At 67.9% G+C, this 56,284-nt stretch carries 53 protein-coding genes and 1 pseudogene (1 of these 54 cut by a window edge); 26 read left to right on the top strand and 28 right to left on the bottom strand.

Annotated elements, in window-relative coordinates; translation table 11 throughout:
- The 4 genes from AC1DNG_RS20080 to AC1DNG_RS20065 form a co-directional block, all read right to left on the bottom strand.
- Window positions 1-36, bottom strand: the 5' end (the start) of a protein-coding gene (locus AC1DNG_RS20080) for an ABC transporter ATP-binding protein (RefSeq protein WP_476874345.1). 795 nt of this gene lie to the left of the window's left edge; only the first 36 of its 831 coding nucleotides appear in the window; its start codon is at window positions 34-36; its stop codon lies off the left edge, out of view.
- Window position 37: 1 nt separating this feature from the next.
- Window positions 38-1,075 carry a FecCD family ABC transporter permease gene (locus tag AC1DNG_RS20075; protein WP_476888094.1) on the bottom strand — a complete coding sequence of 346 codons (1,038 nt, stop codon included), beginning with the start codon at window positions 1,073-1,075 and terminating at the stop codon, window positions 38-40.
- A 134-nt stretch (window positions 1,076-1,209) separates the two neighbouring features.
- Window positions 1,210-2,277, bottom strand: a complete 1,068-nt coding sequence (locus AC1DNG_RS20070) for a FecCD family ABC transporter permease (protein WP_476888090.1) — start codon at window positions 2,275-2,277, stop codon at window positions 1,210-1,212.
- A gap of 9 nt (window positions 2,278-2,286) precedes the next feature.
- A complete protein-coding gene (locus tag AC1DNG_RS20065; RefSeq protein ID WP_476888089.1) occupies window positions 2,287-3,396 on the bottom strand; it encodes an iron-siderophore ABC transporter substrate-binding protein in 1,110 nt (369 codons plus the stop codon).
- Between the two features lie 501 nt (window positions 3,397-3,897).
- Here AC1DNG_RS20065 and AC1DNG_RS20060 point away from each other — a divergent pair.
- On the top strand, window positions 3,898-4,392 hold the full coding sequence (locus AC1DNG_RS20060; RefSeq protein WP_476851702.1) for an FBP domain-containing protein: 495 nt from the start codon (window positions 3,898-3,900) through the stop codon (window positions 4,390-4,392).
- Between the two features lie 96 nt (window positions 4,393-4,488).
- Here AC1DNG_RS20060 and AC1DNG_RS20055 read toward each other — a convergent pair whose 3' ends face one another.
- From AC1DNG_RS20055 to AC1DNG_RS20045, 3 genes and pseudogenes are all read right to left on the bottom strand, one after another.
- Window positions 4,489-8,016 carry an ATP-binding protein gene (locus AC1DNG_RS20055; protein WP_476888088.1) on the bottom strand — a complete coding sequence of 1,176 codons (3,528 nt, stop codon included), beginning with the start codon at window positions 8,014-8,016 and terminating at the stop codon, window positions 4,489-4,491.
- Between the two features lie 212 nt (window positions 8,017-8,228).
- Window positions 8,229-9,107: pseudogene (locus tag AC1DNG_RS20050) on the bottom strand (DUF4194 domain-containing protein); the annotation flags it as partial.
- 2 nt (window positions 9,108-9,109) lie between these two features.
- A complete protein-coding gene (locus tag AC1DNG_RS20045) occupies window positions 9,110-10,582 on the bottom strand; it encodes a DUF3375 family protein (protein ID WP_476888087.1) in 1,473 nt (490 codons plus the stop codon).
- A gap of 164 nt (window positions 10,583-10,746) precedes the next feature.
- On the opposite strand from AC1DNG_RS20045, the gene AC1DNG_RS20040 reads away from it, so the two are divergent.
- From AC1DNG_RS20040 to AC1DNG_RS20025, 4 genes are all read left to right on the top strand, one after another.
- Complete coding sequence (locus AC1DNG_RS20040) at window positions 10,747-11,127, top strand: PepSY domain-containing protein (RefSeq protein WP_476874340.1); 381 nt, start codon at window positions 10,747-10,749, stop codon at window positions 11,125-11,127.
- A gap of 203 nt (window positions 11,128-11,330) precedes the next feature.
- Complete coding sequence (locus tag AC1DNG_RS20035; protein WP_230007274.1) at window positions 11,331-11,669, top strand: hypothetical protein; 339 nt, start codon at window positions 11,331-11,333, stop codon at window positions 11,667-11,669.
- 63 nt (window positions 11,670-11,732) lie between these two features.
- The gene (locus AC1DNG_RS20030) at window positions 11,733-13,769 is read left to right on the top strand and encodes an acyl-CoA dehydrogenase family protein (protein ID WP_374208201.1); all 2,037 of its coding nucleotides are present in this window, start codon (window positions 11,733-11,735) and stop codon (window positions 13,767-13,769) included.
- Between the two features lie 116 nt (window positions 13,770-13,885).
- A complete protein-coding gene (locus tag AC1DNG_RS20025) occupies window positions 13,886-14,653 on the top strand; it encodes a hypothetical protein (protein WP_476858081.1) in 768 nt (255 codons plus the stop codon).
- A 26-nt stretch (window positions 14,654-14,679) separates the two neighbouring features.
- Here AC1DNG_RS20025 and AC1DNG_RS20020 read toward each other — a convergent pair whose 3' ends face one another.
- Window positions 14,680-15,096 (bottom strand): YchJ family protein, encoded by a 417-nt coding sequence (locus AC1DNG_RS20020; protein WP_476888093.1) that lies wholly within the window; start codon window positions 15,094-15,096, stop codon window positions 14,680-14,682.
- 290 nt (window positions 15,097-15,386) lie between these two features.
- Between AC1DNG_RS20020 and AC1DNG_RS20015 the strand changes: the two genes are divergently transcribed.
- The 4 genes from AC1DNG_RS20015 to AC1DNG_RS20000 all read left to right on the top strand — a co-directional run bounded on the left by AC1DNG_RS20015 (window position 15,387) and on the right by AC1DNG_RS20000 (window position 19,198).
- The gene (locus AC1DNG_RS20015) at window positions 15,387-15,995 is read left to right on the top strand and encodes a hypothetical protein (protein WP_230007271.1); all 609 of its coding nucleotides are present in this window, start codon (window positions 15,387-15,389) and stop codon (window positions 15,993-15,995) included.
- A 40-nt stretch (window positions 15,996-16,035) separates the two neighbouring features.
- Window positions 16,036-17,040 carry an aldo/keto reductase family protein gene (locus AC1DNG_RS20010; RefSeq protein WP_223915020.1) on the top strand — a complete coding sequence of 335 codons (1,005 nt, stop codon included), beginning with the start codon at window positions 16,036-16,038 and terminating at the stop codon, window positions 17,038-17,040.
- Window positions 17,041-17,043: 3 nt separating this feature from the next.
- A complete protein-coding gene (locus tag AC1DNG_RS20005) occupies window positions 17,044-17,898 on the top strand; it encodes an SDR family oxidoreductase (RefSeq protein ID WP_230007270.1) in 855 nt (284 codons plus the stop codon).
- Between the two features lie 166 nt (window positions 17,899-18,064).
- On the top strand, window positions 18,065-19,198 hold the full coding sequence (locus AC1DNG_RS20000; protein ID WP_476858083.1) for a sulfite oxidase: 1,134 nt from the start codon (window positions 18,065-18,067) through the stop codon (window positions 19,196-19,198).
- Window positions 19,199-19,222: 24 nt separating this feature from the next.
- Here the strand turns inward: AC1DNG_RS20000 and AC1DNG_RS19995 are convergent, their stop codons facing one another.
- The 5 genes from AC1DNG_RS19995 to AC1DNG_RS19975 all read right to left on the bottom strand — a co-directional run bounded on the left by AC1DNG_RS19995 (window position 19,223) and on the right by AC1DNG_RS19975 (window position 24,376).
- Entirely contained in the window at window positions 19,223-20,104 is an 882-nt protein-coding gene (locus AC1DNG_RS19995) for a cytochrome c oxidase assembly protein (RefSeq protein ID WP_476888086.1), read from the bottom strand.
- A gap of 136 nt (window positions 20,105-20,240) precedes the next feature.
- Window positions 20,241-21,020, bottom strand: a complete 780-nt coding sequence (locus tag AC1DNG_RS19990; protein WP_476851716.1) for an SDR family NAD(P)-dependent oxidoreductase — start codon at window positions 21,018-21,020, stop codon at window positions 20,241-20,243.
- A gap of 91 nt (window positions 21,021-21,111) precedes the next feature.
- The gene (locus tag AC1DNG_RS19985) at window positions 21,112-22,833 is read right to left on the bottom strand and encodes a DUF4389 domain-containing protein (protein ID WP_476888085.1); all 1,722 of its coding nucleotides are present in this window, start codon (window positions 22,831-22,833) and stop codon (window positions 21,112-21,114) included.
- A gap of 155 nt (window positions 22,834-22,988) precedes the next feature.
- Window positions 22,989-24,044 carry a zinc-dependent alcohol dehydrogenase family protein gene (locus tag AC1DNG_RS19980; RefSeq protein ID WP_079555420.1) on the bottom strand — a complete coding sequence of 352 codons (1,056 nt, stop codon included), beginning with the start codon at window positions 24,042-24,044 and terminating at the stop codon, window positions 22,989-22,991.
- Entirely contained in the window at window positions 24,041-24,376 is a 336-nt protein-coding gene (locus tag AC1DNG_RS19975; protein WP_028276886.1) for a hypothetical protein, read from the bottom strand. The genes AC1DNG_RS19980 and AC1DNG_RS19975 overlap by 4 nt, the downstream gene beginning before the upstream one ends.
- A gap of 246 nt (window positions 24,377-24,622) precedes the next feature.
- Between AC1DNG_RS19975 and AC1DNG_RS19970 the strand changes: the two genes are divergently transcribed.
- Entirely contained in the window at window positions 24,623-26,152 is a 1,530-nt protein-coding gene (locus tag AC1DNG_RS19970; RefSeq protein ID WP_476888084.1) for an amidohydrolase, read from the top strand.
- Here AC1DNG_RS19970 and AC1DNG_RS19965 read toward each other — a convergent pair.
- A complete protein-coding gene (locus tag AC1DNG_RS19965) occupies window positions 26,149-26,658 on the bottom strand; it encodes a hypothetical protein (protein ID WP_476888083.1) in 510 nt (169 codons plus the stop codon). The genes AC1DNG_RS19970 and AC1DNG_RS19965 overlap by 4 nt on opposite strands.
- A 72-nt stretch (window positions 26,659-26,730) precedes the next feature.
- Entirely contained in the window at window positions 26,731-28,455 is a 1,725-nt protein-coding gene (locus tag AC1DNG_RS19960) for a serine hydrolase (protein ID WP_476888082.1), read from the bottom strand.
- A 230-nt stretch (window positions 28,456-28,685) separates the two neighbouring features.
- Between AC1DNG_RS19960 and AC1DNG_RS19955 the strand changes: the two genes are divergently transcribed.
- Together AC1DNG_RS19955 and AC1DNG_RS19950 are read left to right on the top strand one after the other, a co-directional pair.
- Window positions 28,686-29,030 carry a hypothetical protein gene (locus AC1DNG_RS19955; protein WP_230007308.1) on the top strand — a complete coding sequence of 115 codons (345 nt, stop codon included), beginning with the start codon at window positions 28,686-28,688 and terminating at the stop codon, window positions 29,028-29,030.
- Window positions 29,031-29,033: 3 nt separating this feature from the next.
- A complete protein-coding gene (locus AC1DNG_RS19950; protein ID WP_476888081.1) occupies window positions 29,034-30,650 on the top strand; it encodes an HNH endonuclease in 1,617 nt (538 codons plus the stop codon).
- Here the strand turns inward: AC1DNG_RS19950 and AC1DNG_RS19945 are convergent.
- The gene (locus AC1DNG_RS19945) at window positions 30,637-31,146 is read right to left on the bottom strand and encodes a hypothetical protein (protein WP_476860455.1); all 510 of its coding nucleotides are present in this window, start codon (window positions 31,144-31,146) and stop codon (window positions 30,637-30,639) included. The genes AC1DNG_RS19950 and AC1DNG_RS19945 overlap by 14 nt on opposite strands.
- 469 nt (window positions 31,147-31,615) lie before the next feature.
- On the opposite strand from AC1DNG_RS19945, the gene AC1DNG_RS19940 reads away from it, so the two are divergent.
- Window positions 31,616-32,233, top strand: a complete 618-nt coding sequence (locus AC1DNG_RS19940) for a uracil-DNA glycosylase family protein (protein WP_028276890.1) — start codon at window positions 31,616-31,618, stop codon at window positions 32,231-32,233.
- 61 nt (window positions 32,234-32,294) lie between these two features.
- Here the strand turns inward: AC1DNG_RS19940 and AC1DNG_RS19935 are convergent, their stop codons facing one another.
- Window positions 32,295-33,593: a type II toxin-antitoxin system HipA family toxin gene (locus AC1DNG_RS19935; protein ID WP_476858090.1), complete on the bottom strand. Its 1,299-nt coding sequence runs from the start codon at window positions 33,591-33,593 to the stop codon at window positions 32,295-32,297.
- Window positions 33,590-33,886 carry a type II toxin-antitoxin system Y4mF family antitoxin gene (locus AC1DNG_RS19930; RefSeq protein WP_223914978.1) on the bottom strand — a complete coding sequence of 99 codons (297 nt, stop codon included), beginning with the start codon at window positions 33,884-33,886 and terminating at the stop codon, window positions 33,590-33,592. Before AC1DNG_RS19930 ends, AC1DNG_RS19935 begins: the two co-directional genes overlap by 4 nt.
- A gap of 397 nt (window positions 33,887-34,283) precedes the next feature.
- Between AC1DNG_RS19930 and AC1DNG_RS19925 the strand changes: the two genes are divergently transcribed.
- From AC1DNG_RS19925 to AC1DNG_RS19890, 8 genes are all read left to right on the top strand, one after another.
- A complete protein-coding gene (locus AC1DNG_RS19925) occupies window positions 34,284-34,904 on the top strand; it encodes a hypothetical protein (RefSeq protein WP_476851859.1) in 621 nt (206 codons plus the stop codon).
- 119 nt (window positions 34,905-35,023) lie between these two features.
- The gene (locus AC1DNG_RS19920) at window positions 35,024-35,767 is read left to right on the top strand and encodes a YcnI family copper-binding membrane protein (protein ID WP_476851858.1); all 744 of its coding nucleotides are present in this window, start codon (window positions 35,024-35,026) and stop codon (window positions 35,765-35,767) included.
- Window positions 35,768-35,907: 140 nt separating this feature from the next.
- Window positions 35,908-36,603 carry a FadR/GntR family transcriptional regulator gene (locus AC1DNG_RS19915; protein WP_476851857.1) on the top strand — a complete coding sequence of 232 codons (696 nt, stop codon included), beginning with the start codon at window positions 35,908-35,910 and terminating at the stop codon, window positions 36,601-36,603.
- A 126-nt stretch (window positions 36,604-36,729) separates the two neighbouring features.
- A complete protein-coding gene (locus AC1DNG_RS19910) occupies window positions 36,730-37,791 on the top strand; it encodes an asparaginase (protein ID WP_476888080.1) in 1,062 nt (353 codons plus the stop codon).
- Between the two features lie 9 nt (window positions 37,792-37,800).
- Window positions 37,801-38,964 (top strand): aspartate ammonia-lyase, encoded by a 1,164-nt coding sequence (locus AC1DNG_RS19905; protein ID WP_476888079.1) that lies wholly within the window; start codon window positions 37,801-37,803, stop codon window positions 38,962-38,964.
- A gap of 27 nt (window positions 38,965-38,991) precedes the next feature.
- Entirely contained in the window at window positions 38,992-40,575 is a 1,584-nt protein-coding gene (locus AC1DNG_RS19900; RefSeq protein WP_476857715.1) for an amino acid permease, read from the top strand.
- Between the two features lie 121 nt (window positions 40,576-40,696).
- Window positions 40,697-42,013 carry an ATP-binding protein gene (locus tag AC1DNG_RS19895; RefSeq protein WP_230008091.1) on the top strand — a complete coding sequence of 439 codons (1,317 nt, stop codon included), beginning with the start codon at window positions 40,697-40,699 and terminating at the stop codon, window positions 42,011-42,013.
- A 107-nt stretch (window positions 42,014-42,120) separates the two neighbouring features.
- The gene (locus tag AC1DNG_RS19890; protein ID WP_476888078.1) at window positions 42,121-42,744 is read left to right on the top strand and encodes a transmembrane-type terpene cyclase; all 624 of its coding nucleotides are present in this window, start codon (window positions 42,121-42,123) and stop codon (window positions 42,742-42,744) included.
- Here AC1DNG_RS19890 and AC1DNG_RS19885 read toward each other — a convergent pair.
- The 3 genes from AC1DNG_RS19885 to gluQRS are packed head-to-tail and all read right to left on the bottom strand — an operon-like array spanning window position 42,734 to window position 45,381.
- Window positions 42,734-43,735, bottom strand: a complete 1,002-nt coding sequence (locus AC1DNG_RS19885) for an NADP-dependent oxidoreductase (RefSeq protein WP_476888077.1) — start codon at window positions 43,733-43,735, stop codon at window positions 42,734-42,736. The genes AC1DNG_RS19890 and AC1DNG_RS19885 overlap by 11 nt on opposite strands.
- A gap of 2 nt (window positions 43,736-43,737) precedes the next feature.
- On the bottom strand, window positions 43,738-44,424 hold the full coding sequence (locus AC1DNG_RS19880; RefSeq protein WP_476888076.1) for an HD domain-containing protein: 687 nt from the start codon (window positions 44,422-44,424) through the stop codon (window positions 43,738-43,740).
- Between the two features lie 9 nt (window positions 44,425-44,433).
- The gene (gene gluQRS / locus AC1DNG_RS19875; protein WP_476888075.1) at window positions 44,434-45,381 is read right to left on the bottom strand and encodes a tRNA glutamyl-Q(34) synthetase GluQRS; all 948 of its coding nucleotides are present in this window, start codon (window positions 45,379-45,381) and stop codon (window positions 44,434-44,436) included.
- Window positions 45,382-45,714: 333 nt separating this feature from the next.
- Between gluQRS and AC1DNG_RS19870 the strand changes: the two genes are divergently transcribed.
- Window positions 45,715-46,173 (top strand): Lrp/AsnC family transcriptional regulator, encoded by a 459-nt coding sequence (locus tag AC1DNG_RS19870; protein WP_176803545.1) that lies wholly within the window; start codon window positions 45,715-45,717, stop codon window positions 46,171-46,173.
- 14 nt (window positions 46,174-46,187) lie between these two features.
- Here the strand turns inward: AC1DNG_RS19870 and AC1DNG_RS19865 are convergent, their stop codons facing one another.
- Window positions 46,188-46,643, bottom strand: coding sequence for an Lrp/AsnC family transcriptional regulator (locus AC1DNG_RS19865; RefSeq protein ID WP_079555658.1), 456 nt, complete (start codon window positions 46,641-46,643; stop codon window positions 46,188-46,190).
- A 117-nt stretch (window positions 46,644-46,760) separates the two neighbouring features.
- Between AC1DNG_RS19865 and AC1DNG_RS19860 the strand changes: the two genes are divergently transcribed.
- Window positions 46,761-47,423 (top strand): LysE family translocator, encoded by a 663-nt coding sequence (locus AC1DNG_RS19860; protein WP_028277561.1) that lies wholly within the window; start codon window positions 46,761-46,763, stop codon window positions 47,421-47,423.
- A gap of 21 nt (window positions 47,424-47,444) precedes the next feature.
- On the opposite strand, the gene AC1DNG_RS19855 is transcribed toward AC1DNG_RS19860, so the two are convergent.
- From AC1DNG_RS19855 to AC1DNG_RS19830, 6 genes are all read right to left on the bottom strand, one after another.
- Entirely contained in the window at window positions 47,445-47,801 is a 357-nt protein-coding gene (locus AC1DNG_RS19855; RefSeq protein ID WP_028277562.1) for a nuclear transport factor 2 family protein, read from the bottom strand.
- Between the two features lie 81 nt (window positions 47,802-47,882).
- The gene (locus AC1DNG_RS19850; RefSeq protein WP_476888074.1) at window positions 47,883-48,932 is read right to left on the bottom strand and encodes a hypothetical protein; all 1,050 of its coding nucleotides are present in this window, start codon (window positions 48,930-48,932) and stop codon (window positions 47,883-47,885) included.
- A gap of 33 nt (window positions 48,933-48,965) precedes the next feature.
- The gene (locus tag AC1DNG_RS19845) at window positions 48,966-49,466 is read right to left on the bottom strand and encodes a DUF456 domain-containing protein (protein ID WP_476888073.1); all 501 of its coding nucleotides are present in this window, start codon (window positions 49,464-49,466) and stop codon (window positions 48,966-48,968) included.
- Between the two features lie 177 nt (window positions 49,467-49,643).
- Window positions 49,644-50,837, bottom strand: coding sequence for an NAD(P)-dependent malic enzyme (locus AC1DNG_RS19840; RefSeq protein WP_374208206.1), 1,194 nt, complete (start codon window positions 50,835-50,837; stop codon window positions 49,644-49,646).
- A 302-nt stretch (window positions 50,838-51,139) separates the two neighbouring features.
- Window positions 51,140-51,697, bottom strand: coding sequence for a TetR/AcrR family transcriptional regulator (locus AC1DNG_RS19835; RefSeq protein WP_476857711.1), 558 nt, complete (start codon window positions 51,695-51,697; stop codon window positions 51,140-51,142).
- Window positions 51,698-51,878: 181 nt separating this feature from the next.
- On the bottom strand, window positions 51,879-53,144 hold the full coding sequence (locus AC1DNG_RS19830; RefSeq protein WP_476888072.1) for an MFS transporter: 1,266 nt from the start codon (window positions 53,142-53,144) through the stop codon (window positions 51,879-51,881).
- Between the two features lie 154 nt (window positions 53,145-53,298).
- Here AC1DNG_RS19830 and rraA point away from each other — a divergent pair, with 154 nt between their 5' ends.
- From rraA to AC1DNG_RS19815, 3 genes are all read left to right on the top strand, one after another.
- Window positions 53,299-53,775 (top strand): ribonuclease E activity regulator RraA, encoded by a 477-nt coding sequence (gene rraA / locus AC1DNG_RS19825; RefSeq protein ID WP_223914960.1) that lies wholly within the window; start codon window positions 53,299-53,301, stop codon window positions 53,773-53,775.
- 102 nt (window positions 53,776-53,877) lie between these two features.
- Complete coding sequence (locus tag AC1DNG_RS19820; protein ID WP_476888071.1) at window positions 53,878-55,536, top strand: MDR family MFS transporter; 1,659 nt, start codon at window positions 53,878-53,880, stop codon at window positions 55,534-55,536.
- A gap of 128 nt (window positions 55,537-55,664) precedes the next feature.
- Window positions 55,665-56,284 (top strand): helix-turn-helix domain-containing protein (locus AC1DNG_RS19815; protein ID WP_476888070.1); only part of this gene is annotated, 620 nt, incomplete at its 3' end.

Below are 56,284 nucleotides of genomic sequence, written 5' to 3'. Positions count from 1 at the left end.
CTGCAGCGTCAGGTCCTTGGCGTTGAGAACTGCCATGTCAGGCGTCCTTTCGGTTGGCCGTGACCAGGAGCCACAGCAGGAACGGTGCTCCCAGCGCGCCGGTGACCACACCGACGGGAAGGACGGTGCCGTCCAGCAGCAGGGGGGCGATGTTGGCGGCGAAGTAGTCGGCGGCCAGGACAATCAGGGCGCCGACGAACGCGCCGGCCGGAAGACTGGCCTTGCCCGTGAAGCGGCGCGCGATGGGGCCGGCCAGGAAGGCGACGAAGGCCACGGGCCCGGCGGCTGCAGTGGCGACGGCGGCGAGGGCGACGGCAACGGCCACCACGCCCAGCCGGGTGATGCCCACCCGGATGCCGAGCCCGGCGGCGGCGTCGTCCCCGAGTTCCAGGATGCGCAGAGGGCCGGCGAGGACGGCGGCGGCGGGCACCAGGACCAGCAGCGCCAGGGCCAGCACTCCGGCACGGTCCCAGCTGGCGGAATTCAGGGATCCGTTCAGCCAGATCAGGGCCTCGGCCGCGGTGCGGATATCGGCCCGCGTCATGAGGAAGTTGACCACGGCGTTCAATGCCGCGGCGATGCCGATGCCGGCCAGGATGAGCCGGCTTCCGGCTGTGTTGGAGTGATTGCCGCCGCCAGATCCGAGGGAACCGCTGCGCGAGATTGTGTAGATCAGGACGGCTACCGCCACGGCCCCGCACAGTGCCGCGCCGGACACCGCCGCTCCGGAGGCGCCGAAAACGACGATGGCGGTGACGGCGGCCGCGCTGGCCCCGTAGCTGATGCCGATCACGTCGGGACTGGCCAGTGGATTGCGCAGCATCGTCTGGAACAGGGTGCCCGAGAGCCCGAAGGCAATGCCGATCATGGTGCCGATGACTGCCCGCGGCAGCTTGGTTTCCATCACGATGAAGCTGGCGCCGGGGATCCTCTCGCCACCGGTGAGGTGGGCCGTGAGGATCCTGACGAAGTCCGGGACGGTGACGGTGTAGCTGCCCAGCAGGATGCTGACGGCGAGGAGCACAACGACGGCGAAGGCCAGCAGGGCCGTCCGGCCCATCGACACACGGCCCATCAGCACACGGCCCATCAGCGCACTGCGCAGCGGCCCCCCATTGGCGCGGACCGGGCCGGCCGGTTCGGCCAGTTCGCGCTCGGCGGGTGCGTTCTCCCCCAGCTCGCGCCTGACGTTGGCGAGGTCTGCCTTGCTCACAGCCCTGCCCCCTTCCCGCGGCGGACCAGCCACACAAAGACAGGCGCACCCACCAGCGCCGTCATGATGCCCGCCGGGACTTCGCCGGGCAACAGGATGACACGGCCCACCACGTCCGACAGCAGGAGCAGCACCGGTGCCAGGACCAGCGAGAACGGCAGGATCCAGCGGTAGTCCGGGCCGGTCAGGAAGCGGACGGCGTGCGGAACCACCAGGCCGACGAATCCGATCGGCCCGGCCAGCGCCGTGACCGAGCCGCAGAGCAGCACAATGCCCAGCGCGGTGACGGCGCGGACCAGTCCGACGCGCTGGCCCAGGCCGCGGGCGATGTCATCCCCGAGGGCCAGGCTGTTAAGGATGCGTCCGGTGAACAGCACAATCAGCGCCCCGGCGGCCAGGAACGGCAGCCCGGGCAGCACCACCGACCAGTCCCGGCCGGCGATCCCGCCGACCTGCCAGAAGCGAAACCGGTCCAGGGTGTCCTGGCTGGAGACCAGGACGACGTTCATCAGCGAATACAGCCCCGCGCTCAGGGCCGCGCCAGCCAGTGCCAGTTTGACCGGCGTCGCGCCTTCCCTGCCAAGTGACGCGATCAGGTAGACGACGACGGCGGCTGCCGCGGAGCCGATGAACGCGAACCAGATGTAGCCGGTCAGGGACGAGACGCCGAAGACGTAGATCCCGGTGACGACGGCGAGGGCCGCGCCGGCGTTGACACCGATGATCCCCGGGTCCGCGAGCGGGTTGCGGGCCACCCCCTGCATGGTCGCGCCTGCCAGTCCGAGGGCGCCGCCGGCCAACAGACCGAGCACGGTGCGGGGGATGCGGGCGTGGATGACGGCATGGTCGCCGTCGGCGGGGTCGAACTGCGTCAGGGCCTGCCAGACCGTGCCGAGCGGGACTCCGCGGGCACCCACAGCCAGGGACGCCGCGCAGACCAGGACAAGGACGACGACGGCGGCCAGCAGCCAGGCGGCCTGCTTGGCGGCGGCTTTCCTCCTGGCGGGGGCGACAGGTGCGCCGGGCACACTGCCGGCGGGCGCCGTCGCCGTACTGATTGTCATGGAAGCGTGTTATTTCGCTGCGGCGGCGACTTTGTCCGCGGCGCCGGCCAGCTGCGGCAGGAACGTGTCCAGGGACCACGGCAGGCTCAGCGGCGACGAAGCGGAGATGGACAGGGTCAGCGTGTTGTTCGAGTCGGCAACCAGCGCGCCGGTCTTGACGGCCGGGATCTGGCCCAGCAGCGGGTCAGCCTTGATGGAGTCGGTGGTGGCGGCATCCGGCACCCAGGTCACGAAGATGTCCGAGGTGAGTTCGTTGGCCTTTTCGGCGGACCACGGGATAAAGAATTCCTTGGAGCCCTTGGAGTTGTCCTCGACAACGGATGCGAGCTTCATGCCGATTTCGTTGAGGAAGCGGGGGCGGTTGTCGTTGGCGGTGTAGACGTTGACGCCGTCGCTCTTGTCCGGTTCCAAGTTGCCGTAGATGAAGGACTTTCCGGCGATCTGGGGGTACTTGGAGACCTTGTCCTTGATCGTGGCCTCGGTGTCGGAGACCAGCTTGGCAGCTTCGGCTTCCTTGCCAAGGGCCTTGCCGATGATGGTGGTGGAGTCCTGCCACGGCGTGCCGTAGGCCAGCTCCGGGTGCGCCACGACGGGGGCGATCTCGCTGAGCTTCTTGTAGTCCTCCTCCGTCAGGCCGGAGTAGGCGCCGAGGATGACGTCCGGGTTCAGCTTGGCGATCTCGGTGAAGTTGATGCCGTCAGCCTCGGAGAACTGGACGGGGGCCTTCGCGGAACCGAACCCGGCGCCGAGCTCTTCCAGTGCGGCGTCCTTCCACGGTGTGGAGCCCTTGTCGTTACCGCCCCATTCGTTCTTGGGCACGCCCACGGGAACCACGCCGAGGGCGATCGCGACGTCGTCGTTGACCCAGGAAACGGTGACTACGCGCTTGGGCTGTTCCTTGATGGTGGTCTCGCCGAAGACGTGCTTGATGGTCACCGGGAAGACGGTGCTGGCCGGCTGGGAGGGAGCGTCCGCCGCCGTCGAGCTGGCAGGTCCGGTAGAGCAGGCGGTCAGGGTCAGCGCGACGGCGGCCAGGAGGGCTGCGGCCCGCCCTGCGCTCTTGCGGAGGCGGCGGCCGGCGGGGCGGCCGCCTGAACGGGTGAAAAGGGCGGAAGCCACGGAACTCCTTAGGTAAGTGATGTAAACCTAAGTAAGGCTAGCCTATCCTTTGTATAATTAAGAAAGGTTTGAGTAACGTAATTGTCTCAATTGCCCTTTGAAGTGCACCGGAGCATCGATGCGCCCCTCGTTGCACTACTCAAGGCCCAGCCGCCGGGTGCGGAATGCGAACTGGACACGAATCCCGGGCTTTGCAAGGATGGGCTCGCCGGATAATCGGAACCGGTGATGTATTGGGACGGGGGAAGTGAGCATGGACATCGCGACGATGACTGTTGCCACGGTTAGCGGGGTGGCCGCTGTGGCCTGCTACGCGCCCGCGCTCCTGCCAGCCCCGCCCGCGCAGGCCCTTCCCGCGGAGTCCCGAACCAGCACGGACTAGTCGCGCGAGACGCCTTGCCCCACACCGGAGTTGCAGGCTGGCAGTCATCCGCCCACAAGCCCCCTGGCGCGCCGCGCGCCCTTCTGGCCGGAGCCATCCGATTTTCGAAAGTGTCCGTCATGCAAAAATTCACGGCGCAGCAGATCCGCTCGTCCTTCATCAACGCGAGCCGCTCAGAAGCCGCCAAACTCAATCTGCCCAAGAGCTTCGACACCCTGGACTGGGAAGCATTGGACTTCCTGGCCTGGCGGGACGCGAAGATGCCCCTCCGCGGCTATCTCGTGGTGCAGGGGCCGAAGGGTCCCACCGGCATCATGCTCCGGGCCCCTGAAGGCGGGGCCAAGAAGAACCGTTCCGTGCTCTGCGAGCTGTGCCGGGACGTGTTCTCCAAGGACGACGTCCTGCTGTGGGTGGCCAAGCGCGCCGGGCAGTCCGGCCGCAACGGCAACACGCTGGGCACCCTGATCTGCGCCGATTTCCTGTGCTGCCGCAATGTCAGGGTGGAGCCTGCGGCCAACGAGATCAACCCGGACCCGGCCGCGGTCGTGCTGCGGCAGATCGAAGGGCTGGTGGCCCGCACGGCCCAGTTCGTGGAGCGCGTCCAAGGCAATTAGCCCCGACACAAGCAACGCGGGGTCACTTACGGCCCATTACGGTGGCGTTTATGGGCCGTAAGTGACCCCGCGTTGCTTCAAGGGAGAGGGGTGAGGTCAGCGCAGGACGATGTCCACGGGGTTCGCCTCGGAGCGCCAGGTGCCCTCCGTGCCCGGACGTGCGGCGATCACCGGAGCCGTCAGGACGCCGGAACGGTTGGTGCGCTTGTCCCGGAGGATCTCCGTCACCGAGCCAAGGTGCCGGGAGAGGTCGATGACGTTCTCCGGCGCGGCCAGCAGGAGCTGGAAGCCGAACTCATGCAGCGCCTTGATGCCCGCGCCGGCGAATTCCTCCGAGGCGAGCACGAACGCCTCGTCCATCATGACCGTGCCGTACGTGGTGAAGCCCTGCTCGGCGATGCCCAGCTGGTAGCTCAGCGCCGCCGCCATGATGAACGCGGTGAAGCGCTGCCGCTCGCCACCGGACATGGAGCCGGTGTCCGCGTGCATGTAGACCTCGGTCTTCTTCGCGCCCTTCGCTGCCCCCTTGGCACCGGCGCCCTTGGAACCGGCACCCTGGACTTCGCGGTGTTCCTTGCACTGGATGAACAGGTGGCCGCGGACGTCCAGCACTTCGGCCCGCCAGCGGCGGTCCTCCGGGGTCTGCGAGCCGAGCCGCTTCACGAGCGTTTCGAGCGACTTGTAGCGGGTGGTGAGCTCGGCGTCGTCGTCCCCCTCCGCTCCGGACGCAGCAGCGGACGCTGCAGTAACCGCCTTGCCGGGCCGGGTGTGCCGGACCTTGAGCGCGTTCTGGATGGCGTCCTTGAACTGCTTCGCCGTCGCCGGCAGTGTCTGCTTGATGTCGAGTTCCAGGAAGCTGCCCTCGTGGAAGTTGACCTCGGACAGGATCCCGTTCAGCGGCAGGATGCGGCTCGTGATGGCGCGCCGCTCCTCGTCGAGCAGGTGCAGCAGGGTGGAAAAGGATTCGTGCGTCCGCTGGTTGAAGAACTGCCGGAACTCGGCCTCCTGGGCGGGCAGCCCGTCGCTGACAATCGCGTGGTAGCGGGATTCGAACTCCCCCGCGGCGCCGATCGAGGTGCCGTGGTCCGCGGATATCGCCGTGCCCCACTCCCGGACGAAACCCTCGAAAATGCGGGTGAGGCGCTCCGAGGTGGCCTGCCCGCGGGACTCGGCGACGTGCAGTTCGGCCAGGAGCCTGGTGCGGACCTGGTTGGCGAGGTTGTCGAGTTCGTGCATCTCCAGGACGTCACCGAAGCCGGTGAAGTACGGTTCCAGCGCGGCGACGCCGGCGTCCGACGGCGGTGCCTGCGCCAGCCGGGTGCGTGCGGCATCGAGCAGCGCACCAGCGGCGGTCATGCGCGCATCGAGGGCCTTGTACTCGCTTTGCAGCACGGCCGCGGATTCGGTGCTGGACTGGTGCTTGTGCCGCGCGGCTTCGATGCTGGCGCGGAGCGGTTCGAGGTCGGCCTGTGCGGCGAGGGCGTCCTTGAGGCGCTTCTCGATCCGGGCGAGCTCCTCGCCGGCCACGGCGGCCGACACCTGTTCCCAGGGCCGGTGGTCCTCGGCCACCCGGCGCAAGGCTTCAAGCTGCCGGGTCATGCCTTGGTGCGACTCTTCCCGGCTTTGCGCCAGCTCGGCGGCCTTGGCCAGCTCCTGCTGCAGGTCCTCAACCTGGGCCGCCACCAGTTCGAGCTTGGCGGCATTGTCGAACCCGAGGACGTAGTCCTGGCGGGATGTGAAGCGGTCATCCTTTTCCACTGTGTGGCGGTTGCGCTTGACCACACCGCCCAGGCTCAGGCCCTTGTCCAGGCCGGCGAGCTCGTCCGGGTTTTCCACACACGGGTAGGCGAAGTCGAGGGCAATCCGTTCGCGGAGCCAGGCGCTGGACTGCGCAAGCGCCTGGGCGTGTGGCCCGGCCGGCAGCCCGGCATCGGTGAGGAAACTGAGCTTGGTCAGCAGGTCGCGATCGGCCACGTCCTCGACGGCCAGCGCGCCGCCGGCCAGGGGCCGGGAGACGTCCACGGCACGCAGCGCCCCGCGCACGGAATGGTCGTTGAGGTAACGGGTGACTGCCGCGAAGTGCTCGCCCGGGACCAGCAGCGTGGTGGCCAGGCTCCGCAGCGCGCGCTCGGCAGCCGGGCGCCACTGTTCCTGGCCCTCGGCAAGGTCGATCAACTCGCCGCCGAAAGGCATCTGCTCCTCGGGCACGCCCGTGGCAGCGGCAATGGCGCTCCGGTTTTCAATGCTCGACGGCGGCAGCAACGATTTGCGCGTCTTCAGCGAGACGAGCTCCTGCTGGGCCGCGGCGAGTTCGCGCTTCCGGGTGGCGTGGCCATCAAAGGCCTCGAAGCGCAGTTCCTTGAGCGCCTCGGAATCGTCCTGGAGCTCAGCCGAGCGTGCCGCGGCGTGCTCGTGGGCCTGATCCCAGCCGGCGGCCGACCACTGCAGTTCCAGCCCGGCGTCGGTCAGCGCCTTACGGGTCGATGCCTCGACTTCCTGCCGGAGCTTGAGCCCCACCCGGGCGTTCTCCAGGGACTGCTCGATCGCGGAAATCGCGTTGCCGCCCTGGTTGTTGTACTCGCCCTCCAGCTGGCGCAGTTCCCTGGCGAAGCCGTCACGGACAGCGCGTTCGGCGGCCAGGTCCGTGGCCTTCGCCTGGGCCAGCTCCTTCAGCCGCGCCAGGGTCTTCTCGTGGACTGTGACCGCGAGCTGCTGCTTGTAGGCCTCGAATTCCTCACCTGTTAGGTCCCGCAGCCGGTTCGCGTCCAGGAGCGCCTGAGCGTATTCCTTGTTCAGCCCGGGGACGGGGGCCAGCTGGTCGCGCTGCTGCCGGACGTCCTCGAGGCGCTGCCGGATGGACATGAGGTTGCTGAATTCCTCGACGACGTCATCCGCCGCGGCCAGCGTGGCAGGGGCATCGAGGACCTGGTCGCGGAAGAAGGTGTTGACGCTGCCCCCGAGACCCTTGCCGGCTTGGATAACGCGCAGCAGCGGAAGGGCCTGATCCGAGTTGATGCCGAGAAGCCGGCGGAATCGTTCGGCGAAGGCCTTGTGGACGTCGAAGATCTGGGCGTCCGGGAAGATCGCGTCCAGCGCAGACTTGGTGAACCGCTTCTCCGCGATGCCCTCGATCGCCGCGAGGGCCAGCGGCTTGTTATCGATCACGTAGTACCGGCCGACGCTGGATTCCGTGCCGTTCTTGGGCAGGTCGAAAAGCGCCGAAACCGTCACCCGCGTGCCGGCGGCGTTGTCGAACGTCAGCGCGACGGCGGACCAGGTCGCGCCGGGGCGCTGGAACGCACTCGCCGAGCCCTCCCCCACGGCCTTGTCGCCTACCTTGCCGCGCATGTACGTGAACGTGGTGCGTTTGTCCTCGACGGCGCCGCCTGCCCGCTGTGCAGCCGCTTCGTTGGAGCGCGGACGGGCGTCGAAGACCCGAAGCATGGCATCGAACAGCGTGGACTTTCCGACGCCCGAATTGCCGGTCAGCAGTGTGCCGTTGCGGTCCACGTGCATCGTGTGGGCGCCATGGAATGTGCCCCAGTTGACCACCTGGACCAGGGCCAGGCGCATCTGGCCGGGGTTCGTGAGCTCACCCATCGGCAGCATGGTTGCGATGCTCACTTGGTCTCCTCGGCTTCTTCAGTGTGGCTGGGTGACGACGACGGCGATGCCGCCCCCGCCCCTGCGCCGCGCAGCTGATCTTCGATCAGCTCAGCGCGCGGCTCCGACAGGCCCGATGCCACTCCCGGGGCGGCATCGCCGTCGTCGTTGTACGGGTCACCGTGGGCGTCCGCAGCGACTGCGGTGCCGCTGTTCACGTCACGTTCGGCGACGGCATCGCCGTCGTCGTCCGGGTCTTCCTCCGCGTTTGCCGAGGTGTCTGTGTCGAGCTCCAGGAGCGGCTCCGTTCCCGACTGGTCTGTGCTGGCTGCCACCAGGGCTTCGATTTGGGCCGGGATGTCGCCGATGTTTTCGAACGGCAGGGCCAGCGGGAGGGCGTTGGAGATGGTGTAGACCTCGTCCAGGCCCGTGGCGAGCAGGAGCTGGCGGGCCAGGAGCTTGGTGATGGCGCGATTAACGACGTCGGCATCGCGCAGGGCGTCCTGCTGGCCGGTGGGCTGGTAGTGGGCGACGAGTTCGGCGATTTCCTCGCGCGTGATCGTCGGATCCGTCTGGGCGGTGACGTGCCGGTCCAGGAGCAGGCGCAGGCGGAGCAGGACGATGGTCTCGACCCGGCTCAGGGCACGCTGCTGGCGCAGGATACTGGAACGCGTACTGCCGCCGATCGCCTCGGGGTCAACCGGGCGCAGGACGGCGACCTTACGCTCGTGGTCCAGTTGCAGCGTGAGGAAGAGTTCGGAGAGGCGGCTGCGCAGGATCAGCTGGTTGTCCAGGAGCGTGGTCCACAGCTTCTCGTCGCGGCCGCCGTCGATGTAGGGGCCCTTGAGCAGCTTCACGAGCGCCTGCCGCACCTTCATGGGCAGCACGCCGGTGTCGCCGGGGAAGAGCGCGGCGCCGTCGACGAACGTGTCCCGGGGGGTGACGATGAAGGGGTCGCTCCGGACGTGGGCGCCATCGCTGTCCGCAGGCGCAGACTCGGGCGCGGACTGCGGGTCCGCCGCCGCGGTCACTGCCTTGGTCTCGGTCGTGGTCTCTGCCTGGGTCTCTGCCGTGGTCTCGGTCAGGGTCTCGGTCACAGTCTCTTCAGTCATGGTCAATCCTTCGCGAGCGTGACGACGGGCAGGTAGGCGGTGCGGGTGGTGCCGTCGATTTGTTCGAATTCGATGGGGCCCCAGGTCCCCCGGTCGAAGCCGGCACCTTCGTGGAGGGTCTGCGACAACAGGGCCCGGATGGAGTTGATGTGGCGTTCCTCTGCCGGCAGCTGCGCCCAGGCCTCGGTAAGGGTTGAGGCCCCCGCGAGCGCGGCGCGGATGGCCTCCGGCTTGGCCTTGGCGGTCCGGGGCGAGCGCGCCCGGTCCGAGTCGGAGAACGCGATGGGGTCGGCCAGCTTGGGTGGAGCCGCGAATTCGTCAGGGTCGAAGAGCTTGACCATGGCCAGGGACTCGAAACCGGCGCTGAACAGCACCGGGCCGCGGACCAGGCCGGGCCGTTCGCGCTCGTACGGCAGGGTGCGGATCGCCTGCTCAGCCTCGCGCAGGACCTTCCGGAGCCGGACCGACTGCCGGAAGTCGTCACTTTGGACGTAGGTGTTGAGGCTCTCGCTGAGCTTGCCGTAGATCCGCTGGATCTGGTTGTGCTGGGTGCGGAGTTCGGCCACAAGGTTCTTGAGCGTCTCGCGTTCATCGTGGCTGAGCTCGTCCGCGAACTGCCGGCTCAGGACTTCGCCGATCGCCGACCGGAACCTCAGCTGCTGTTGCGGGTCCTCCAGGAACGCGGTGAAGGAGCGGAACGTCCGGCCTTCGGGGCTCTGCCGCAGCCGCTTGTCGGCCTCGAGCACCTGGGCCATGGTGGCGCCCTTGCTGAGCGATTCCTCGATGATCTGGTTGCGCAGCTCCCCCACGAGCTCTTCGATCCGGTCACGCATCTTCTTGTAGTCCGCGGGCAGGCTGGCCGCGAGATCGAGGATGTTGCCTGCCGCCTCCACGGCCTCGTCGTCGTCGAGCAGCCCGTCGAAATCCCCGGAGCTGATGTCTTCCATCAGCTGGCGGCGCTCGTCGATCTCCTCCTCGAGGGATTCAATGCGTGCGCTCTGGTCCGGGTTGGTCTCGTTGGCGAGCTTCTCGACGTCGCCCAGCAGTGTGCCGAGCCGGGAGCCGTTCAGGGTGGACCGCTCGCTGGAGAGGCTGTCCAGGAAAGCCAGGACGCGGGCAGCAGGTTCCGTGACTTCGTAAACGATCTGGCCCGACTGGTTCCGGCGGGTCAGGAAGTTCTTGCGGGTCCATTCGTCCGCGTATTTCTTTCCGGAAAGTGTGCCGTTGGCCGAGCCGCTGTGCTGCTCTCCCGTGCCGGGGGCCTGCCGGCGGAGCTGCTCGAGGAAGGCGTCGACGTCGGCGTGGAACTGTTCCAGCGGCAGTTGCGCGCGCGTGCGGGTGAAGGAAGCCTGGAGCACGGCGATCACCCAAGGCGCCGAACGCGTCAGCGCCCAGGCAGGTCCCTTGGTAAGGAGCTCAAGGTCCCGGAGCCGGGTGCTGATGGCGTCGGCTGATGACACGGCGGAACGGGACACGCGCTCTCCTTCGGCTGCCAGGGGATGGTTTGGGGTGGCGTTGCGGGGCAGCGGATTCTAAAAACTGCCAGCTACAAGGTTAACGCAGGGCCCCGTCCGCATTCATCGTTGTCTGCGCCCCTATGTCGGCGCACACTGGAATGACCAGCCGAAGGGAGACGATCATGCGCAAGAGAACGATCTGGATCACGGGGGCGGCCTCTGCAGCGGTGGTGCTGGGGGGAGCGTCAATTGCGGTCGGGGCCACCCAGGCCAGGGATGTCTGGTCCGGAAGTGCGGGCGCCCTCACCGCCAAGATCGGGAACTTCGAGATCGGTGACGATTCCGATGGGCCGGCGCTCAGTGACGCCGACCGTGCCATGGCAACACAGGCCGCGTTGGCGAAGGTGGGCCAGGGCAGCGTCACCGAAGTGGAGCGCGATGACGACTCCGGCGCGGCCTACGAGGTCGAGGTACGCCTCAACGACGGGTCCCAGGTCGAAGTCGCCCTCGGCGCGGACTTCCGGGTCATGAGCCAGAGCGCCCCTGAACACGACGAAGACTGACACCGGGCAGCCTCCCGGCACTGACAAACGGTGCGACCCCCGCGATCGGTGAGGGTGCCGCAACCCCGCCGTGACCTACGCCCCGGTAGCATTTCGATCCCGTATCAAGAGGCCGCCACCGTCCAAGGACCCTAGTTCAGCCCGCCCACGGCACCCTACGCTCGGGCTACTGGTTCAACCGGAGCAATGGTGCAGGGGGAAGAATGCAGTTCGACCTAAGCGCAGTGGAAACCGGCACGATGGTGGTCATTGGAACCCTCGTGTTTGCCGTGATGATCGGCGCCTTCATGATGGTGTCCGCGTTCGCGGCCATGGTTTTGGTCGGTGTCGGCCGGCTCGCCTGGTACCTCGTGGCCGGCGCGCTGGTGGGCCTGGTCCACGGCATCAACCACGGTTGGGACCGGCTGGTCCACCACGCCTCAACGGTGGAGATGCCCGCCGATTTCCAGGTCGACTTCGGCACGGACTTCCGGTCCGACTTTCCGGGCCAGGCCTCCCCTAGCACAGGCACTTACCCGCGAGTAGTATTGCGGGACAGCTGAAGGGTCCTCCACCCGCGGCGGATCCAGGGCTCAAGCCGGTCACCCGGTTAGAGGAGATGCCCCGTGAGCTCCGCCATCGAAGACCCCGCCACCACACCCGGTACTCCAGCGTCAGATTCTCCAACATCAGGCATTCCGATTCCGGCGGCCGACGGGGACGCTGAGCACGTCGGCCCCGACGCGACGGCCGCCGACGCCCGCGCCATTGCCGAGGCCGCCCGCGAAACCAGTTGGACCCAGCCCAGCTTCGCGAAGGGCCTCTACCTTGGCAGCTTCGATTTGTCGCTGATACACCCGTGGCCCGAGGCCCCCGCCGACGACGTCGAACGCGGCGACGCGTTCATGGCCCGGCTGGCCGACTACTGCCGCACGATGTCCGGGCGCACCATCGAACGCGACGACCGGATCCCGGACGACTATCTCAAAGGGCTCGCGGAGCTCGGTGTGTTCGGAATGAAGATTCCCCGCGAATACGGCGGACTGGGCCTCACGCTCGTGTATTACGGCCGCGCACTGGCCATGCTGGGCTCGGTGCATCCAAGCCTTGGCGCCCTGATCTCCGCGCACCAGTCGATCGGCGTACCGGAGCCCGTCAAGGTCTTTGGCACTCCGGCCCAGAAGCGCGAATACCTGCCCCGCTGCGCCGCCGGCGCCGTCACCGCTTTCCTGCTCACCGAGCCCGACGTCGGCAGCGACCCCGCCCGGATGGGCAGCACGGCCGTCCTCTCCGACGACGGCGAGTCGTACCTCCTGGACGGCGTCAAGCTCTGGACCACCAACGGTGTTATCGCCGAGCTCGTCGTGGTCATGGCCCTCGTGCCGCCGCACACCGATGCGGACGGGACCGCCCACAAAGGCGGCATCAGCGCCTTCGTGGTCGAAATGGACACCCCTGGCATTACCGTGGAAAACCGCAACACCTTCATGGGGCTCCGCGGGATCGAAAACGGCGTCACCCGCTTCCACCAGGTCAGGGTCCCCGCTGCCAACCGGCTGGGCCGGGAAGGCCAGGGCCTGAAGATCGCCCTCACCACACTGAACACGGGCCGGCTCTCCATCCCCGCGCTGTGCGTCGCCACAGGCCGGTGGAGCCTGAAGATCGCCCGCGAATGGTCCGACGCCCGCACCCAGTGGGGCCGGCCGATCGGCCAGCATGAGGCAGTGGGCAAGAAAATCGCCTTCATCGCCGCCAGCGCCTTCGCCCTGGACGCCGTGTTTGAACTCTCTGCGGAAATGGCCGACGCCGGGCAGAAAGACATCCGGATCGAGGCGGCCCTGGCCAAGCTGTGGTCCACGGAGATCAGCTGCCTCATCGCGGACGAACTAGTGCAGATCCGCGGCGGCCGGGGCTTTGAAACGGCGGACTCCCTCGAAGCCCGCGGCGAGCGCGCCGTCGCTGCGGAACAGCAGCTCCGCGACATGAGAATCAACAGGATCTTCGAGGGGTCCTCGGAAATCATGAGGTTGCTGATCGCCCGCGAGGCCGTGGACGCGCACCTGGCGGCCGCGGGAGACCTCGCCTCGGAGGATGCCCGCCTCTCCGACAAGGCGAAGGCCGCCGTCGGCGCCTCCGGTTTCTACGCGAAGTGGCTGCCCAAACTCGTGGCCGGCGCCGGCATGGACCCGCGCTCCTACAGCGACTTCGGCCGGCTCGCGAAACAGCTGCGCTACGTGGAGCGCTCCTCCCGGCGCCTCGCCCGGCAGACCTTCTACGGGATGGGCCGCTGGCAGGCCAAACTTGAGCACAAGCAGGCGTTCCTGGGCCGGATCGTGGACATCGGTGCGGAGCTGTTTGCCATGGCAGCCTGCTGTTCGCGCGCCGAGATGCTGCTGCGGACGCAGCCGGAACGCGGCGCCTCCGCGTACGAACTCGCCGAGGCGTACTGCGAACAGGCCCGTGTTCGCGTCGACGAATATTTCGACCGGCTGTGGCGGAACACCGACGACGCCGACCATGCCCTGGCCCGCAAGACACTGGCCGGGGACTACACCTGGCTGGAAGCCGGAATCCTCGACCAGTCTGAAGGGACCGGTCCATGGATCGCGGACGCCAGCCGGCGCGCCTCCGTCCGGGAGGACCTGCACCGCAAGTACCGCTGACGGGCCGTCGCCACGGATAGTAAGCATCCTTGCTAACCGGATTCCGCCGTGGTTAGGTTGACGCCAGACCGGCGTCTCCAGTGCGCCCGGTCATTCAGCGAAAGTGAGCAGCCCTCATGAGCAGCACCGCAGGCCCCGACGACAAGACGACACAACACGCCGCGCAGGACGACGCCACAACCCGCCCGGTGACAGCAGTCCGCCACGACGACCCCGTCCGCGACGCACCGGTCCGCGATGCTGTTCACGACACTGTCGTGGAAGAGATCCCCACGCGCGAGACGGTAGTGGCCCGCGAGAAGGAACAGTTCGGCGGCATCAAGGTCGGCTCGGCATTCTTCGGCTGGCTGACGGCCACGGGTACGGCCGTGCTGCTCACCGCGCTGGTCGCTGCCGGCGGTACCGCCGTAGGTCTGGCCACCAACACCGATGTGAACGACGCCGTCGACCAGGCCTCCAGCAATCAGACGGTCGGGCTGACCGGCATCATCGTGCTGCTCGTGATCCTCCTGGTCGCCTACTACTGCGGCGGATACGTCGCCGGGCGCATGGCCCGCTTCAACGGCGCCAGGCAGGGCTTCATGGTCTGGATCTGGGCCCTGATCGCCGCGATCGTCGTCGCCGTGCTGGGCCTGGTCGCCGGGCAGCGCTTCAACATCCTGGCCAACCTGAACAGCTTCCCGCGGATCCCGATCAACGAGGGCGAATTGAACACCCTGAGCATCATCGCGGCGATCGTCGTGGCCGCGGTGGCTTTGGTGGGCGCAGTGCTGGGCGGCCTCGCGGGAATGCGTTTCCACCGCAGGGTGGATCGGGCCGGCTTCAGCCCGGCAGCAACGGTTGAGAACCACCCCGTCAGGGACAACTCAGCCGGGCGCCCCTAGCCGCGACGGCGTCAGCCCCGGAGGGCTCAGCCGGCAACGACGCCATCTACGTAGTACCAGCGCCGGTCCACCCGCACAAAGCGGCTGGTTTCGCGGTGCAGGCCGCGTTCGCCCTCGTGCCGATAGTGCGCCGCGAATTCCACCGTGCCTTCGCTGTCCAGCGGGCCGCCGCGGCTGGTGGAGAGGATGTCCAGGCGTCGCCACTGCATGCCGGAATCAAACTCCAGCTCAGCGGGCCGAGTGTCCGGGTGCCAGGTCCGGAGCAGGTACCCCTCGTCGTGGACCACGAAGGCGCTGTACCGGGAGCGCATAAGCTGCTCCGCCGTGGGCGCCTCGGCGTCCCCGCGATGGAACCGGCCGCAGCAGTGCACATACGCCTCGCCCGACAGGCACGGGCAGTTCCCCTCATACGGCGCGAAATATGCCGCTTCCGGAATACTCACGGAGCGGTCCGTGCCAGATGCTCCGGCGGGCTCGGAATCGGCTGCTGCGGCGTGCGTCACAAGGTGTCCTTCCGGCGGGCCGGACGACGCCGGCGGGGCTGTCTCCGACTATAGACGCCCGGCCGGCGGGGCCCGTGCCCCGCCCGCGGATAACGGCTTCGACACATATTCGCCACGACTGCCGGGGGCGGCACGGGGCCAGCGAAAAGTACGTATTGTTAAGGGGGCTCCTGCCCGCCGCGTGCTAGCGGCAGGGACCACGCTGAAGCAGGCCGGCAAGGAGAGGTGACATGGAAGATCCAACGACCATTGCGCTGAACCTGACTTTTTTCGGGACCCTCGGCGTGGCGTTCTTCATGTTCCTCGGCCTCTTCCTGGTCTTCGCCGCCACCCTCGTGCTCGCAGGGATCGGCCGGCTGGCGGCAGTCGTTGTCTTGGCCGTCGCCGGGCTCGTCCGCGGAACCCCGGTATCACGGGAAAATGGGGCTGGGGAAGAGCCGGCGCCGCACCGGCCGGCAAAGGCAGCGAAGCCCGCACGCCCCGCCCGGAATGCAGCCAAAAAGGAACCCGCACTGTCCCCGGAGTGGGCGGCCGCCGTGGCCCGGGCAGATGCCCGCGCCGCCGCGAGGGCCAGGGCCGAGGCCGGACCCGCCGTACGGGTCACCGTCCGGGACCTGCCCGACCCCCTGGCACCGGCACAGGACATCACAGAAGTCTCTGCCCTCGTGCAGTCTGCCACGGACACCAATGGAACACTTGGCTCCGTCCCGCGGGCGTTCAAAAAGCCGCCCATGCCCGCAGCGAAGTCCCTGCTGGACACCGGATCGCTCGTGGCGCTGCGCGGCACTCCGCCGGCCGGGAAGGCCAAACAGCCGGTCCAGGAACGCAAGGCCGGCTGAGCCCTTACCCCGGGCAGGCAAGTCCGCTACGTTGGAACCCATGGAATTCAGATACCTCGGGAACAGCGGCTTCAAGATTTCAGAAATCACGTTTGGCAACTGGCTGACCCATGGCTCCCAAGTGGAGAACGATGTCGCCACCCAGTGCGTCCGGGCCGCGCTCGACGCCGGTATCAGCACCTTCGACACGGCCGACGTGTACGCCAACACAGCGGCGGAGACGGTCCTCGGAGCAGCCTTGAAGGACGAGCGCCGCGAGTCGCTGGAAATTTTCACGAAGGTCTTCGGCCCCACCGGGCCCAAGGGCCACAACGATCTCGGCCTGTCCCGCAAGCACATCATGGAATCCATCAACGGCTCCCTCACCCGGCTGCAGACCGACTACGTGGACCTCTACCAGGCACACCGCTACGACTACGAGACGCCGCTGGAAGAGACCATGCAGGCCTTCGCGGACATCGTGCGGCAGGGCAAGGCCCTGTACATCGGGGTCAGCGAGTGGACGGCCAACCAGATCCGCGACGGCCATGCCCTCGCCAAGGAACTGGGCTTCCAGCTGATCTCCAACCAGCCTCAGTACTCCATGCTGTGGCGGGTGATCGAGGCCGAGGTGATTCCGGCGTCGGAAGAACTGGGCCTATCCCAGATTGTCTGGTCCCCGATTGCCCAGGGCGTGCTGAGCGGCAAGTACCACCCCGGCAAGCCTGCCCCTGAGGGCAGCCGCGCCACGGACTCCAAGGGCGGTTCACGGATGATCGAGCGTTGGATGTCCAACGAGGTCCTCACCGGCGTCCAGCAGCTCAAGCCGATCGCGGAGGAGGCCGGGCTGACCATGGCGCAGCTCAGCATCGCCTGGGTGCTGCAGAACAAGAACGTGGCCTCCGCGATCATGGGCGCGTCCCGGCCGGAGCAGATCGAGAAAAACGTCGCGGCAGCCGGCGTGAAGCTGGACGCGGTGATCATGGACAAGATCGACGCCGTCATCGGCTCACTGGCCGAACGCGACCCCGCGCAGACCAAATCGCCCGCCTCCCGCGAGGCCTAGGCCATGACCAACGCTCCCGAGCTTGCCGTCACCGGGTCCACCGGCCAGCTGGGCGCCCTGGTGGCCAGGCTGCTGGCCCAGGCCGGCAGCCAGCAACGGCTCCTGGTGCGGGACGCCGCCCGGGCACCTGAGCTCGAAGGCGCCGTCCCCTTCGTCACCACCTACGCCGAGCCGGAGCAGGCGAAGACGGCGCTTTCCGGGGCGAAAACGTTGTTCATGGTCTCCGCAGCCGAGGCCGAGGACCGGCTGCAGCAGCACTACGCCTTCGTCGATGCCGCGGCCGCAGCGGGCGTCCAGCACATCGTGTACACCTCGTTCTTCGGCGCGGCGCCGGACTCCACGTTCACACTGGGCCGGGACCACTTCGCGACGGAGGAGCGCATCAAGGCCTCCGGCATGGACTACACGTTCCTGCGGGACAACTTCTACCTGGACTTCCTGCCGCTGCTGGCCGGCGAGGACGGCGTGATCCGCGGCCCCGCCGGAGACGGCGTCATGGCTGCCGTGGCGCGGTCAGACATTGCCCGCTCGGCCGTCACCGTACTGCGGGACCCGTCCCTGCATGTGGGACGGACCTATGACCTGACCGGCCCGGAAGACATCTCGCTGGCCCGCGCCGCCGAACTCCTGACCGCCGGAACCGGCCGGGCCATCACCTTCCACAACGAGACCCTGGCGGAGGCCTACGGGTCCCGTGCCTCGTACGGCGCCCCGCCATGGCAGGTGGACGCCTGGGTGAGCACCTACACGGCCATCGCCGCCGGCGAACTCGCCGGTCCGACGTCGGCAGTGCATGAGCTGACGGGCCGGGAACCGCTGAGCCTGGCGCAGTTCCTGGCCGAGGCGCACACGCTGTAGCCCCTTGACCGGAAGAGACGGGACCGGAACGGACGGGACCGGCGCGTCCCGGTGTTGACGGTTTCCGGGCTGCGGCGTAGACCTGAGACCAGGTGATACCTACTAAAACCGGCGGGTCCTTCACAGGAGCGGGACCGGGCCGGTCCGGAAAGAATCGCGGCATGCCATGCCAAAGCAAATGTCCAGACACTCTTCTGTCCTGAAGAGTCCGCGCCGGCAGGCCGGACAACCCCGGGCGCATCCCGGCGAACCGAGCCACGGCCCGCTGACGGCGGAGGAACTCCAGCTCGCCGTGCGGAACCATTCCATGCCGCTCGAGGCCCTGCGGAGCGACACCACACCGCCCGGACTGCACTACGTGCTCACGCACTTCGACATCCCGTTCATCGACGCCGATCACTGGCATCTGTGGATCGGCGGCGCCGTGCAGCGGTCCTTCGAACTGAGCCTGCGGGCCTTGCTCCGGGCACCGAGCATCACCCTCCCGGTCACCCTGGAGTGCGCCGGCAACGGCCGGTCCCTCCTGCGGCCCCGCCCACTGAGCCAGCCGTGGGTACTCGAGGGCGTGGGGACCGCCGTGTGGACCGGTGTCCCGCTCGCCTACCTGCTGACGCGGGCCGGAGTGGAGGACGACGCCGTGGAGGTGCTCTTCACCGGGGCCGACGCCGGCAGCCAGGGCGGCGTCGCCCAGCAGTACGCGCGCAGCCTGCCGATCGAGGAGGCCTTGCGCCCCGACGTCGTGCTCGCCTACCGGATGAACGGCGCAGACCTGCCGCCTCAGCACGGCTATCCGCTCCGGCTTGTGGTGCCCGGCTGGTACGGCATGGCGAGCGTGAAGTGGCTGACCTCGATCAAGGTTCTGACCAAGCCCTATGACGGTTTCCAGCAGGCAGTGGCGTACCGCTACCAGCATGACGCCGAGGATCCCGGAACCCCGGTCACCTGGATCAAGGTCCGCTCGCTCATGATGCCCCCGGGGGTCCCGGATTTCTTCACCCGGAGCCGGATCCTGCCCCCGGGACCGGTGATGCTCACCGGCCGGGCCTGGTCCGGGCAAGGCGCCGTGCAGCGCGTCGACGTCGGAATCGACGGAAAGTGGGCAGCGGCCCATCTGGAGCACCCGGCAGCGCCGTTCGCGTGGTGTGCGTGGTCGATGCCGTGGGTGGCCGATCCGGGCGAACACGAGCTCTCCTGCCGTGCCACGGATGCCAGCGGCGCGGTCCAGCCGCTGGAACCGGAATGGAACTACCAGGGCATGGGCAACAACGTGGTGCAGCGGATCAAGGTCAGCGTGGCATAGCGCCCCCACCCGGGGCGCGGGGACTTAGCGGCCGCGCCGCAGGTGCTCCGCATTCAGTTCATCGAGCTGGGAATCCGTGAGCTCGTCAAAGCCGCGGGCCTCGCGTTTGTCGCTGCGGGAGAAGCGGATGAACATCAGGATGATCAGGGGCAAGTCGACAATTTCGCAGATGAACCACAGGACGTCCCCCGCCAGCTGCTGGTCACGCAGGGCGTTGGGGAACCAGCCCAGCGCAGACGGCGTCGTTGCGACGTGATCCAGCACCTGGCCGTTGAGGCGCAGCAGGATCCCGGGCACGGCATCGACCAGCAGCTCGATGAAAACAAACACGAACTCCATGATGAAGAACGCGCTGGAGCGGCGGAAGTCCGCGTCCTCGATGATCGGCAGGGCCATCATCATGCCAAGCAGCGGGACCCCGACCGTCAGGAGCGCCTCGGCCCAAGCGGCTGTGCGGAGGGTATAGAACGCCGGAGTCAGGAAGGTGGCGAAGAGGGCAAGGCCCAGGAGCGGGGCGGCCATGGAGTTGCCGGCAAACCGCACCGCGCTGTGCGCGAGCGCCCTGTTCAGCCGGCCGACGCCGCGCGGCGGCAGGGCCGCACGGGCGAGGGAGATGGGTTTTCCCAGGCCGATCAGCAGCGGCACCACGAAGAGCAACAGGGAAATCTTGAGCGTGAAGGCCCACCGGAGCTGCGCGCTGTAGACGCCAGGGAACCCGCACGTCAGCACTGTCAGGGACCCAAGGCCCAGAACATAGAACGCCAGCGTCCGCCACCCGGGATGGCGGTGCCCGCGCGCCGCCGCGGCCCTCAGGCCCAGCGCATAAAGCAACGCCGAGCCGCCGATCAGGGCGGCGGCGGCCCAGTCGATCTGCCAGGCGGTGAGGACTACATCAAGGGGCGGCACGGGCTCATGATAGATACCATTTCTTGGAAGACGCCGGGCCCGTGCCTGGCCGGGCGCCCGGGGCAGGCCTCAGCATCCCTCGTAGCCGGTGAGCACCTTGACCTTGTCCGCCGAGGCGGACGACGGATCGAAGGCGTCAGTAGTCCACGATCGCGCCGGCGGAGATGTTGACGGTCGCGTCCGTGATGGCCGCCGCCTTGTCCGAGACGATGAAGGAGGCCACGTTACCGACGTCCGTCAGCGTGGCCGTCCGGTTCAAATGCGCGGCCCTGGCAATCTCCACTACGATCTCTTCGCGGCCCTCGGCCTGCCACGGGATGGTTTCGATAATGCCGCCGGTGACCATGGTGACCACCCTGATGCCGTGTTTTCCCAGTTCCAGGGCCCATTGCCGGCGCAGTCCTTCCATCGCGTCGAGCGCCACCTTGAAACCGCCCAGGCCGGGGATCGTCTGGGGGCCCGAGCCGCCGAACATGAGCACGACGCCGGAGCGTTGCTTGACCATGTAGGCGGCGGCCGCGCGGGTGGTCAGGAAGTGCGTCCGCGCGGCCAGGGTGATGGGCTGGGTGAAGTCATCCACATCGATCTCCATGAGTGGCTGCTGGATGTCGCCGAATGAGATCACGTTGAAGGAGATGTCGATCCTCTTGCTCTTCTTCGCCACCCGGCTTACGAAGGCATCCACTTGCTCTTCGTCCAGGGCGTCGACGACGGCGGTTTCGGCTGTGCCGCCCGCCTCGCGAATGTCATTGGCTACTTTTTCCAGCCGCGATTCCGTCCTTCCGGCAATGTGCACTGTGGCGCCGTCGGCCGCGAAAGCCCTTGCCACCGCCCCGCCGACCGCCCCGCCGCCGCCATAGATCAGGGCGGTCTTGCCGTGAAGCATGCCGTTTTCCGGAATCCCGATGTTCACCATGGTCGCCTGCCTAGTGCCGCGGAGTACGTGAATTCCCTCAACTATGTTCTTGCGGAGGGCGGGTGGCAAGAGGACCGGGCGCAGCGCGGCATTAGCTTCTGGGCGGCCCTCCGGGTCCGGTGGCTGGTCCTCCGGGTCCGGGCGCGGGCCCGGGTCCTGGTCCGGGGGCGGGTCCGGGCCCGACGGGTCCGGCAGCGGGTCCGGGCCCGACGGGTCCGGCAGCGGGTCCGGGGGCGGGCCCTCCGGTTCCGAGCGCGGGTCCGGCGTATGCAGGCACCGGCAGCTCGCCCGGATCGACCGGACCCATATCAAGGTGGAACGGCGGATATTCGTCCCGCATGAGGGCAACGTAGGCGATAACGCGGTAGATCCAGCGGTTCAGGCCAAGCAGGAGGTCGAAGAGCCCCCGCTGGTATTGGCCCGTGAACAGCAGGATCACGCCGGCGATGAGGACCAGCAGCCCCAGGAGGGAGATGCCCACACCTTGCTGCACCCACTCGCCGTCCCGGTACTCCCACGTCCTCGCGGTCCCCGTCAGCAGGCTGATAAGCAGCAGATGTGGAATGGCCAGCAGCCAGGACTTCACCAGCACCAGGCCGCGGGACAGCCGTTCGGGATAATCGACGTCGAAGTCCGCCGGGTAATCGGTGCGGGCCAGGGTGAAGGGGGGATAGACATCCGTGCCGATCGCGCTGAACGCGTAGAAGGCCACACGCCAGTTCCAGCGGATCACACCGACACTGAAATTGAACAGCGAGCGCGGGTAGCGCGCCGTGAACAGGATCGCGAACCACGCCACAATCGTGACCACTCCGAAGGCGAACCAGAGGATAAACAGGACGATGAAGTGCGGGATGGCCAGGAACCACTTCACGAGCCACATCCACCGTGACAGGTTCGGGTCGAGGTAGCCGTGGAGGCGGGCGGGGTACACATACGGGGTCGTAGCACCCGGCGCCACCGGATACGGAGTCCCCGGCGGGGCAGCATAGGCCGCCACGGCACCCGGCGGGGCCGCACTGTTCTGCTGGCCGGGGGTGGCCCTGGGCGGGTAGGGACCCGCGGGATACGGCTGGCCGGGCTGGGCCGGCAAGTGCCCGGGAGGGACACCGCTGCCCGTCCCGCCTTGGCCCGGGCCGCCACGGCCGAGTCCAACGGCGCCCAGCACTATCAGCGGCACGCCGATCAGCAGCATCACAAGCCCGCCGATCAGCAGACCGATGAACACCGGCAGGAGCAGGTCTGTGCGTGCCCCTGCCTGCAGATTCACGCTCACCGGAGACGTCGCGTCGGCGTTCATGACCACCACTGCCCAGGACCCGGAGCGGAGGTCCCAGGTCAGTTCCTGTTCCCCCGGGCCTGTGGCAGTCGCGGCCCAGAAGGTCTGCTGCGCCGGATTGGACGGGATTTGGGAGCCGGCCACTTCGCGGTACTGCGCTCGGAAGGGGTTGAACCTGACGTCGACGATTTCGGTGCGCCGGACACCGGCCAGGTACGTCGCGACGTCGGCCCGCGGGGCAATTCCGATGAAGATTTCCTTGCCGGGGTCGGTGGAGGAACCGCGGAGCAGCACGCTGCCCGCAATGTCCACCGGAACGCCGTCGTCCACGCCGCCGCCGGTCATGAGGTCCAGCCGGGGGGTCGTCAGCGCGTAGGAATTGCCTGAGAAAGGCGCTGACGGCGTGATGAAGTACCTGCCGTCACGTTGTTGGTAGTTGACCCAGCCCGCAAAGCCGGCGCCCGCCAACAGTCCCAAACCGACCAGCGCGCACAGCGAGCCGATCACCAGCATGACAATCCGGCCTGCCTTCATGGCCGCCGTCCTTTCAGATGGTCCGTTTGCCACGCCCGGCCGGACGTGGCTTCCGGAAGCTGGCGGCCCGGGCCGCTACCGCCCGAGCGGGATCACGAACGGCTTGGCTTCGTCGATCGCGCCGGCACTGCCGGCGTGGAGGACAACGAGCGCGTTCATGCCGTGATCACGACTTTGAGGGCCTTCGTCTCCGCGGCGCGGGCGAAAGTGTCGTACGCCTCCATGAACTCGTCAAAGGTGAAGTGGTGGGTGGCGAAACTGTCCGCGGGGATCTTTTGCTGTGCCACGAGCTTGAGCAGCATGGGGGTGGTGTTGGTATTCACCAGGCCCATGCTGATGTTGATGTTCCGGATCCAGAGGTCTTCGACGTGCAGTTCCACGGCTTTGCCGTGCACGCCCACGTTGGCCACGGTGCCGCCGGGACGCACGATGTCGGTGCACATCGTGAAGGTCGCCGGGACGCCCACGGCCTCGATCGCCACGTCCACACCCTGCCCGTCGGTCAGGAGCATGAGCTGCTCCTTCCAGTCGGCATCGGATGAGAGGACCACGTCGGTGGCTCCGAATTCGCGGGATTTCTCGAGCCGGTTCGCGTCGAGGTCGACGGCGATGATCGTGGCGGCGCCGTAGAGGCCGGCGGTGGAGATCGCGGCAAGTCCCACGGGGCCCGCGCCGATGACGGCGACCGTGTCGCCGGGCTTGACCCGGCCGTACTGCACGCCGATCTCAAAGCCGGTGGGGAGGATGTCGGAGAGCATGACGGCCTGCTGGTCGCTGACTCCCTCAGGCAGGAGGTGCAGGGAGTTCTCTGCATAGGGGACGCGGACGAACTCGGCCTGCGTGCCGTCGATCAGATGTCCGAATACCCATCCGATGCCGGAGGTTCCTTCCTCCCCCAGGCAATGGGAGTACAGGCCTGTCTTGCAGTTGGCGCAGTGCCCGCAGGACTTGATGCACGAAATGATGACGCGGTCCCCGACCTTGAGGCTGGTCACGGAGGCGCCGATCTCCGTGATGGTGCCGACCCCTTCGTGGCCCAGGATGCGGCCCTTGGTCACCGCGGGGACGTCGCCTTTGAGGATGTGCAGATCGGTCCCACAGATGGTGGTGGTGTCCACTTTGACGATCACATCGCTGGGATTCTGGATTGTGGGATCGGGGACCTCGGTCCACGATTTCTCCCCGGGACCGCCATAGACGAGGGCTTTCATACGTGCTCCTTGGTTTTGAGGATGACCAGCGGGTCCACGAGGCGCAGACGGCACGGAGTCTCCGTGCCATCGATTCCCGAATACAGCAACGAGGCGCGGGCACGCTCACGGAGTTCCTCGATCGCGGCGGCCGACACCCGGGCATGGGCGAGGTCGAGCACGAGTTCGAATCCGGGAAGCTTGCTTGTGACGCGGCGGCAAACGACGTACAGTGCCCGCACGTTGGCCACGGTCACCACACCATGCACGTCGATCCGAGCTGTTTCGGCGTCGGCGTTCAGGCGGATGAGCACCTTGAGTTTAGGGTCCCCCGAATGGTGATGGATACTCATGTGGCCGTGGTCTCCTGCCTTTTCCTGCTGAAGCCGGAAAGTGCAAACGCCATTTCCTTCCCCAATTCGCGGTGAGACCCGTGCCGTGTTTACGTGAAGTGGTTCTTCGCTCGACACGTCCCCCAACTGGCCGTGCAGCAACCTCCCCACACATTCAGCTTGGGGGGCGCTCGTGGCAGAGGTAAGGGGCGAAAGTCCCGTGTGCGCCTGTTGGGTCCTGCGGCGTCGCCCGCCTAGCCTGTTCCTATGTCTGATCCGCTCGATCCGTGCCGACCCCCGGATCTCGTGCTGGCCTCCGTGCGGCACCCCGGGGAGGAAATATGCTTCGACGTTCATCTTCGCGCCGGGGCCGTGTCGGCGATCATCCCGTCGCGCCCGGGCTCGGGTGCGCTCCCCGCTGCAACCCGGGTGGTGGATCTGGAGGGCCGCTACGTCATTCCTGGGCTGTGGGATGAGCACGTTCATATGACGCAGTGGGCGCTGGCCTCCAACCGGCTTGACCTCTCCAGAGCCGGCTCGGCGCGCGAGGCGGCCGCCGTCGTCGGGGCCCATATCGCCGGGGACACTAGCACCGGGACCGGAAGCGGCGCCGGAGCTCCGGGTCCCGTCCAGACGCTGGTGGGCGTCGGTTTCCGCGACGCCATCTGGCATGACCTGCCCAGCCTGGACCTCCTGGACGGCGTGACGCGCGGCCGGCCTACGGCCCTGATCAGCCACGACCTCCACTGTGTCTGGCTCAACTCCGCAGCGGCCCAACAGTACGGAATGCCGGTGGATGCGGGCGGCCTGCTCCGGGAAGAACCGGCGTTCGCCGTGACCCGGGAGCTTGGCCAGCTGCCGGACGCGGTGGTGGATCCGTGGGTGCGGCAGGCAGGTCAGGCTGCGGCCGCGCGGGGCGTGGTCGGGATCGTGGACTTCGAGATGACGTGGAACCGCGACGCCTGGCTGCGGAGGATCTCCGGCGGCTTCGCTGCCCTGCGGGTTGAAGCGGGCGTCTATCCGCAGGACCTGGACCGGGCCGTGGCAGAGGGGCTGCGGACAGGTTTGGCGGTGGCCGGCAGTGGCGGGCTGCTCAGCGTGGGCCCCCTGAAAGTGCTGATCGACGGCTCGCTCAATACCCGCACAGCGTATTGCGTGGACCCGTATCCGAACGGCGGCCACGGGCTGCTTACCGTGAGCGAGGCGGAGCTGCTCGCCCTGTTGGTCCGGGCCCGGCAGGCGGGTTTTGTGCCGGCGGTCCACGCAATCGGCGACGCGGCCAACCAAGTCGCCTTGGATGCGTTTGAGGCGGCGGGCCTCGCCGGACGGGTGGAGCATGCCCAGTTTGTCCGGAGCGAGGATTTCGCCCGCTTCGGCCGGTTGGGCGTGACCGCGAGCGTCCAGCCTGCGCATGCCCTCGATGACCGGGACGCCGCCGAGGCGAACTGGCCGGGGCGCACGGACCGGTCCTTCCCGCTCCGTTCATTGCTGACCGCCGGGGCGACTCTCGCCTTGGGCTCGGACGCTCCGGTGGCCCCCCTGGATCCGTGGATTGCCATGTCCGCTGCCACGGCGCGGGACCGGCTGGATGGCCGCGGGCCGTGGCATGCCGAGCAGGCTCTCACACGGCAGGAGGCCCTCGCGGCCTCGACCCGCGGTCGCGGCCGTCTCCGGGTCGGGGACCCCGCCGATATTGCAGTGCTCGACGCTGACCCCCTGACCGTGTCGGATGCGGATTTTGCGGCCATGCCGGTGGCCGCCACGTTAGTGGGGGGACGGTTCACGTACGGCGGCTAAGCACCTTTGACGCGGGCCTGGACTAAGTTGGCGTACGGCAGGCGGCCGTATACTTCGATGAATGCGGCATGGTACCGGGCTTCGGCCGCGTTGAGTTGCTCAACGGGCAACTCTTTCCACGCGATGATCAGGGACCCGGGCACGGCGAGCTGCCAGATGAGCCGCCCGTCCCAGTGGCCCGGCGGCTTGCCTTCGCCGAAATCGACGAATTCCTGGATTTGCCGGCGCAGTCCGCGGTTGCCCTTGCTTCCGGGGCCGGCTTTGCCCACGAAGAGGACATCGGCGCCGTCCACCCATTCGGCGTCGAGAGAGTCCGTCTTGAGGGTGGGGTTCTTCTTCTTGAAGATGCCGGCGGTGCTCCTGGCCAGGAACTGGGGCCGGAAGCCCTCGGGCCGCAGTACCGCGAAGATCCCGGGCTTCTGCGGGATCCGGTTGATGTCAAGGTCCCGGAGCGGCCGGAAACCGGTGAAGCCGTCCTGTTTCAGCGACTGTGTGTTGATGGGCATGGGTTCCTTGGATCGGGGCTCGTGGCGTTCCTTTGAAGCTTACGGAAGAAGCTCACTCACTGAAGTCCGGGCTCAGCCGCGGGTGAAGGTGCCCAGCCCGGTCTGATCGTAGAAATCGAGCCTGACGCTCGAAGCCGTGCCGCCTCCGGCTGCGGCGTCCGCACCAGGGGCTGCGTCCGCGCCGGGGGCGAAGATTGCCCCGGCAAGACCGTTGGCGTTCTCGCCGATTGATTCAAAGCTGAAGGTGTCGCCGTCAAAATGAGTGAGCGGGAACTTGGTGGTCCTGCCGGCCGGGCCCAGCTCAAGGGTCAGCACGCCGTTCTCCACCGCGACGGTGAGCGGGCCGTAGTAGGAGTTCGCGTAACTGCCGATGTAGAAATTGTTGCCCTGCGCCGGTTTGGCCTGGGCCGGTGCCTTGGAATAGTCAACTTTTGGCTTCTCCGACTCATCGATCTTCTGGAAGACGCCCGAGGTGAATCCGATCCAGTCCACTGTCGGGGCGCCGTTCTGGGCCGTGTCCAGGAATGCGGCGCAGATCGCTTCGGGGATGCCCTGCGGCCGGCCATTGGTCAGGGCCACAATGCCCAGCTGCTCGCCGGGGAGCAGTGAGACGGCGGTCGCGGCACCAAGGTTGAAGGCCCCCGAGTGCCCGAGCATGAGCCGGGCGTGGTCGTCGTAGGAGACGTTCCAGCCCAAGCCGTAGAAGCGGGTGCGGGCGCCCGGCGTCGCCGGTGGGCCCGACACGGCGTGCGGGACATGCGTGACACCAAGCGCGTCCGGATCGATGACCTTGCTTCCCTCAAAGCTGCCGTTGGCGAGCTGCAGGCGGATCCAGCGCGCCAGGTCGCGCACGGAGGAACTGGCCCCGCCGGCGGGTGCTTCGGCGTCGGCATCCCGGGTGTATTTGGCCACCCAGGTCTTGTTACCGGCTGGGACGTGGATCAGTGCCTTGTTCGTTGCCTTTTGGTAGTCCGCGTGGCGATAGCTCGTGGATGACATGCCCAGGGGCTTGAACAAGACTTCTTCGGCGAGGTCTGCCCAGGGTTTGTTCATGGCATCGGCGACAGCCTGCGCACCAGCCGTGTAGCCGAAGTTGCTGTAGTTGTAGCTCGACCGGAAGGAGTCCAGCGGCTGCTGGTTGAGGTGGCTGAGAATATAGGACTGGTCGAATCCGAGGTCTTCCAACAGATCGCCCGCCCCCGTACTGAGGCCGCCTTGATGTGACAACAGGTCGGCCGCCGTGGCGTTCCGCGTGACGTAGGGGTCTTTCAGGGCGAAGCCGGGGGTGTGGTTGATCACCGGTTCCGTCCAGGAGATGGCCTTGCGGCCCACGGCCACGGCCGCCACCGTGGAGGCCAAGGGTTTGGACACCGAGGCCAATTGAAAAACGGTATCCGCGTCCACTGTCTCGGGCCGGCCCGATTCCCGCACGCCGAAGCCCTTGGCGTACACCATTTGGTCTTGGTAGACCACGGCCACGGCGACTCCGGGAACACCGGTACTCTCCATCACGCCCTGGACCATCCCGTCCAGCTTTGCCAAGGCGGCGTTGACCTTCTGTTGGTCCAGGAGCGGTTTGACCTGCGGTTCCGGCGCCGGAAGCAGAGACGCCGACGGCGCACCGGAGCCGCCGGAGGCACTGCTTCCGGTACCGGCGGGGGCACTTTGGGCCGTGCAGGCGGCCAGCAGCGGCATGCCCGCTATACCCGCGGCGCCGACGCCGACGGCTTTAAGTAACGAGCGGCGGTCCGAAGGCAGCGAGCTGATACTCGTCGCGATAGATTCCCTCTGGTTCATGGACAATCCTCCGCCCGGTTCCGCCTGGGGCGCAGAGCTAACGCCCTCTCCCATGATGGACCCGTGCCCGTTTTTGAGACAGGGGCGGTGCGCTCGGGTGTGGGTCCTCGGACGCCGGGATCTCGGGGCCACACCTCCACAACCGCCAACGAATCCCACCAATCCCGCTAACCTCGCGGCCTCCTTCTGGTTGCCCTATTAATGTCCGATCCCCGGAGGAGACTGGATTCATGGACGGCAATCAGGGGCCCGAAGTGGTTCCGGCGGGAGACGGCGACTACGGCCTCGGCCGCGCCGGGAGCAGTGACGGCGGCGTCCAGGATTTGCTCGCATTCTGCTCCCGCGTACTCCGGGACCTGCGTCAGGCCGAAGATTGCGCCGGGATGATCGAGCAATACCGACGGCTTGACGAGTTTCACTCTGCGCTCGACGCGTTGCGGACGCGTCTTCAGCTCGACGTTTTCCTGGGCAGCGTTTCGGGAGTGACATTGGGATCTGGAAGGTCGCCGATGGCTTCCGAAGCGGTGGAACGGCTCCGGAGGGCCATAAATGTCATAGCCCGCAGGGACACTTAACTCATGGACGGCAATCAGGGGCCCGAGACGATTCCGGCAGACCCGGCACCGGCAACTGCGGGGACCGTCGCTGAACTGGCCCGGATCCTGGCCTTCCTCCCGGCCCCGGACAGCGCTGCCGCACTGATCGACGAGATCCGGGACCTGGAGGACCTGAAGTCCGCCATGGCAGCCCGGCAGGCCCGGCACGCCGTGGCCTTCGACTTGCTCCAACGCCGCGAACAAGCCCGGCTCGGGGTCCCGCCCGAGAATCTCGGCGCCGGGATCGGCGCGCAGATCGCCCTGGCCCGGCACGAATCCCCCGCCAGGGGCGGCCGGCTCCTGGGCCTGGCCAAAGCCCTCGTGACCGAGATGCCGCACACCCTCACCGCCCTGGAAACCGGGCAGCTGAACGAATGGCGCGCCACCCTGCTCGTACGCGAAACCGCCTGCCTGACCGCCGCCGACCGGGCCGCCGTCGACGAGGAATTGGCGCCCGACGCCGGGACGTTCGCCGGGGCCGGTGACCGGTCCCTGGTCGCCGCGGCCCGCACCGCCGCGTACCGGCGTGACCCCCGCTCCGTCACCGAACGCGCCGCCCACGCCGCCAGTGAGCGGCGTGTCAGTCTCCGCCCGGCCCCCGATGCGATGACCTGCCTGACCGCGCTGCTGCCCGTGACCGCCGGCGTCGCCGTCTACAAGGCGTTGAGCGGGCACGCCGACACCCTCCGTGCCGCCGGGGACCCGAGGGGCCGCGGGCAGCTGATGGCCGATGCCCTGGTCGAACGCACCACCGGCACCCCGGGCGGGATCACCGGGGTCGAGATCCAGCTCGTCATCACCGACCGCACCCTCTTCCAGGGAGACTCCGAACCGGCCGTCCTGCCCGGCTACGGGACCGTCCCCGCCGGCTGGGCCCGCACCCTCATCAACGGCACAAGGGGTGCACACAGAGGTGAAGGCGGCCGTCCCCCCGGACCCGGCCGTCCCCCGGGATACAGTGGTCCCCCTGCACCCGGCGCCGCGGCCCCAAACACGGACAGAAACACGGACAGAAACGGTGACGGCCAGTCCGGCGGTCCGGGGCACAGTGGTCGCCCTGGACCGGGTGGCACCGGAGGGAGCGGCGATGACCCCGCGTTCAACCTCTGGCTCCGGCGGCTCTACACCCACCCCGGGAGCGGCGAGCTCGTGGGGGTGGACTCCCGCGCCCGGCTCTTCCCGCCCGGGCACCGCCGCTTCATCCAGGCCAGAGACGATACCTGCCGGACCCCGTACTGCGACGCGCCCATCCGCCACCTGGACCACATCATTCCCTGGCACACCGGCGGCCCGACCACCACGGACAACGCCGCCGGACTTTGCGAAGCCTGCAACCACACCAAAGAAACCCCCGGCTGGAAAGCACGCCCCGCACCCGGCCCCCGCCACACGCTCCAGCTGACGACACCGACAGGCCACAGCTACTACTCCACAGCGCCACCCCTGCCGGGCACGCCGCTTCGCCCAACGGCCACATCGCTCCACCGGCGCAAACTCCGGTACGTCGCCATGGCGCCCAAGCGCGCGAGGCTTGCCGCAGCGGCAGCGGCAGCGGCCGGAAACAACCACCTGAAGCTGGCCTGGCTTAGTGCGCTGTGATGCGGGCCTGAGCAAGGTTGGCGAACGGCAGCCGGCCGTGGAACGCACGAAAATCCTGCTGATAACGTGCTTCCGCTGCGTTCACTAGTTCCGGGGGCAGTTCCTTCCAAGCAACCATCAAGGCCTGCGAATCTGCGAGTTGCCACAGAAGCCTGCCACCCCAGTGGCCCACCGGGACACCGCGTCCGAAGTCAGACATTTCCCGGATCCTCTTGCGAAGGCCGCGCTTACCCGTCTTCCCCCCGCCCGCCTTGCCGATATAGAGGACCTCAGCCCCGGCTACCCATTCGGCAGACAAGACGGCCTGAGGAAGAGAAGGATCCTTGCCCTTGAAGTGACCTCCGGCGCTTCCCGCCAGAAACCGGGGCGTAAAGCCCTCCGGCATCAGGACGACGTAGATACCGGGGGCCTGCGGGATCTCATTGAGCTCGAGTTCGGCGAACGACCGGAAACCGGTAAAGCCAGCGGCGGTGAGCGTCTGCATATCGAAGTCCATGACGCTACTTTCGCAGAAACTCCTCGGCGCACGGCTCACTAACCACGGAATTCGATAAACGGGCCTTCTTGGCTTCGGGTTCCGCTGCCCGTTGCAAAACGACCGGTCCCATTCGCGGCTCTTGCCCTCGGCTCCGCCACGCTTCATCGCATCCAGCATGTCAGCGGCAAAGAAAAGCGCCCGACCACCTGGGCGGCGGCGGACGTCAGGCCTGCAGGTACCTTCGCGATCTCGCTAAGAGACGGCTCGGACACTTCCGTGTCCCGAACAACCCGGAGTCATCAGATGGTTACCTGCAGGCGCTTTAAGCCTACGCCCGCCTCACGGCCGTCACCAGAGGGCCGTTGACTCAGGGCAAACCCCCGCGCAGCCCCGGCCGAATAGGTCCCGGCCGAAACACCCCCTGCCGCGAAAGCGTAGAGTGGAGGAAGCCGCCTGATTCTGGACGCCAAGTGCTGAGGGAGAAATCGTGACGATTGACTGGGACGAAAAGAAGACCCTGCTGCAGGAGCCGAACATCGCCGCCGTGACGCAGCTGTGTGACGAACTCATGGAAAAGAAGCCTGGATCCGTGGTCCCGTACATCGACCCCATCCACGACGAGGACGAATGCCGGATCGTCAGCCTGCATATCAGCCCGGGCAAGGGCACCGAATCGGGCTTTGTCTCGCACTTCAACGACGATGAAGCCGCCCGCCGCGCCACCTCCATCTACGAGGCCGCAGAGCTGGACCCCCGCTATGTGATGCCGTGGAACGCCTACCCGTGGATCCGCGATCCGGAGGCATCCTCGGCCCTGAACGTCCAGGAGAAGACGGACGGCCTCCGGCCCTTCCGCCAGTTCCTCAAGATCAACAAGCGCGTCTCGGCCGTTATTGCGCACGGCGCGGACGCCCACTCCTTCCTGACGCTTTTCGAGAAGACCTACCATTCCTCGCTGAAGAATCATGGTGTCAAGATCTACAAGGCCACCGCACTTGGCGGCCGCGCCTTCGCGGTATCTCCGGCCAAGCAGGAAGAGCTCCTCGCCAAGAACGTCGAGGTCTACAAAGACGCCATGCAGCGGGCGGGCATCCAGCACCTCTGAGGCTCCACGCAACCCCGTCCGGCAACGGCATCCGGCGCAAGCCGAGCCGGCGCCGGCGGCATCACCCGGCCAGCAGCCTGCGCCGGTGTTTGAGTTCCTTGACCCAGTCGCGGGTGACCATCGCTGAAAACGGCGAGGCGCCGTCGTCGGACATGGAGCGGAACGCCGTGCCCGCCTGAAGGTCCACCAGCAGCGGTTCCGAGGCCTTCAGCGCCAGTTCCAGCACCTGGACGGCGGCACGTTCAGTCAGCCCCATCCCCGCGGCCCAGCCCAGGAAGTGCTTCCGGGAAATCCCTGTGCGCTTGCCGTCCAGGGTCAGGGCGAGTGTCTTGTCCCCGTAGACGACCGTGGACGGGATGTCGTATACCGGCGCGATGGACCACTCTCCGGCCGGCTGCTGCACCATGGAAACGTTCTTCGCGTGCAGGTCGCCGTTGCCCGTCAGCCACGCAAATGCCGCCTGGAGGGCCAAGTTCCGCACCGCGGGCAGCGGAGCCGCGCAATACGCCGCAAGCGCATGGCACACCTGCCCGTATCCCACGTTGTACTTGTCGGCCGGGTAGAGGCCCAGCACCTGCGCACCGTCCTCGACGGCGAGCCGCTGCACGGCCCGCGGCGACCTGGCCGCCGCCTTGGGCCCCGACACGCCGGCGACAGGCCCACCGGATACTGTGCCACTGGCCACAGTGCCACTGGCTAAAGGCACCCGGTCGAAGCGTTCCACGAGCAACCCGGGCCGCCCGGCGACGTCGCGGATCAGCTGGACCCGGCTCAGAGGGATCCGCAGCCGCGCCGCGTACCGGAACATCGCGTACTCGTTTTCGACGACGTGCGGGAACTCGGGCGCGTTGAGTTTGAGGATGTAGCGCCGGCCGGCGCTGGCCACCGGCATGGAGATCATTCCAGCGGACAGCTTGTCCTGCACCCCCGCCAGGGCCACCGGGTCGATCAGCCCGGAGTCGCCCAGCAGGGCCTCGAAATCCACGGGCGTTGCGGGGTCAAGCTCGACGGCGTGCTCGTCCGGGTCCAGCTTCTCGCCGTGGCCGACGATCTGCACGTCACCCACCGGGTTGGCACCGGCCGCGATGAGCAAGGACAGCTCATCATCCACGCTGGTCTTGATGGAACGGCGCAACGCATTCAGCCGCCGGCCCTCCGGCAGAAGCCCGGTGAAATACGGCGGGGCTGCCCCCGCCGCGGACAGTACAGGTTCCGGCGTTAGCGGCAGGGAGCTCGCGACGGCGGGGCCCCCGGACGCCAGATAGGCCGGCAGGTAGCTGAACCTGGTGCCGCCGTCGTGCCGCTCCAGCCGGGCCGCCAGCACGCCGGCCTTGTAGATATCCGCGATCCGGTGCCTCATGGCCGGGCTTCCGGCCCGTCCCGCAGTTCACCGTCGGCCCGCAGGCCGGCCACCGGGCCTGCGAGGGCACGGGCTGCGGCGCTGGTCCGGGTCTGGACCCGGAGTTCCAGCCCCAGCGTGTCCAGGAGCGCCAGCAGGGAGTCCAGCTGCACCGTGCGTTTTCCCTGTTCGACGAACCGGACGAAGCGCTCTGAGACTCCGGCCAGTTCGGCCAGCTCACGCTGGCTCAGGCGGAGCGACCCGCGCCGGGCCCGGGCCTCGGCAGCGAGTTCGCCCGGAAATGCGTTCCCCATGGCCACCTCCCGTTGATCAAGATACGTCCGAGGGTCCGGCGTTCGTGCGTACGAACCTGCGGGATCGAACCTGTGTGCGTACCAACCTGTGGGATCGAACCCTGCGGGTCCGAACCCTGGCGGTACGAACGTGCCGCTTTGCAGGCATTTCCAGTATAGGACGGGGCAAGATGCCTGCACAGGGCTATAACGGCACGTACGTACCGGCGCACTGGGCAGGCAGGGGCAACTGCCGGCGACCGAAGGCACCCGCCATCACTGCACGGCTGGCGCAGCCCTGCCGCCACAGATTGGGCGGTTCAGCCGCGCGCGGGCGTGGCGGGTCACAACGGCCCGTAAGATTTAAGGGACTTAAGCGACAACCAGACCCCACGGAATCCGGAAAGGACTGCACACGATGACGCGCGCTCCCTTCCGGCTGTTCCGCACAGGTCTGATCGGATCCATCATCGTGGCGCTGGCAGCCGGCGGCCACCTGGCTGGCGGCGGACGTCTGCCCGAGCCGGCGATCGTGACGGCGTTGTGTGCCGTGGCGATGGTCCCCGTGGCCGTACTGACCCGCGTCCGACTGTCCTTTCCGGCCCTGGCCGGCCTGCTCGGCGTAGGGCAACTGTGGCTGCACTGGTCCTTCGGCGCCTTGTCCTCAGGGGCGCCAGCGGCCCTCCAGGCCCGAATGGCTGCGGGTCATCCGGGCCATCCGGGCCATTCGGCGGCTGCCATTGCCCCGGCGATGCCCGACCCTTCCATGGCGGTTTCGGCGGCCGACATGGGCGGAGCCATGTTCGCCGCACACGCGATGGCGACGCTCGGCACGGCACTGTTGCTCGCCCGCAGCGAGCAGGCTCTGTCCGCACTTGCTTCCTGGCTGCGCCCACTCGTGCAGCTGCCCCAGCCCTCCGCCGCCGCGCCCCTGCGCGTCCCCCGCCCCCGCGCGGTCAACCTGGTCCTCCCCAAAGCCCGGGCTGGCCTTCGCCTGCCGGCCAGGCGCGGACCTCCGGAGCTGTCGCCCGCCGCCTGACATAAATCCCTTTCACATATGGACGGGGACAGCAGGTGGCCACCCCACTGCTACCGCCGGAAGGACAACGCACCGGACGGCTCCCCACCTGATATTTGTTAGTGAAAGGCACCCTTGCCATGAAGTCCCCCCTTCGCCGTACCCTCAAAACCGCCGCTGCCGCCACGATGACCGCGGGCCTGCTCGCCGCCGGCGCAGCAGCCGCCTCCGCCCACGTCCACGTCGACACCGATGATCCGGCCGCGGGCGGCTACAGCCACCTGACGTTCAATGTCCCCAGCGAGTCCGAGTCGGCCAAGACCAGCAAACTCGAAGTCACGCTGCCCACGGACACCCCGTTCACTTCGGTGTCGGTGAAGCCTGTCGAGGGCTGGAAGGCCGTCATCACCACGAGCGACCTGCCGAAGCCGATCACGATCGCCGGCGCCACGGTCACCAAGGCCCCGAGTTCCGTGGTCTGGACCGCGGACGAGGCCCACCAGATCGGACCGGACGAGTACCAGGCCTTCTCACTGTCCGTCGGCGTCCTGCCGGACGCGGGAACCACGGTGACGCTGCCGACGGCCCAGACCTACACCGATGGAACCGTCGTCAAGTGGGACGAGAAGACGGTCGAGGGCCAGGCCGAACCCGGGCACCCGGCACCCTCCTTCGTGACCACGGCCAAGGACGCCGACGCCCACGGCGCAGCCGTCCCCGCCGCAGCCACGACGACCGCACCCTCGGCGCCCCCGGCAGCGGCAGCGGGCATGTCCAGTGACGGCGGATCCGCCGCCGGCTGGATCGGGCTGGCCGCAGGGCTGATCGGACTGGCCGCGGGCGTCACCGCGCTGGTCCGCACCCGCCCGTCCAAGGTCCAGTAGTCCCGGCCAGCAGCCCGGACACAAACCCAGGCAAGTAGGCCGCCGCCGGAACTCCGGCCCGAGCGGCGACGGCGGCCCCGGACCCCCGGGGCCGCCGTCATACTTGACACCCCGGTGTGATCCCTGCCATATTTTAAAGCGTGAACCTGTCAGACAGCCGGACAGCAGGACAGCCATTGGCTCGCCTCAGTGCCGCCGAAGCCGTTTTTAACGTCCTCCGCACCGAGATCGAATCCGGCAGGCTCGGCATCGGCGCCAAGCTGAGCTCCGAGGCCACTCTTGCCCAGCAGTACGGCGTGAGCCGCTCCGTGATCCGGGAGGCCCTGCGCTCCTGCACCGCCCTGGGCTTGACGGTCACCAAGACCGGGCGGGGCACGTTCGTCGTCGCCAACCGCGTGGCAAAGGACCTGGTCCTGGGCCAATACTCGGCCCGCGACCTCACGGAGGCGCGTCCCCATATCGAGGTTCCCGCCGCCGGACTGGCTGCAGAACGCCGTTCGGCCGAGGAGCTGGCAACGCTGCGCGACATCGTCGCCGCGATGAGCGGCGAGGACGACCCCGAAGTCTGGGTGGGCCTGGACTCCAGCTTCCACGCGTTGATCGCGCGGGCCAGCCGCAACAAGGTCTTCGAGAACGTCGTCGCGGACATCCGGGACGCCCTCGCCCACCAGTCCGAGACCCTGAACATGGTGGCGGACCGCCAGCACGCGTCCGACGAGGAGCACCGGCGCATCCTGGCCGCGATCGAAGCCGGCGACGCGGCGACGGCGCGCATCGCCATGAGCCAGCATCTGCACGCCGTTGGCATTGCCCTCGACTCGATCCTCAACGCCTGACGTCAGGCGCCTGGTGCCTGGTTCCGTCAGCAATGCCGGAAGCAATCTGGTCAGCACCGGCAAAACCAGCACCAACACAGTGACCAGCCACCACAACCGCATCAACCGCCACCGCCAAAGGACGCAATGACTTCCCCTGCCCTCGACAACACCCCGACCCCGCTCGCCCCGGAGTGGCTGCCGCAGCACGTCCCGCTTGCGGTCCAGACCCGGGACGGGCTGGTCGAGAGTGTCCACTACGGCTCGGTCATCGCCACCGCAGCGGACGGCCAGATCCTACTCACTGCCGGGGAGCCCCTCGCCCCGTTCTACCCGCGGTCCGCCCTGAAGCCCCTGCAGGCCGTCGCCATGGTCCGCGCCGGGCTGGACCTCCCGGACGAACTGCTCGCCCTCGCCGCCGCCAGCCATTCCGGCGCAGCCAGCCACCGTGACGGCGCCCGGCGCATCCTGGAGCTGCACGGCCTGACGCCAGCGGACCTCGAGAACAGCACCGATCTCCCCTACGGCGCCCGCGAACGCGAAGACTGGCTCGGCGGCGGCGGCCGGGCCACCCAACTGACGCAGAACTGTTCCGGAAAGCATGCCGCCATGGCGGCCACCTGCGTCATCAACGGCTGGCCGGTCCAGGGCTATCTGGACCCGGCGCACCCGCTGCAGCAGCTGGTGGCCCAGACCGTGGCGGACCTCACCGGTGAAGACCCCCAGCGCACCACCACTGACGGCTGCGGCACCCCGCTCTTCGCGCTCACGCTGCGCGGCATGGCCCGCGCCTTTGGCCGCCTGGCCGCGGCTGCCGCGACCGGATCCGGCGAAGCGGAAGCCGCCGAAGCGGAAGCCGCCGTCGGCCGCGCCATGCGCCGCCACCCCGAGATGGTTGCGGGCGAGGACCGGGACGTCACCGCGCTGATGCGCCTGGTCCCCGGCCTGCTCGCCAAGGACGGCTTCGAGGGCGTCCAGCTGGTAGGCCTCCCGGACGGCCGCGCCCTCGCCGTGAAGGTTTCCGACGGCGGAGACCGCGCCCGGATGCCCGTCACCGTCCGGGTCCTGGCCGCGCTCGACGTCGACTCCTCCCCCTTGGCGCGCCTCGCCGCTACCCCTGTGCTGGGCGGCGGCCGGCCCGTAGGGCTGCTGCAGGCCACCGATTTCCTCGCTGACCCCAAGATCTCCCACGCCCCCAAAGACCTGTAAGGGACCGCCATGACCTCGCTCGACGAACGCGCAGAATTCCGCTCCGAACACGACCTCCTGGGCGACCGGGACGTTCCCGCCGGCGCCTACTGGGGCGTCCACACCCTCCGGGCCGTGGAGAACTTCCCCATCACCGGCCAGCCACTGTCCTCCAACATGCACCTGGTCCGCGGCCTGGCCGCCGTGAAACTCGCCGCCGCCCGCACCAACCACGAGCTCGGACTGCTCGACGCCGGGCGTGCCGCCGCCATCGGGCAAGCCTGCACCGAGGTCATGAACGGCAAACTCAGCGAGCAATTCGTCGTCGACGTCATCCAGGGCGGCGCCGGGACCTCCTCGAACATGAACGCCAACGAGGTCATCGCCAACCGGGCCCTGGAAATCCTCGGGCACCCGAAGGGCGACTACGCCCGGCTGCACCCCAACGACCACGTCAACCTCAGCCAGTCCACCAACGACGTCTACCCCACCGCGGTCAAGCTCGGCACGATCTTCGCGGCCCGGGAACTGCTCCAGGCCCTCACCGAGCTCGAAGACGCCTTCGCCGCCAAGGCCCTCGAGTTCCGCACGGTGGTCAAGATGGGCCGCACCCAGCTCCAGGACGCCGTCCCCATGACCCTCGGCCAGGAGTTCGGCACCTACGCCGTCACGATCGGCGAGGACCGGCTCCGCCTGGCCGAGGCCGACCTGCTGATCCACGAAATCAACCTCGGCGCCACCGCGATCGGCACCGGCCTGAACGCCCCCGCCGGGTATGCCGAGGCMGCCTGCCGGCACCTGGCCGAAATCACCGGCCTGCCGCTSRTCACGGCCGTGGACCTGATCGAGGCCACCCAGGACGTCGGCGCCTTCGTGCACCTCTCCGGCGTGCTCAARCGGGTCGCCGTGAAACTYTCCAAGATCTGCAACGACCTCCGRCTGCTCTCCTCGGGCCCGCGCGCCCGGGGCATCACCGCCAACACCGAACACCTTCGCCTCACCGTGGAACAATCCATCGGCCTCGTCACCGCCCTGAACCCGCAACTGGGCTACGCCACAGCCACGGCCATCGCCCAGGAAGCCCTCGCCACCGGCAAGGGCGTCGCGGAACTCGTGCTCGAACACGGCCTGCTCACCGACGAGCAGCTCACCGAACTCCTCAGCCCGCACCGCCTGGCCAACCTGAGCAAGTAGCGCCCCTCCGAACCCCGAAGGACCCCCATGACTTCTCCTGACACTGCCCGCGCCCAAAAACTGCCCGCTCAACAGCAGACCCAGCCACAATCCGCCGTCACCGACCACACCATTCCGGCGCATGCCCACGCCTCGGGAGCTGCGCTCCACGCCGAGGACCAGGGCTACCACAAGGGCCTGAAACCCCGGCAGGTCCAGATGATCGCGATCGGCGGCGCCATCGGCACCGGCCTGTTCATGGGCGCCGGCGGCCGGCTCGCCACCGCCGGTCCGGCCCTGATCATCAGCTATGCCGTCTGCGGGTTCTTCGCGTTCATGATCCTGCGCGCGCTCGGCGAACTCGTGATGCACCGGCCCTCGTCCGGCTCGTTCGTGTCCTACGCCCGCGAATTCTTCGGCGAGAAGGCCGCGTTCGTCACCGGCTGGCTGTACTGGCTGAACTGGGCCATGACCGCGATCGTGGACATCACCGCCGTCGCGCTGTACATGAACTTCTTCAAGAAGTACTGGGCGCCCATCGCGGACGTGCCGCAGTGGACCTGGGCGCTGGCGGCCCTGATCCTGGTCCTGGGCCTGAACCTGATCAGCGTCAAGGTGTTCGGCGAGCTGGAATTCTGGTTCGCGCTGATCAAGGTCGTGGCGCTCGTGTCCTTCCTGCTCGTCGGCATCTACTTCGTCATCTTCGGCACGCCCGTGGCCGGGCAGGAGGTCGGCTTCAGCCTCATCGCTGACAACGGCGGCATGTTCCCCAATGGCCTGCTGCCGGCCATCGTGGTGATGCAGGGCGTCGTGTTCGCCTACGCCTCGATCGAACTGATCGGCACCGCCGCCGGCGAGACCGAAAACCCCGAAAAGATCATGCCGCGGGCCATCAACACGGTGATCGTGCGCATCGCTGTGTTTTACGTCGGCTCGCTCGTGCTGCTCTCCCTGCTGCTGCCCTACAGCTCCTACAAGGCCGGCGAAAGCCCCTTCGTGACATTCTTCGGCTCCATCGGGGTCGACGGCGTGGACGCCATCATGAACCTCGTGGTCCTTACCGCGGCGCTGTCCTCGCTCAACGCAGGCCTTTACTCCACCGGCCGGATCATGCGCTCGATGTCCATTTCCGGTTCCGCGCCGAAATTCGCCGGCCGGATGAATAAGTCCGGTGTCCCCTACGGCGGCATCGCCCTCACTGCCGCAGTGGCTGTCCTGGGCGTGATCCTGAACGCCGTGGTCCCGGCCGAGGCCTTCGAGATCGTCCTGAACGTCGCATCGCTCGGCATCATCAGCACCTGGGCCATGATCGTCCTGTGCCAGATGCAGCTCGCCCGGCTCGCAGCCCGCGGAGAACTGCTCCGGCCCGCGTTCCGTATGCCGGGCGCACCCGTCACGGGCTGGATCACCCTGGCCTTCCTCCTGGCGGTGCTGGTCCTCATGGCCTTCGACTCGCCAGTCGGAACGTGGACCATCGCCTCCCTCGCGGTCATCATCCCGCTGCTGATGCTCGGCTGGCGCCTCTGCCGGCACCGCATCCTGGAGATCGCCGCCGTCCGCGACGGGTTCACCGGCCCGTATCCGCTCGTGGCCAACCGACCCGTGCGTGGGACCGGCGGGGATTCGGAGTAACATCCCGGCAGTCCGGGTCCGCGTAACGCAACGTCCCCGCAACCTCTCCTGCACGTGGTTCGCATATGCTCAGCGGACAGACTCAACATGGCTCAGCGACGAACCACCCGGGAGACAGCTCATGACCAATTGGCGGATCAGGGATTTCCATTCGGCCGATCTTGACGGGATCCTGCACCTCTGGGAATCCCTCAAGGCCACCAACGTCGAGCCGGTCTACGCCCTCTCCGAGGTGCTCGCCTCCTGCGAAAAGGACCACGCCGTCGTCGCTGTGCAGGGCGAGCAGGTGGTGGGCGCCGCCGTCGGACGCGCCGCCCACGACCAGGGCTGGATCGTCTTCCTGGCCACCCTGCCCGATTACCGGGGCCGCGGCATCGGCACCTCGCTGCTGGCCTCAGTCGAGAACCGGATGGCCCCGCACGGGCTCAACAAGCTCTCGGCCCTGATGCCCGAATCCGAAACCCGGGTGGAGGCCTTCCTGAGCCGCGGCTTCGCCCTGAAGAAGAACCTGCGCTACTTCGAGCGGAAAATCCCGGTCCAGCGCCAGGAACTCGAGCCGCTCAGCCAGCTCGGTGGCCGGATCCTGGCCCGCGACCTCTGGGAAAACGTGGCGGGCATGCGCAACGAGAAGGAGCTGCTGGAACGCCGGCTGGTCCTTCCCCTCGCCGAGGCCGACCTCGCCGACGAATACGGGGTGGTGCCGCCCCGGGCGGTGGTCCTCTTCGGCCCGCCCGGTACGGGCAAGACGACCTTCGCCAAGGCCATCGCCTCCAGGCTGGAGTGGCCGTTCGTGGAGGTCTTCCCCTCCCGGCTGGCCTCAGACCCCAAGGGGCTGGCCGGTGCGCTGCGCGAGACCTTCCTGGAGATCGCCGAACTCGAGCACGCGGTCGTGTTCATCGATGAGGTGGAGGAGATCGCCTCCCAGCGCTCCGGCGAACCGCCGTCGCCCCTGCAGGGCGTCACCAACGAACTGCTCAAGATCATCCCGGCCTTCCGCGAACAGCCCGGCCGGCTGCTGGTCTGCGCCACCAACTTCATCCGCGCCCTGGACTCCGCATTCCTGCGCCACGGCCGCTTCGACTACGTCATCCCGATCGGCCTGCCGGACCGCCAGGCCCGCGAGGCCATGTGGCAGCGCTTCATCCCTGCCACCGTGGTGGACGACGTCGACGTCGAGCTGCTGGTGGACCGCACCGAGGGGTTCTCCCCCGCGGACATTGAGTACGCGGCCCGCAGCGCCTCCCAGCGGGCGCTGGAAAAGGCGGTGTACGACGACGGCGGCGCGGCGTCCGGCGGCAGCGCCTCAGTCCGCGAAGCCGTCCGGAAGGGTCCGGCCACCCAGGACTACCTCGACGCGATCGCCGACACCCGGACCACGGTCAGCGCCGAAGTGCACCAGCAGTTCCTGGAGGACATCGACGACCTAGGCCGGGTGTAGGGGAAGCAACGCGGGGTCAGTTGCGGCCCATGTTGGGGCTCTGCATGGGCGCCAAGTGACCCCGCGTTGCAGTCATGGCCGAGCAGTCATTGCCTAGTGGAGGCAGCGTGATCCTGTTTCTCACCATTGTGAGCGGCCTGGCCTGGACCGTGGTCTACGTCGATGCCATCCGGATCGGTTTCAAGGACCGGAGCTACGCGATCCCGGCCGCCGCGCTGGCCCTAAATTTCGCCTGGGAGGCCATCTACGCCATGCGCTCCATCGCGACGGGAATCACCGCCCAGGGGGTCTTCAATATCGCGTGGGGACTGGCCGACGTCGTGATTGTGTACACCTTCCTGAGGTTCGGCCGCTCCGAGCTGCCGGGCTGGGTGACGCGGCGGCTGTTCATCGGCTGGGCGCTCCTGCTGGGCGTCACGTCCTTCGCGGTCCAGCTGCTGTTCGTCGTCCAGTTTGGCTGGGACGACGCGGCCCGCTACGCGGCGTTCCTGCAGAACCTGCTGATGTCCGGGTTGTTCATCGCCATGTTCGCCGCCCGGGGCGGCACCCGCGGCCAGACCCTGCTGATCGCCGTGGCCAAGTGGGTCGGCACCCTCGCGCCCACGATTGCGCTGGGCTGGTACGGCAACTCGCCCCTGATCCTGGGCGTGGGGGCGCTCTGCAGCGTCTTTGACCTGGTGTACATCGGCCTGCTGTGGCGGGCCCGGCAACCGGGAGCCGCTAGAGGGTGACGACGATCTTGCCCTTGGCGTGGCCCTGTTCGAGCGCGGCGAAGGCTCCCCCAATTTCCGCGAACGGGTAGGTGCGGTCCATGACCGGCTGCACGTGGCCGGCGTCGACGAGGGCCGCCAGGGTGCGCAAATCATCTCCGCTGGGGTGCATGAACAGGTAACGGTAGCTGGCCTTCGCCTTCCGGGCGCGGCGGCGGATGCCCATGCTCATCAGCCAGAACGCGGCGGTGATCATCGGCGGCGAGCCCAGGTCTTTCGTCGCGGTGAGCGGCTCGGGAACGCCGGCGATGGATACCACCCTGCCGCCGGACTTAAGAATGCGGAAGGAATCCCTGAGGGTCACGCCGCCGACCAGGTCCAGGACCGCATCGAAATCATGCAGTACCGCGGAGAAGTCCTCCCGGTTGTAGTCGATGACGGCGTCCGCCCCCAGCCGGCGCACCAGCGCCTCGCCGCGGGCCGATGCCGTGGTGGTGACCTGGGCGCCGAGATACTTGGCGAGCTGGATGGCGAGTGTTCCCACCCCGCCGGCGCCGCCGGAGATGAAGAGCCGGGTGCCACGGCCCACGGCAAGTTCATCGCGGAGGACCTGCAACGCCGTGAGCCCGGCCAGCGGCAGTCCTGCGGCCTCGGCGAATCCGAGCGACGCCGGCATGGCGGCCACCAATTCCTGCTGCACGCACACCAGCTCGGCGAAGGCTCCAAGCCTGGCCTTGTCCACCCGGGCGTAGACGCGGTCGCCGATGGAAAAGCGGTTGGGCCCGGGTCCGATTGCTTCCACCGTCCCGGCGAGTTCGCAGCCGGCAACGATCGGCAGGCGGACATGGCTGATGGGCCGGAGCGCGCCCCCGCGGAACTTGAAGTCCACCGGGTTCAGCCCGGCCGCGGCAACCTTGATCCGGACGTCACCCGGGCCGGGCTGGGGAACCGGAACATCCCGGAGTTCCATGGCGTCCGGGCCGCCGTAGCGTGTGAGGACGTAGGCGCGCATGCTCAGTCCCGCGCGGACCCGGTGTCGCCGGCCGGAGCATCTCCCGGCGCAGCTTCCGCGTCTGCTGCAGCGGCCGTTGCCGGGGCGTCTGCTGCTGCCGGGGCGTCATAGGAGAGGAACTCGTAGTCCGTGTCATCCGCCTCGTCGAGCATGTCGTCGAGTTCGTTCAACAGCCAGGGATTGATCCGGGCCAGGATTTTCCGGGTTTCCTCGACAGGAACGGCGGCGTAGAGCACCGGGCGGGCATCGTCGTAGCGGGTGACCGGGGGCTTGTCCGGCCACTTCTCGGCCAGCGCCTTGACCCGTTCGGGCAGCGAATTGTGCGCGTTGTCGGCAATCTTAACGAGCGTGGCGTCGTGGTCCTCGGCGATGTACCGGATGCCGGCCTGGTAGTCGTCCGGATTCTCATGCAGGCGCTTCGTGACCCGCTCGATGATGTCCGCGGCACGCTCGGAGACCCCCATGTCCAGCAGTGCCTGCCGCGTCATCGGGGTGTCCTCCGCGATGTCGTGGAGGTACCCGGCGATCCGGATGTCGTCGTCGAAGTCCGCCAGGGCGTCCCCGACGGCGAGCACATGTTCCCGGTATGGCCGCTTGAGCTTGTCCTTCTGGCGGTTGTGGGCCACCTCGGCCAGGACCTTGGCTGTCTCGACGGTGAAGCGGGGCTGGGCGTGTGCGGGCTCGGTCATGAATCCAGCCTACGCGCCGCGGCTGTCCGTCCCTGCCCGGAGGCCGGTTCCCGGATGCGCCCCCTTGTGCGCTCCCGGTACCCCGGGCCACACCCAGGGCTCGCGGGGCAGAGCCGCCGGGTCGAAGGCGGCGAGGACTTCGTCGAGGCGGCCCGGCGGGAGGCCAAGGGAGTCCAGCAAAGTGTCCCGGACCTGGTCCGCGCCCACCCCGGCCAACGCCAGGTCGGCGAGCGTGACGGCGCCGTCACGCTTGGCCAGCCGGGCGCCGTCGGCGTTCAGTACCAGCGGCACATGCGCATATTCCGGAACAGGCATATTGAGCAGCGACGCCAAATAGGCCTGCCGCGGCGTGGACGGCAGCAGGTCATCGCCGCGGACCACCTGGTCGATGCCCTGCGCGGAGTCGTCCACCACCACGGCCAGGTTGTAGGCGGTCACGCCGTCGTTGCGCCGGAGCACGAAGTCGTCGACCACCCCGGTGTAACTGCCGTGGAGCACGTCCCGCACCGTCACCTCGGCCACGGTGGAGCGGAGCCGGACAGCCGGCGGCCGGGCGGCCCGTTTGGCCTCGCGCTCGGCGCCGCTGAGGTTCCGGCACGTTCCCGGGTAGGCGCCCAGCGGAGCGTGCGGTGCCGAGGGGGCCTCCTGGATTTCGCGGCGGGTACAGAAGCACTCATAGGTCAGGCCGGCCGACGTCAGCTCCGCGATCGCCCCGTCATACAGGTGCTCACGCTCCGTCTGGCGCACGACGCCGCCGTCCCAGTTCACGCCGATCGCCGCCAGGTCGCGGAGTTGCTCGGCCTCGGCGCCGGCCCGGGCACGGTCCAGGTCCTCCACCCGCAGCAGGAACCGCCGCCCCGTGGACCGGGCGAACAGCCACGCCAGGATGGCCGTCCGGAGGTTGCCGACATGCAGTTCGCCGGAGGGACTGGGGGCGAAGCGGCCAGCTGAGGTCATGGGATAAGCCTATGCGGAGCAGCACAAGAGCCCCTCAGCTACCGATGACTTCGGGAAATCCGGCGTCGGTGGCTCAGGGGCTCTTGCCGCGAGTGCGTTGTGCGGAATGACGATGCGTGAACAAGAGTCAGTCAGCGGCTGGTTCCTTGCGGGAGCCTCGTCCGGGGTCCGGGTGGTGTGCCGGGATGTCCGTAGCCTTCGGGATCGTGGCGGTGGCCTCGTCCCCTTGTTGTCACCATTTGAGCAGAAGCCCTACAGTTGGTGCAACGGACCGGCCCCAGAGTAGTCAATCTGATCAATCACAGCCCGGACCCCGAACAGGAAGTGGTCATTTTGCAGGAGCTTGACGCGACGGACCGGCGGATCCTCGCCGCGCTGGACGAAGATCCCCGCGTGCCGGTCATGGTGCTGGCGCAGAAGCTGGGCCTGGCCCGCGGCACCGTCCAGTCCCGCCTGGAACGGATGTCGGCGTCGGGCGCGCTCCGGCCGAACAGCAGCCGGGTGCTGCCGTCCGCCCTGGGCCGCGGCGTGGCGGCCGCGGTCAGCGCGGAACTGGACCAGAGCCACCTCAACGAGGCAATCGCCGCCCTGCGCAACATCCCTGAGGTGCTCGAATGCCACGCCCCGGCCGGCGACACCGATCTCCTGATCCGGGTGGTGGCCAAGAGTCCGGACGATCTCTACCGCGTGTCAGAGGAAATCCGGCTGTGTCCCGGAATCGTCCGGACCTCAACGAGCATGTTCCTGCGCGAGGTCATTCCCTACCGGACCACGGGACTGCTCGGCGCCTGAGCAGGCGGACGCGTCTAGACCGGCGGCCCGGCGTTGGCCTTCAGGTTCTTCATGACCAGCGTTGACGTCAGTCGCTCGACGCCGGGCAGCGAGGTCAGTTCACTGTCGTAGAAACGCTGGTAGGAGGGCAGGTCCTCCGCGATGACCTTGAGCAGGTAGTCCGGCGACCCGAAGAGCCGCTGGGCCTCGACGATGTTGGGATTGCCGGCCACCCGGCTCTCGAAGATCTCCATGGTGGAACGGTCCACCTGGCGCAGGGTCACGAACACGATCGCCTCGAAACCGAGCCCCACCGCGGCCGGATCAATGTCCGCCCGGTAGCCCCGGATGATCCCGGCGGCCTCCAGATCCCGCAGCCGGCGGTGGCACGGGGCCACGGTCAACCCCACCTTGGCCGCCAAGGCCGTGGCAGTCATCCGGCCGTCCGATTTGAGGTAACGCAAAATACTTCTGTCAATGGCGTCAATCACGCAATTATCTTACCCAATAGCGGTGATTCTTCAGTAAATAAGCGAGCACTTCCCGGCCGAATTTGCCTAGAGTTTTTCTTGTACCCGCCACGGGGTGCCGCATTCCTGGAGCCCGCCATGAACCCCCAGCTTTTCCTCGCCTTCCTGGTTGTCGCCGTCGCCCTGGCATGCACCCCCGGCGTCGACTGGGCCTATTCGATCGCGGCCGGGCTCCGGCAGCGCAGCTTCGCGCCCGCCGTCGCCGGTCTTTGCGGGGGCTACGCCCTCCACACGGCGTTGCTTGTGCTGGGCCTGGCGGCACTGCTCGCCGGGATGCCCGGCGTGCTGGGCTGGCTGACCGCGGCGGGCGCCCTCTACCTGCTGTGGCTGGGCTTCAGCACCCTGCGGTCCTGGCGCGGGGCCAGCTTCAGCACCGGTACCGCTGCTCCCGGTGCCGCCACACCCGCGAGCCAGTTCCGGGTCTTCCTCCAGGGCATGGGCATCAGCGGGATCAACCCCAAGGGCCTGCTGTTCTTCGTGGCCCTGGTGCCGCAGTTCGTCAGCCCTGACGCCGCGTGGCCGGTTCCGGTCCAGTCGGGTCTGCTCGGGCTGACCTTCATCCTGCTCGTGGGCGTCATCTACAGCTGTGTGGCACTCCTGGCGCGGAAACTGCTGCAGGCCAGGCCGGGCGCAGCGCGCCAAGTGACGCTGGCCAGCGGGATCATCATGCTGGCCCTGGGCGCCTTGCTGCTCGCCGAGCAGATCGTGCCCGCCCTCAGCGCAGCCATGACGCACGGGTGAGGGCGCGAATCCGCCCTGGGGCTACTTGCGCTGCATGTACCACTCGGTGAAGGACGACGCGCGGCCGTCCGCGGTCAGTTGGATGACCCACAAGTTGTCATAGCTCCGGCTGTTGCCGCGATACGTCGTCAGGCCCTGCACAAACGCCCGGCCGCCGTCGACCCCCAGCAGCTTCCATTCAAACATCCAGTCATCCGGCTCATCACGCCCGGCAAGCCAGTGCTCCACGATATCGTCCCGGCCCTGCCATGGTTCGGCTTCCTGGGGGCTGGTCGCATAAATGGCGTCCTCGGTAAACAGCGCCCGGATGTCCTCCGGATCGTTCGTCGTCCACGCTGTGATGTAGTGCTGCATCCAGCGCTCCACCGCATCTCTCATGCCTCGTTTGTACTCCCCGCCCCAGGGGCCCGCAAGAGTAGTGGATACGTGGATTTGGCCGCGATCGGGCGTGGAAGCCCGTCAGTCGTCGTCAGCGCGCCCGTACTCGCGGTCCCAGAGTTCGTGCATTTCGGCGTCTTTGCGGATGGCTTTCACGGCCTCCAGCTGTGCCGGTTTGTGTCGCTGCCAGTCCCGGCCGCCGAGGGTCTTGCGGCCCGCCTCGAGGAGGAGCAGGGCGGTGTCCGTCAGCGCGTCGCTGCGGAGGGTGAAGTCAGTCTTCCTGCGCCGCAGGACTTCCTGCAGGGCCGAACGGGAAGCGGTGTAGGCGCCGAGCCTGCGCAGCGACCGGGCACGCACCAGCAGCAGCGCCGCGGACAGATCGTCCGCGTTCAGCAGGCCCTCGGTCTCTGCCACCACGTCGACGTCGCGTCCCAGCTCGGCCTCCAGCGAACAGCGCGCCAGGGCGAGCGGCAACGACGGCGGCAGGCCGGCCAGCGCCGCCAGCGCCGCCTCCGTCTGGCCGGTCTCGCGCAGGGAATGGGACAGCGCCAGGAACACGGCCTCCTCGGAGAAGAGCACCGGAACCTCAATCCGCTCGGCCACCTCCACCCTGGTGACCACGCCGGCCAGGTATTCGCCGGCGTAGCGGTTGGCGTCCTCGTCGTTCCGCAGTCTCAGGCCGTGCTGCAGGAGTTCGGACGCGCGCAGGTGCCCGCCGTGGGCGTACGCCAGCAGCCCGGCCATGAGGTAGCACACCCCCGCCCAGCCGGGGTAGGAGCGGGCCAGGGTTATCAGGCGGTCAGGATCGGTGCTTCCGAAGACGGCGGAGTGCACGGCTTTCATCCTCTTGGCGGAGGTCCGGCCCCCTACCCTGCCCAGCCGGGGCACCCCGCCTTCGGCGGCCAGCGTCCCGGGTGCCCGGCCCGCCATGAGTCCGGCCACCGCGCCGCCCACGGTGCCGGCCAGGCCGCGGACGGGTGTCCGGACCACTACCTTGCGGTAGGGCGTCAGGTCGCGGGTGTCCGTGTACGGCCTGCGCTGGCCGTCGGGACTTTCGCCGTCAGCAAGCTGGCCAGCGGGAATGCGGCCGTCAGGAATTTGGGGGGCGGATTCGCCAAGTCCGGCGCTCATTCCCCCATGGTAGTAGGCTCCGGCAGGCCGCTGCTAGGCCGCCGAGGCCACCCAGAGGCCGATCACCCAGGTGCTCGCGGCGAGGCACGCGAGGCCGAATTCCACGATCATGCCCAGGCCCGTGGCCTTCAGCGCGGCCCAGCTCGAGGCCACTGCGGTGCCGAACACGCGGGTGCGCAGCAGCTCGCTGAGCAGGAGCCCGGCGGCGAAGCCCACAAAGAGCCCCACCACGGGGATGACGAACATGCCGGCCACGCCCAGCACGAGGCCCACCACCACGGAACGGCTCGGGATGCTGTGCTGCTTGAGCTTCCGGCCGGTCAGGACGGTGCTCGCGGCCAGGCCGGCCAGAACGAAAAGCATCCCGATCCCGAAGACCACCCAACCGGTGGTCCCGGCGCCGCCCCACAATGCCCAGGCAAGCAGGCTCGCCCCGATCAGGATGCTGCCGGGCAGAACGGGAATGATCGTCCCGGCAACGCCCACCACGATGGCGAGGCCGCAGAGCACTGTCACGACAATCTCGGGGTTCATGGCCCCAGTCTATGGCCGGGCCCGGGGCTGCCGTTGACGGCCCCGGGCCCGGAATGCCGGCGCCTAACTTCCGGACGGAGGGCTGGTTGATTCCCGCCGAACGACAGCGGCGGCGCTCCCCCCTCAGGGAAGCGCCGCCGTCGTCGTCCGGTGTCGGATGCCTTCTGACGCGGCCTGCTACTCGGCGGCCACCGCCGCGGCGACTGCGGCGGAGACGGCCGGGGCCACGCGCGGATCCAGCGGGCTGGGCACGATGTAGTCCGCGGAAAGGTCGTCCTCGGCCAGTTCCGCGATGGCCCGGGCCGCGGCGAGCTTCATGGCCGGCGTGATCCGGCGGGCGCCGGCGTCGAGGGCGCCGCGGAAGATGCCGGGGAAGGCCAGGACATTGTTGATCTGGTTCGGGAAGTCGCTGCGTCCGGTGGCGACGACGGCCGCGTACTTGCTCGCGACCTCCGGCAGGACTTCCGGGTCCGGGTTCGACAGGGCGAACACGATCGAGCTGTGGTTCATCAGCTTGAGGTGCTCCTCGTCCAGCTTCGAAGAGGAGACCCCGACGAACACGTCGGCGCCGAGCAGCGCCTCCCCCGGGCCGCCTGTCACGCCACGAGGGTTGCTGCGGGCGGCGAGCTGGGCCTTCTTGCTGGCCGGATCGGCGGCGATGTCCGCGCGGTCCTTGTTGATGGTGCCGCGGGAGTCCAGGAGGACGACGTCGCCGATTCCGGCCGTCAGCAGGATTTCGGCGACCGCGATCCCGGCGGCCCCGGCGCCGGAGACCACCACACGCAGGCTGTCGAGGGTCCGGCCGGTCACCTTGGCGGCGTTGGTCAGGGCGGCGAGGACGACGACGGCGGTGCCGTGCTGGTCATCGTGCATGACCGGGCAGTCCAGCGCCTCGATGAGTTTCTCCTCTAGTTCGAAGCAGCGGGGCGCGGCGATGTCCTCAAGGTTGACGGCGCCGAAACTGGGGCGCAGCCGGACAAGTGTCTCGATGATTTCGTCGACGTCGGTGGTGTTGAGGACCAGCGGGATGGAGTCGAGTTCGCCGAAGGCCTTGAACAGCGCGGACTTGCCCTCCATCACGGGCAGCGAGGCGCTGGCGCCAATGTTGCCCAGCCCCAGCACGGCCGTGCCGTCGCTGACCACCACCACGAGGCGCTGGGCCCACGTGAGCGTCTTGGCGAGCTCCGGGTTGGCGTGGATGGCGCGGCTGACCTGGGCGACACCGGGCGTGTAGGCGATGGAGAGGTCGCGCTTGCTGGCAAGCGGGACGGTGCTGGAAATCGACAGCTTGCCGCCCTCGTGGGATGCGAAGATTTCCTCGTCGCTGAGCACGGCTACTGGCTCAGCCGGGGAGGTGGAATCGGCGGGAATGATCGTTTCAGTGGACACGTCGTTGTCTCCTGGGGCTCACCGTGGGCGCACGGCTCATGGAAGCTCAAGCAAGGATGCTCAAGTTGGTCTGGCAGGGGCGGCGGCGACCAGAGGTGGCGGTCGCCGGTGTTTCCCCGATTTGCCGGCATCAGCCGGCTCCGGTCCAGCAATGGTAAACAGGGCATCGCGCCCGTTACGCCCGCGGGGAGCGTTACCCACCCGTGGTGAAACGTTTCCTCTCCAGAATATGTGACCCGGATCACGCGCGGGAGGGCATATTCCGGGCCGCTGGTCTAGACCAGTTACGCGGCCTGCGGGGTCCGCTGCAGGAGGGAACAGGCCTTCTTCAGGTCCTCCTCCGCTTCGAAGAGGGACAGCCGGCGGCAGCGGACGGCCTGGACCAGGCCCGTAACCGTCAGCAGCAGGACCCGGGCCACGGCCGGGTCGCCGCACGCCGCCGTGACTGCCTTCTCGGCCGTCGCATCGATCTCGCGCAGCAGCCGCGTTGTGTCGTTGTCCTTGACGTAGACCGCCCGGTTGAGGGACTGCTCCACGGCGGGCTGCATCAGGCGCATGTGGAAGATCTCCATCACCACTCCCGCGAGGGCCTGGGCCGCGACCTTGCCGGCCGCCGGCGAGCTCCCCGCGAGCAGTTCGCCCAGTTGCTTGCGGTACAGCGCCAGGACCAGCTGGGTGGCCGACGGGAAGTAGCGGTACAGCGTCCCCAGTGGCACGTCCGCCTTGGCCGCCACCTCGGACAGGACCACGGAGTCCAGGCCCTTGCGGGCAAACCCCGCGGCAACATCTAGGATCCGCACGTAACGGAGCCGCTGCCGGGGCAGAGTGGGTGGAGGGGCCATCGGTGGAAGATCTGAGTGAAAATCAGGCATCAGCAGCGTTCCGGGGGTCGTTTTTCTCGGCAGCCGGGCGCGATCCGCCCACCGCGCTGCCGCGGCAATTGCCGTCCACTATACGCCACGAATCCGGGCGCCCGGCGAGGAGACCGGGGCTCCGAGGCCCCCTGCACGGAACGCGGGCGGCTCAGTCCACGCCCTTGATCTTCACCACGAACACGGCCCCCAGGAGCCCAATCACGGCGGCCGCCAAGTACAGCGCCACATAGCCGCCCCAGAAGGCAACAAAGGGGTACGCGATCAGCGGGGCGAGCACTTGCGGCAGCGAGTTGGCAATGTTGATGACGCCAAGATCCCTGCCCCGGTTCAGGGCCGTGGGCAGCACCTGGGTAATGAGGGCAAAATCCACCGCCAGATAGCAGCCGAAGCCGATGCCGAGCACGGACGCGCCGACCAGCGCACCCGGCCAGGTGGGCGCGAACGCAAGAATGAGGGAGGCTGCGGCGATCACGGCGGAAGAGATGATGACCAGCGGCTTCCGGCGGCCCAGGCGGTCGCTCAGCCGGCCGCCGACCACGCTGGTGATGATCACCATGACGGCATACAGGCCTGTGAGGATCAGGACGCCAAACTCGGGCTCGATACCCTGGGTTTCGCGGACGCGGACGGCGTCGTTGAGGAAAAACAGCAGGTAGAGGGTGATCATATGGTTGCCGATGTTCACCAGGAGCCGTGTCAGCCAGGCCCAGGCAAAATCCGGATGGCGGGCCGGGGAAATCCAAAAACCCCGCACAAAGCCGCCCAGACTGAACGGCGGACGGGCCTGCGCAGGCAGCGGAACGTCGTCGTTCTTGAAGTAATAGAGCACGACGCCGGCGAGCAGCGCCACCGCGCAGACAACATACCCCGCGGCGAAGTTTCCGGCGACGGCGGCGGCGATCACCGCCCCTGCCAGGATTCCCGCTGTCTGGCCCATGGCGGCAAGGCCGCCGACGGTGCCGCGCTGGGGTACCGGCACGCGGTCCGGGATGGCCGCCGTGATGGCCGCATAGGCGCCGTTGCAGCCGGCCTGGACGAGGCACCAGAGCAGCGTCATTGCGGCAACGCCCGGGGCGCCGGCCAGCGCGATCAGGGCCGCGGCACCCAGGACGGCACCAAAGAGCACCCACGGCACCCGCCGCCCCCGGCGCGCGGTGGTCCGGTCGCTGAAGGCGCCGAAGAGGGGGTTGGCCACCAGGGACACGGCCGCACCCGCACCCGTCACGAGGGCGAGGATGGCTTCCTTGTCCGGTTCGCTGAAGGCTGCCGCCTGTTGGCCGAGGAGCACCTGGAGCGGGCCGAAGAATGCCGCGTTGATGCCGACGTTGACCAGCACCACCCCTGCCGTCCAGACAGGCCGGACGCGGCGTTCGGGTTCGGCGAGCGCCGGCGCGGTGGTATCGGACATGCTCATGGCTCCCCCTGGAACTGATGATCAGGCATATGTATCAGTGCGCAGCCAGACTACCGGGACTCGGCAGATCTGGGCGCAATGTGCGAGTCTCGGTCATGAAACACGCTGCCAACCCGCTCTGCCACGCCATCCGGTTAACACTCAAGGAGTCACTGTGAACGCTTCCGCCCTGAATACCGCAGACCTTTACGACGAGCGCGGCGGGGAGCTGGAATCCGTGTCGGTGCAGTTCCAGTCCCTGGGCGGGCACACGCATTTCAGCGGGCCGGTCCGGACTATCCGCTGCTTTGAGGACAATGCGCTGGTCAAGTCCGTGCTGGCCGCTCCCGGCCACGGCTCCGTCCTGGTGGTCGACGGCGCCGGTTCCCTTCGCACCGCACTGATGGGGGACATGATCGCGGCGAGCGCCGTCGCGAACGGCTGGGCCGGCGTCGTTATCAACGGTGCCATCCGGGACCGGCTCGCCATCGCGGGGCTGCCGCTCGGGGTCAAGGCACTGGGCAGCAACCCGCGCAAGAGCGCCAAGGACGGCGCCGGGGCAATCGACGTGCCCCTGGAAATCGACGGCGTGGCCATCCGCCCCGGCGTGATGATCTGGTGCGATCCGGACGGGATCCTGGTCGAACGCTAAGGACTTTCTTCTCCCCGAGGTAGTGGCGGGAACAATTCAGCCAGTAACATAGTTACTGAAAGCAACTATCCGCTTAATCCCCCACTTCACCTTGGAGCAGTCATGTCCAAAACCACCTCCGTGCGCGCCGCGGGAGAGGTCCTGACCCACCGTCAGACCATCACCGTCATGGTGGGACTCATGCTCGGCATGTTCCTGTCTTCGCTGGACCAGACGATCGTGTCCACCTCGATCTACACGATCGCCAACGACCTCGACGGCCTCTCCCTGCAGGCCTGGGCCACCACCGCCTACCTCATCACCTCCACGGTGAGCACGCCGCTCTACGGCAAGCTCAGTGACATCTTCGGGCGCCGCCCGCTGTATCTCATCGCCATCGTGATCTTCCTCGCCGGTTCGCTCTACGCCGGCTCGGTCCACTCAATGACCGAGCTCGCCATTGCCCGCGGCATCCAGGGCATGGGCGCCGGCGGCCTCCTGGCCCTCGCCCTGACCATCATCGGCGACATCGTGCCGCTCAAGGACCGGGCCAAGTACCAGGGCTACTTCATGTCGGTCTTCGGCATCTCCTCCGTCCTGGGCCCGGTGATCGGCGGCGCCTTCGCGGGCACCGAAACCGTCCTCGGGATCGACGGCTGGCGCTGGGTGTTCCTGATCAACATCCCGATCGGTCTCGCGGCCCTCACGGTGGTGTTCATGTACCTGCACCTCCCCGCCAAGCACGTGAAGCAGAAGATCGACTACTGGGGCGCCGCGGCCATCACGCTGGCCATTGTGCCGCTCCTCCTCGTGGCCGAACAGGGCCGCACCTGGGGCTGGAGCTCCGCGAACTCCTACCTCTGCTACGCACTCGGCGTCGTGGGCATCATCGCGTTCCTGCTGGCCGAACGGCACGCCGCCGACTACGCGCTGATCCCGCTCCGGCTGTTCCAGAACATCACCTTCGGCCTGTCCTCGCTGCTGAACTTCATCATCGGCATCGGCATGTTCGGCGCCATCGCGATGCTGCCCATGTACCTGCAGCTGGTCAAGGGCCTGACCCCCACCGAGGCCGGCCTCATGATGATCACTTTCACCGTGGGCATCCTCACCGGCTCCATCACAGCGGGCCGGACCATCTCGGCCTCGGGCACCTACCGGATCTTCCCGATCCTTGGCACCGCAACGCTGACGGCGGCCGCCGTCGTCATGGGCCTCTCCCTCGGCGTGGACACCCCGCTGTGGGTCCCCGGCGCCATCGCCGTGTTCTTCGGCCTGGGACTGGGCTTCTGCATGCAGCCCCTGACGCTGGCCATGCAGGTCTCCGTGCCCTCGAAGGACATGGGCGTGGGCACTTCCTCCGCCGCGTTCTTCCGTTCCATGGGCGGCGCGGTTGGCACGGCAGTGTTCATCTCGATGCTTTTCAGCCTCGCGGCGGACAAGATCGCCACGGGCATGAAGGACGCCGCGCAGAATGCTGACTACCTCAAGGTGCTCAAGGATCCGGCCGTGGCCGCCGACCCGGCCAACGCCCAGCTCTACGACTTCTTCAAGAACGGCGCCAGCAACGACTCGCTCAACGACACCAGCTGGCTGCACACGGCCAACTCGACGCTCACCCGTCCCATCGTCGAGGGCTTCGCGCAGTCGATCGACGCGGTCATGCTCACGGCCGCCGTGCTCACCGGCATCGCCTTCCTGATCACGTTCGCCCTGCCGAACAAGAAACTCACGGACCCGAAGGCGGTTGCCCGGGAGGGCGCCGTGGCCGCCGCCCACTAGGTGTACTGCCCAGGGACGTTGGTTCGGTGAATGTGATGACTCGCTGGAGTCGTTGACCTAAAGGTGAGGACCTCCGGTTGCACGGTGGAGTTGCTTAGACAACCGCTGCAGCGACCAGGAGGTCCTCAATGTCCCACGCTAATGCCGCTTTGACTCCACGCCAACGTTTGCGCGTCGCGCGTCTGGTCGTAGACCACGGCTGGCCGGTGTCCCGGGCTGCCGAACAGTTCAACTGCGCCTGGCCCACGGCCAAACGGTGGGCGACCCGCTACGCCGCGATGGGTCAGGACGGCATGGCCGACAGGTCCTCGCGCCCGCACCGGGTGGCGAACCGGACACCGCAGCAGCTGGTGCGCAAGGTAGTGCACCTGCGCTGGAAGCGACGGCTGGGGCCGGTCGCGATCGGCGCGAAGCTGGCCATGCCGGCCTCGACCGTGCACGCGGTTCTGGTCCGGTGCCGGCTGAACCGGCTGCACCACGTGGACAAGCGCACCGGGGAGGTCATCCGCCGCTATGAACATGAGACTCCTGGAGCGATGATCCACGTCGACGTGAAGAAGCTCGGGAACATCCCCGACGGCGGCGGCTGGCGCTACGTCGGGCGGCAGCAAGGAGACCGGAACCGGGCAGGAACCCCGGACAAGGCGCGCAGCAGACACCGCGGGCCACTGATCGGGACCGCCTATGTCCACACCGTCATCGACGACCACTCCCGGGTCGCCTACGCAGAGATCCACGGCGATGAAAC

Source organism: Arthrobacter sp. 01T425 (assembly GCF_056398725.1).
Note: the sequence above shows the minus strand (reverse complement) of the source record. Positions and strands in the feature narration are given on the sequence as shown.

Coding starts and splice junctions, on each gene's coding strand:
- AC1DNG_RS20025 (WP_476858081.1), top strand. CDS start 13,886: ATGAGCAGCACCGCAGGCCCCGACGACAAGACGACACAACACGCCGCG.
- AC1DNG_RS20070 (WP_476888090.1), bottom strand. CDS start 2,277: ATGACAATCAGTACGGCGACGGCGCCCGCCGGCAGTGTGCCCGGCGCA.
- AC1DNG_RS20040 (WP_476874340.1), top strand. CDS start 10,747: ATGCGCAAGAGAACGATCTGGATCACGGGGGCGGCCTCTGCAGCGGTG.
- AC1DNG_RS19950 (WP_476888081.1), top strand. CDS start 29,034: ATGGACGGCAATCAGGGGCCCGAGACGATTCCGGCAGACCCGGCACCG.
- AC1DNG_RS19930 (WP_223914978.1), bottom strand. CDS start 33,886: ATGGGGAACGCATTTCCGGGCGAACTCGCTGCCGAGGCCCGGGCCCGG.
- AC1DNG_RS19880 (WP_476888076.1), bottom strand. CDS start 44,424: ATGACCGAGCCCGCACACGCCCAGCCCCGCTTCACCGTCGAGACAGCC.
- AC1DNG_RS20010 (WP_223915020.1), top strand. CDS start 16,036: ATGGAATTCAGATACCTCGGGAACAGCGGCTTCAAGATTTCAGAAATC.
- AC1DNG_RS20035 (WP_230007274.1), top strand. CDS start 11,331: ATGCAGTTCGACCTAAGCGCAGTGGAAACCGGCACGATGGTGGTCATT.
- AC1DNG_RS19830 (WP_476888072.1), bottom strand. CDS start 53,144: ATGAGCATGTCCGATACCACCGCGCCGGCGCTCGCCGAACCCGAACGC.
- AC1DNG_RS19860 (WP_028277561.1), top strand. CDS start 46,761: ATGAACCCCCAGCTTTTCCTCGCCTTCCTGGTTGTCGCCGTCGCCCTG.
- AC1DNG_RS19900 (WP_476857715.1), top strand. CDS start 38,992: ATGACTTCTCCTGACACTGCCCGCGCCCAAAAACTGCCCGCTCAACAG.
- AC1DNG_RS19970 (WP_476888084.1), top strand. CDS start 24,623: ATGTCTGATCCGCTCGATCCGTGCCGACCCCCGGATCTCGTGCTGGCC.
- AC1DNG_RS20005 (WP_230007270.1), top strand. CDS start 17,044: ATGACCAACGCTCCCGAGCTTGCCGTCACCGGGTCCACCGGCCAGCTG.
- AC1DNG_RS20015 (WP_230007271.1), top strand. CDS start 15,387: ATGGAAGATCCAACGACCATTGCGCTGAACCTGACTTTTTTCGGGACC.
- AC1DNG_RS19910 (WP_476888080.1), top strand. CDS start 36,730: ATGACTTCCCCTGCCCTCGACAACACCCCGACCCCGCTCGCCCCGGAG.
- AC1DNG_RS19925 (WP_476851859.1), top strand. CDS start 34,284: ATGACGCGCGCTCCCTTCCGGCTGTTCCGCACAGGTCTGATCGGATCC.
- AC1DNG_RS19850 (WP_476888074.1), bottom strand. CDS start 48,932: ATGAGCGCCGGACTTGGCGAATCCGCCCCCCAAATTCCTGACGGCCGC.
- AC1DNG_RS19985 (WP_476888085.1), bottom strand. CDS start 22,833: ATGAAGGCAGGCCGGATTGTCATGCTGGTGATCGGCTCGCTGTGCGCG.
- AC1DNG_RS19920 (WP_476851858.1), top strand. CDS start 35,024: ATGAAGTCCCCCCTTCGCCGTACCCTCAAAACCGCCGCTGCCGCCACG.
- AC1DNG_RS20075 (WP_476888094.1), bottom strand. CDS start 1,075: ATGGGCCGTGTGTCGATGGGCCGGACGGCCCTGCTGGCCTTCGCCGTC.
- AC1DNG_RS19960 (WP_476888082.1), bottom strand. CDS start 28,455: ATGAACCAGAGGGAATCTATCGCGACGAGTATCAGCTCGCTGCCTTCG.
- AC1DNG_RS19820 (WP_476888071.1), top strand. CDS start 53,878: ATGTCCAAAACCACCTCCGTGCGCGCCGCGGGAGAGGTCCTGACCCAC.
- AC1DNG_RS19945 (WP_476860455.1), bottom strand. CDS start 31,146: ATGGACTTCGATATGCAGACGCTCACCGCCGCTGGCTTTACCGGTTTC.
- AC1DNG_RS19990 (WP_476851716.1), bottom strand. CDS start 21,020: ATGGTGAACATCGGGATTCCGGAAAACGGCATGCTTCACGGCAAGACC.
- AC1DNG_RS20060 (WP_476851702.1), top strand. CDS start 3,898: ATGCAAAAATTCACGGCGCAGCAGATCCGCTCGTCCTTCATCAACGCG.
- AC1DNG_RS19845 (WP_476888073.1), bottom strand. CDS start 49,466: ATGAACCCCGAGATTGTCGTGACAGTGCTCTGCGGCCTCGCCATCGTG.
- AC1DNG_RS19855 (WP_028277562.1), bottom strand. CDS start 47,801: ATGAGAGATGCGGTGGAGCGCTGGATGCAGCACTACATCACAGCGTGG.
- AC1DNG_RS20000 (WP_476858083.1), top strand. CDS start 18,065: ATGCCAAAGCAAATGTCCAGACACTCTTCTGTCCTGAAGAGTCCGCGC.
- AC1DNG_RS19955 (WP_230007308.1), top strand. CDS start 28,686: ATGGACGGCAATCAGGGGCCCGAAGTGGTTCCGGCGGGAGACGGCGAC.
- AC1DNG_RS19965 (WP_476888083.1), bottom strand. CDS start 26,658: ATGCCCATCAACACACAGTCGCTGAAACAGGACGGCTTCACCGGTTTC.
- AC1DNG_RS19975 (WP_028276886.1), bottom strand. CDS start 24,376: ATGAGTATCCATCACCATTCGGGGGACCCTAAACTCAAGGTGCTCATC.
- AC1DNG_RS19885 (WP_476888077.1), bottom strand. CDS start 43,735: ATGCGCGCCTACGTCCTCACACGCTACGGCGGCCCGGACGCCATGGAA.
- AC1DNG_RS19935 (WP_476858090.1), bottom strand. CDS start 33,593: ATGAGGCACCGGATCGCGGATATCTACAAGGCCGGCGTGCTGGCGGCC.
- AC1DNG_RS19895 (WP_230008091.1), top strand. CDS start 40,697: ATGACCAATTGGCGGATCAGGGATTTCCATTCGGCCGATCTTGACGGG.
- AC1DNG_RS19835 (WP_476857711.1), bottom strand. CDS start 51,697: ATGGCCCCTCCACCCACTCTGCCCCGGCAGCGGCTCCGTTACGTGCGG.
- gluQRS (WP_476888075.1), bottom strand. CDS start 45,381: ATGACCTCAGCTGGCCGCTTCGCCCCCAGTCCCTCCGGCGAACTGCAT.
- AC1DNG_RS19980 (WP_079555420.1), bottom strand. CDS start 24,044: ATGAAAGCCCTCGTCTATGGCGGTCCCGGGGAGAAATCGTGGACCGAG.